This is a genomic window from Ruegeria sp. CL7 (assembly GCF_056536445.1).
This window is the reverse complement of record NZ_JBQFPQ010000002.1, coordinates 1-56,561: the sequence shown is the minus strand read 5'-3', so window position 1 is coordinate 56,561 and position 56,561 is coordinate 1. Positions and strand designations below refer to the sequence as shown.

The following is a 56,561-nucleotide window of genomic DNA, read 5'->3' as shown; positions in this document are numbered from 1 at the left end:
GGTTCGAGGAAGTGAATATGCGTTCCGGCCAGCCCCGATGGGTGCGGGCCTGCGAAAGATGCAGCTTCGACACCGGCGACATCTGCGCCGGGTATCGTGTCACCCTCTTTTTGGCAAAGATAGGTTTTGCCCTCGGTCAATGTGCTGACTGCCGCCAAACCGGCGGTAAATTCTTCGGGCGCCTCAGCAATGATCGTGGCAGCGTCAGCGGCCAGCGGGTCACTGTCCATGGCGGTGACAAAGATCGCATCCGGTTTGACGCCGGGGTTCGGCATTTTTGAATAGGGGCGCGTGCGGAACGACGTCCACAGGCCGGCGGCGCACAGCTTGGCCGTCACGCCTTCGGCGCTGTCGGCATCCCCTATGCCCGAGAAATCAACACCGGTGTCATTGACATCTGTCACTTCGATCACGACGCTTTGCAGCACCCGACGGGCACCACGGTTGATCGCGACGACCCTGCCACTTACCGGTGCGACCATCATCGCGTCAGGCGCGTCCTTGTGACAGAACAACGGCGCGCCACGTACGACGCTGTCGCCTTCCTGCACCAGCATCTTGGGTTTCAGGCCGATGTAGTCACCGCCCTGGACGCCAACGGTCGCGTATTCCGGGCCCGGGTGAATGGTCTGGTCAGGAGCGCCTTCCACCGGCAGATCCAGCCCCTTTTTCAGTTTGAAAGTTTGCATGTTGCTACGTTCTTCCAAGCCTCTTTTCTGCGCCAGCTCTGCTAACGCCCTTTCGGGGTCATGCAATAGCGCGGTTTTTCCGAGCCTCCGTCGCAAAAGCGTCGAAAACGGTCCAAAATCCGCAGGCGTATTTCCGATCAAGGACCCTTTACGCGGGGAAGGTCATAAACGCAAACCTGTTACCGCCAAAACTTGAGGATGAACCACACAATCCTGCGATTGATCGGTCATTTCTTCTGAATCCATGGCGTATAATTGCATATCGCGCCCACCAAGGTTCCAGTGTAAGCAACCGGAATGGAAAAAGACACAGATTTGGAAATCTTTCTGGTTGCCACGCCGGGCCTCGAGGCGCCTCTTGGTGACGAGGCGCAATTCAACGGATTCGCGCAGGTCAGAACTGTACCCGGCGGGGTAACATGCCGGGGTTCATGGCCCGAGGTCTGGCGTGCCAACCTGACATTGCGCGGCGCCAACAAGGTTCTGGTGCGACTGGGCAGCTTCCCCGCCGTGCACCTTGCCCAATTGGACAAACGTGCTCGGAAATTTCCTTGGGGCACCGTTTTGCGTCCTGACGTGCCGGTCAAGGTGGAAGCCATCAGCCGCAAATCCAGAATTTATCACGCCGGTGCAGCTCGTCAGAGGATCGAGCGGGCAATATCCGAAACATTGGGCACCTCGATTTCATCCGAGGCAAACCTTCGGGTGTTGCTTCGAATCGAAAAAGACATCTGCACGATCTCGGTCGACAGTTCCGGCGAGCTGTTGCACAAACGCGGCCACAAGGAAGCCATTGCCAAGGCCCCAATGCGCGAAACAATGGCCGCCATGTTCCTGAAAGAATGTGGCTACTCGGGCGATGAACCCGTACTGGACCCGATGTGCGGATCGGGTACCTTCGTGATCGAGGCCGCCGAGATCGCTCTGGGTCTGCGCCCTGGCCGCTCCCGCGGTTTTGCATTCGAGGACCTGGCGGGCTTTGACCCTGATCAGTGGCAGGAAATGCGACGGGAAACGAAGGCGGCGGAATGCGCGCTTACCTTCTACGGCTCGGATCGCAACTCGGGCGCGGTTGACGCGGCGACTGCCAATGCCGAAAGGGCCCAAGTCGGTGCCGTGACACGGTTTCAACAGCGTTCCGTCAGCGACATAAAACCCCCCGAAGGTCCTGCGGGGCTGGTCATTGTGAACCCGCCCTACGGGGCGCGAATTGGTGACGAAAGACGCTTGCGCTCGGTCTATGGCGCGATGGGCAAAACCCTGATGAACCGGTTCCAGGGATGGCGGGTCGGCGTGATCACCAGCGCTCCGGGGCTTGCCCGGGCCACACGCCTGCCTTTGCTGGCGCCAGGACCGGTCGTCGACCATGGTGGAACCAAAATTCGTCTGTACAAAACAGATCCCTTGCCGTGATTGCCTGGGACGCTTTACAACCAATTGATGACGATGGCTGCGCGGGCGAAAGCGGACAAAGAAACCACAGGGTTTCCACCGCAAAAGGTTGCGATTCCCTTGCCTTTCAACAAGCCTGTCATCCAGCCAACGTTTTAACACCGGTGCCATCGCGACCTGCCCGGCGGGGGGGGAGGTGAACAAGTTGGCGGACACTGTGCGCGCCGGTCAACAGCAGAACGCAAACATGTAAACGCTCGTTTTTGCGAACCATAAACATGGCGACCTGCTTAGATCACCGGGTTCCGTGCCCATTGGTCCGCTGCCATATATTTTTGGGTGTTGAGATCGAAAGATTCGGGTAGTCGCATTACAGAATCCTCTTGCGCATCAGACCCGCCGCGTATAGATCACCCGCCACGGTCGGAGTGTAGCTCAGCCTGGTAGAGCACTGTCTTCGGGAGGCAGGGGTCGGAGGTTCGAATCCTCTCACTCCGACCAATGAAATCAACTTGTCAAATGCAGAGATATTTTGCCTTTTGACCAGTTAACTTACCTTTCCGCCAACAAAAGTTACTTCTCGCAGTCTGAATTACTGCTACTTCAAACGCTCTTTTTGAAGTAATCGATCCTTACCGGATGAGGTGGATAGTTCCTCCTTCGTCGGCATCGAACGCGCCAAAGTGCAGTTGTTATCGACTGCAAAGAGAGGAGCCATCCAATTACGGAGAAGAAATGTAGGTCTGGATCTGGCTAAGGACGTTTTTCAGGTACACTGCGTTTTAGCCACCGAGCGGCGGATCCTTAATAAGGAAATCAAGCGCACCAAGTCACTCCCATTTATGATAGACGGTCCTACGCTGAGTGGCTGGCATTGGAGGTTTGCGGCTCAGCCCATCATTGGGGTCGTAAATTGCGAACGCTTGGCCACGGTCTTCAGCTTAATTTATCCGACGGCGCGCAGATACGCGCACTGTGCAAAGCCCGGCTTCCGGCGCGGATCACATTTCTGTCGTTGCTGTCAAATACACAACCCAAGTCAAGCTTACATCCAGAAAAACGAAAACCCACGCTTATGCGTGGGCCTCGGAAGGAGGGCAATACAAGTTTGCGTCTCAAAATCCTTGTGGAGTGAGGCAGATTAAGAGTCGAGTGTGAGGACACCCCAAGCGATACCAATCTGGCGAGGTCGACATACCGGGACGGATAATGCCGTTGAGGATCGGTTCGAAACGGACCTAGGGTCAGGATTCAAAACCAATAGATGACGGTTGCTGTGAGTGCGATTGCGGAGAGGAAGACTTTGGGACAGCGATCATAACGTGTCGCTACGCGCCTCCAGTCCTTGAGCCTACCAAACATGATCTCAATACGGTTGCGCCGTTTGTATCGGCGCTTGTCATACTTCACGGTTGTCTTGCGTTGCTTTCGACCTGGGATGCAGGCGCGTATCCCTTTGTCTTTTAACGCATCTCGGAACCAGTCTGCATCATAGCCACGATCCCCGAGCAGCCAGTCGACATCTGGAATACTGCTCAGTAGCGCTCGCGCACCGATGTGGTCACTGACTTGGCCAGCGGTGACAAAAAGGCTGATCGGTCGCCCTTGGCTGTCACAGATAGCATGCAGTTTGGTATTCATGCCGCCCTTGGTTCGGCCCCCTCTCGGCAGCATCCTTCGGATGCGCCTGCCGTGCAGTGAATCAGACGGCCACGCCCCCCCTTTTTCGCGGCCATGCTGGTCGCGGTACGATGTGCTTTCAGATAGGTCGCGTCGATCATCACGGTCTTTTCCTCGCCGTGTTCGGCTGCCAAGCCGACCATCATCCGAGCGAAGATACCTTTCTCACTCCAACGCTTCCACCGGCTATAAAGCGTCTTGTGCGGTCCGTATTCTTTGGGAGCGACACGCCACCGCAACCCATTGCGATTGATGAAGATAATCCCGCTCAGCACCCTCTTGTCATCGACCCGTGGCTTGCCATGCGACCGCGGGAAGAAAGGGGAAAGTTTGGCCATCTGCTCGTCAGTCAGCCAGAAAAGGTCGCTCATATCACCGCTCCGTTTTTCGAACCGTGAATCATGCAGCGCTTTGAAAATCAATGCATCCTGACCCTAAGGAGTAAATCCTTTCGGCACACCGAATATCGGAGAGTCTACGCTGCGACCTGTCAACGAATGCAGAAAAGCAATCAGGTTTTCGATTTCCAATTCCGCAAGCTGGATCGGATCAATATCAATTTTCTTGCGTTGACGTGCCATTTCATATTGGTCCTGCCAAACCAGAAAATCCGTTTTTTGCAACCATGGCACCTTGGGTAAGGCAGCCATTTGAGGGGTCCATTTGTCTAGGCTGGCCTGCGGATCCAAATGATGGCGAATGACGCTTTCAAGATCGGGGAAAGCGCCATTGTGACCGTAAGGCGCGGTCAGGGCAACATTGCGTAGCATCGGGGTACGGAACCTGTAGGCATCCTCAAGGCGGTTGCTTTCACCCATGCGGCCGACATCCCGGACGAAGGGATCCCACTGCCGGGTGCGACCCGGCCCAAAGGGTGGCAAGCCCAGTGCATGGAACTTCTGATCTGACATGAGCGGTCCGCGGTGGCAGGCGGAGCAGCGGGCTTTTCCGTAGAACAGCCTCATCCCCTCGATTTGCGCAGGTGAAAGGGCATTCATGTCGCCCGCAAGATAGTGGTCAAACGGGCTGTCAGTGCTACGCCACTCGATCGCCATGAAAGCGGCCAGAGCGTTGGCGACTTGCGTGATCATGATGTCCTCGGTCGTCTCGACCTCATCAAAGGCGGCGACGATGGCCGGACCATAGCGAGGATCGGTGCGGACGCGTTTCGCCAGAATGGGCCAGCCCTTGTCGATACGATCATGCACCGCGCCTGTGACTTCATTTTCGGCCACATTGCCCGCCATCTCGAATTGTGAGGTCAGGGGGAACAGAGCCTGTGCCGCCAGCAGGGAGTTCAGGCCCTCGGGCAGCCACTCCTGCGCCGGGGAATTGAAGCCGTTGCCGTAGACGTCGGAAATGCTCAGCCTGCCGTCGTGAAAGACGGTGTGTATGTCCTTGGCCGCAAGATTCCACAGGCCCGGAGAGTTGCGAGGGATGCGCTTGCGTATTCTGTCGGCCCCGGTGCCGGGTGTGCGGTCCGGCCCCAACCCCTGCCCGCCTTCTCCTATGCCCAGCGACAACCCGTCCGAAGTGCCGAAATCCGGGTGGTGACAATGGGCGCAGGCGATGTTGCGGTTGCCTGACAGGATCGGGTCGTAAAACAGTTGATGACCGATGGCGGCCTGTTTCATATCAAAGGGGATAAAGTCATCATCGGTCAGCGGGCGCGGCAAATCCTGTGCTACAGCGGCCCCGACCCAGAAGAAGGCAACGATCCCATGCGCCAGCTTGTTTTTGCCCTTTGCGTATTTGCGTCTCCGGCTCTGTCCGAACTGGAACAAGCCCGCGATATGATGGAAGCCGGACAGTTTGCAGCCGCGCGCGAGGAACTTCTTCCAGCCGCGCGCTCGGGCAACGCCGAGGCTGAAGAGTTGATCGGCGTGATGTACGGGCTGGGTTTGGGGGTCGAGCAGGATTACGAACGAGCCTTTGAATGGTATCTGCGCGCCTCGATGAAGGGGCATCCGGGGGCGCAGTCGGGCGTTGGCTGGTATTATGAATTGGGTCTGGGCATGCCCGCGCCCGATCTGGTGCGTGCGTATATGTGGTACACGCTCAGCGCCATTGGCGGCGACCCCGACGCGGCGATCAGCCTTGAGGAAGTGGTCAAGAAAATGTCGCCGCAGCAGATTGAAAAGGCGCATGTTCTGGTCAACGACTACAAAGGGTGGATGTACCCGTTTCGGTGAGGGCCAGGCCGCAAAGCCCGGCCCAACCGTTCACTTCAGATCCGCATCACGAGCGGCGTTGACGTCCGCCTCAGCCGCCGCGACCGCCTCGGTCAGTGCAGCAAAGATCTCGTCGCCACGCGCAACGTTGGACTGGAACCAATCATAAACTGGCGTTGCGGCCTCTTTGAACGCAGCCTTCTGATCGGGTGTCAGCACATAGAGGTCTCCGCCACCGGCGACGAAATCTTCATAGGCTTGGATCGACTTGCGCTTGGGGGAGGCGAAAGTGGCCTGTTGCAGGGCATAGAACCCGTCGACCACGACGCGGCGCAGATCCTCGGGCATCTCCTGGAACTTGGCGTTGTTCATCCACCACAATGCGCCCATATAGGCGTGGCCGTCCAGCGTTACGTATTGCAGGCCCGCATCCGGGAATTTCATGCCCATGATGTCGGTGATGCCGTTCTTGGATCCTTCAACGACACCGGTCTGGAAGCTGGTGAACAGTTCCGGCCACGGGATCGGGGTGGGCGACGCACCCAGCGCCTTGACCAGTTCCTGCGGCAGGTCGGCGACGACGGTGCGGATTTTCAGACCTTCCATATCCGCGGGCTCGGCAATGCGGCGCTGTGTGTTGGCAAAGTTGCGCCAGCCGCCTGTGTTGCCGATGGTCATCAGACGGATTGCGCCGCCAGAGTCCTCAAGCGCCATGTCGCGCATTGTGCGGGTGAAATCGCCCGACAGGACATGCTCGGCAATGCGGTCATCGGCCATCAGATAAGGCAGGTCCAGAACCTGCACGTAAGGAAAGATGCCTGAGGCACCGCCCGAGGTCGAGATGTAGATGTCGATGGTGCCGTCTGCCACGCCCTGCAAGCATTCGGCCCCGTTCGAGCAGAGCTGTGTGCCGATGAACAGTTCGACCTCGATCGCGCCGTTCGAGGCAGATTCGACATAGTTCTTGAAGACGATCAGACCGTCATAATCCTCATCGTTTTCGTTCGAATTTGCGGTTGCGCGCAGCGTATAATCGGCGGCTGTCGCAGCCATGGCGGACGCCGCCACCAGCGATGTGGCCACCGCTGCGGTTTTGATGAATTCTCTGAGCATGCGTTTCCTCCCTGTGGAACTCAGTTAGTTGGCAAATCCCGTTATCCTCGGGATCGTCATGGATAGTGCGGGTATGTAGGTGATCAGGAAAATCACGATGATTTCGACCGCCAGGAACGGCAGGATCGCCTTGGCGATGGTTTCAACCCGTTCGCGCGATACGGCGGCGGCCACGAACAGCACAAGGCCCATTGGCGGGGTGGCGAGGCCGACGGTCAGGTTGACGCTCATGATGATGGCGAAATGGATCGGGTCGACGCCGAGACTGGTGAAGATCGGTCCAAGGATTGGTCCAAGGATGATGATCGCGGGGCCTGCGTCCAGGAACATGCCGACGATGAACAGCAGCAGGTTGATCAGGAACAAAAGGATCAGCGGGTTTTCTGACAGGCTGAGGATCAGCGAGGCCAGTTGTTCCGGCGCATGGCTGAGGCTGACGACCGTCTTGAACGCCATCGCAGCACCAACCAGCAGCAGAACAACGGCTGAAGTCATGCCTGCATTGCTGAGCACCTCGGGGACCTCTTTCCATGTCAATGTCCGCAGGATGAAGAACCCGATGATGAAGGCATAGCCCACGGCGACTGCCGCAGCCTCGGTCGGTGTGAAGATACCACCCAGAATACCGCCCAGAATGATGACCGGTGTCATCAATGGGAAAAAGGCCTTCAAACTGGCCTGACGCCGCTCGGGCCATGAGTATTTGCGGCTGGCGACGGGGAAGTCATAGCGGTCGGCCATCAGTTTGATCATCAGCATCAGACCGACACCGACCATCACGCCCGGCACGATCCCCGCAAGGAACAACGCGGCCACGCTTTCGCCCATCACATAGGCGTAGATGATCATGATGCCCGAGGGCGGAATGATCGGCCCGATCACGGAACTTGCCGCCGTGATCGCGGCGGCGAATTTCCGGGTATAACCCTGTTTCTCCATCGCCGGGATCAGCATCGACCCTAGCGCCGAGGTGTCCGCCACGGCGGATCCCGAGAGGCCCGCAAACAGGATCGAACTCAGCACGTTCACATGCGCCAGACCACCGCGCAGATGACCCATCAGAGCCTGCGAAAACTCGACAAGGCGGATGGTGATGCCGCCTCGGTTCATGAGCTCTCCGGCCAGCATGAAGAAGGGGATCGCCATCAGAGGGAAGCTGTCCATGCCGTTATAGACATTGCGATACAGCAACGTGATGTCGTTCGTCTGGCCGTTCAGCCACAGCAGGATACCGGGCGCCGCCAGCAAAGCGAAAAAGACCGGCAGGCCGATCAGCAGGAAAATCAGGAAGGTGGGCAGGAACCAGATCAGCACTTATTCGGCCCCCACTGCCGCATCAGGAATTTCAGGCAACAGGTGGCCGCCGCCCAGCAAGGTGATGAAGGATCGCAGGATCAGCTCGATATTCACCGAGATCAGCAGGATGATCCCCACCAGCAGCGATGCCATCATCCAACTGCGCGGAATGCGATACCATTCATCGAACCCGAAAGAGGTGGGCAAATACAGCGCGGCAGTGGCGAATTTTCCGCCAAAGCCGGTAACCTCGGACCAGCCGATATTGACCGCGACCAGCAGGACGGCGAACGAGAGCAAAAGCAGGAACAGATTCAGCGTTTGACCGATGATACGGGGAAGGAAGCGTTCCAGCATGTCTATGGCCACAAAGCCGCCACGCCGAAAGGCAGTGGGCGCCATTAGACCGGTCATCCACAACATGCAGAACCGCGCGGCCTCATCCGGCCACGGCAGCGCATTGCCCAGAACGTATCGGAAAAACACCTGGATCAAGATTGCGATCACCATGAGCGCAATCGCAACAACACCAAACGCGCGGCCCAGACGCAGCACGGTTTCGTTCACGAATGCAATCGGTGCAAGCACCGATGCCAGTCCGCCCATGCGGATCCTCCCTTGGTCAGCCGTGGGTGTCCCCCACGGTCATCAAATCGCGCTTAGACTTTCGCGAATTGGCCGAGTTTCCCGGCATAAAAGGTCAGCGCGTCTCCATCCGACATGCTGGCCTTGAGAACCTTTCCAACCACAATAACGTGATCGCCTGCATCGTGATACGCGTGCTGTTCGCATTCGAACCGCGCAAGGCAATCTGCCAACACCGGCGTCCCATTCTCACAGCGCTCGTGGCTGATGTCCCGCAGTGCAAATGCGTCTTTCGAGCAGCCGAAGCACAGCTCGGCCTGGTCCGACGACAGCACATGCACGCTGAAATGGCGGGCCTTGTGGAAATAGGGGAAGCGACGCGAGTTGCGGTCTCCGGCCCACATGATCAGCGGTGGGTCAAGCGACAGGGACGAAAAGCTGTTGGCGGTGATGCAGACCGGACCGTCCGCGCTGTTGCAGGTCACGATGGTGACACCGGTTGCAAAGCGGCCGAAGGCGTCGCGCAGGGTACGTGTGTCGTCCTTGTGTGGAGTGAAGGTGCGCGTCATGTCCTTTGAGATTGCGTTCATCATGGTACCTCATGTCCCAGTGCCGCCTCGTACAGGCGGAACCAGCTTTCGCGATCCAGTTTGACTTTCAATGCGTCCGAGGCGCGTTTGATCCGGTCCAGATTGTTGGTGCCCAGAACCGGCAGGATGTTGGCCGGGTGGGCCAGCAGGAACGCCACAGCGACGGCGGCGCGATCTACGCCGAACCCGGCTGCGATTTCATCGGCAACGACCCCAACCGGCGGGTTTCCGGCCATCAAAAAGCCTCCACCCAGCGGCGACCATGCCATCAACGGATGGCCATGCTGTTGGTGAAAGGCCAAATCACCGTTGGTGAATGGGCTGATCTGACCCAGAGAAATTTCGATCTGGTTGGTGACCAACGGCGTATTCATCGCCGATTGCAGCAACGACCAATCCCAAGGGCGGAAGTTGGACACACCAACCGCGCCGACCTTGCCACTGGCAACCACCTCATCCAGCGCTGCACCGGTTTCATGGTGATCCATCATTGGATCCGGGCGGTGGATTAACAGCAGATCGATGTGGTCAATCGCCATTTCCGACAGCGACGTGTCGACCGATTTCAGAATGTGGGCGCGCGAGGTGTCGTAGTATTTTACCTTCGCATCCGCGTAACGGCCAACCGGCGCGACGATGTCGCATTTGGTGACGATCTCCATCTTCTGACGCAGGTTTGGATTGGCGCGCAGGGCGGCACCCAGCACGGCCTCGGCCTGGTAGCCGCCATAGATGTCGGCCTGATCGAAGGTGGTGATACCCTGATCCAGACAGGTCTGAATCTTGGCCTCGACATGGCCCGCGGACGTGTCACTGTCATCGCCCAACCGCCACATGCCATAGACAAGGCGGCTCATCTCCAGCGAGTCAGATAGTTTCACACGTTGCATCAGCGGCGTTCTCCGTTGCCCAGCGGTGTGGCCGGGGTCGTTTTGGGAACCCTTCCGTAAGCTTCGGGAAGAGAACAGGTTTTCAAATTCGGCAACACGCGAGCGCCGAAATGGCGGGCTTCGTCCAGATGCGGGTAGCCCGAGAAGATGAAGGCGCGGATGCCCATCTTCTGGTATTCCTCGACCTTCGACATAACCTGATCCGTCGATCCGACCAGAGCGGCACCGCAACCAGACCGTGCCCGGCCAACACCGGTCCAGAGACCGGGTTCGACATAGCCGTATTCATCCGCCAGATCGCGGTTTCTGGCCTGATGCGCCACCCCCAGCGAGGTCGAATCCAGCGCCCGTTCGCGGATAGCGCGACCATATTCGTCGTCCAGCTTCGAGACGATGTAATCCGCGTATTCCTGTGCTTCAGCCTCGGTATCGCGAACGATCATATGGACACGCAACCCGTAATCCAGCGTGCGGTCGCAGTTTTCAGCGACGGCGTGAACGGCCTTCATCCGTTCAGCCAGTTGATCCTTGGTTTCAGGCCACATCAGGTAGACGTCACAATGCTCGCCGCACAGGTCCAGGGCAGAGGGAGAATAGCCGCCGAAATAAAGCAGCGGGCCGCCGGTCTGATATGGCTTGGCCGGGTCGGTGGTCAGGCCCGAGAAGTTGTAGACCTCGCCTGCATGATTGATCTCATCCTGCGTCCAGGCCTGTTTCAGAATCTCCACCACTTCGCGCGAGCGCTGATAGCGGAACGCGCTGTCGGCCTTCTCACCGGGAAAGTCGGATGAGATGATGTTGACCGTCAAACGCCCCTTCAGCATGTGGTCCAGCGTTGCGATGGTGCGGGCCAGCATGATCGGTTGCATCTCGCCACAGCGTACGGCGGCCAGCAGGTTGATCCGGTCGGTGATCGGAGCGCAGCCGGCGACAAAGCTCAGCGTGTCTTGACCGACCTGATAGGAGGACGGGCAGAGGATGTTGCGAAAACCCTGCGCTTCGGCCTCTTTCACAATGTTCGAGCAATGCTCCCAACTCGACCGCAGGTCACCGTCGGGAACGCCAAGGAACTGGTAATCATCGGAACACAGGGCAGCGAACCACGAAACTTCGGCCGCATCCAGATCGGGGGATGTGATGGGGACGATGCTCATTTGATTCACGCTCCGTACATCTTTGACTTTCCTCTTGCGTAGCAATCGCTTTGATGTAGATCAATAGTGTATCAATTTTTCCTGCGACCGAGTGAAGCGTCTGCCGTGCCTGCATCCAACCGAAACCCCAATGCCCTGCCGGTATATATTCAGATCGCGGAACTTCTGATCCGTGACATCGCGGCTGGTCGCCTTATTGACGGTGAACGATTGCCGCCCGAGCGCGAGATGGCCGCAGAGCTGAATGTCTCGGTTGGAACGCTGCGAAAATCGCTCTCAGAGCTAGAAAAAAAGGGGATGTTGGAGCGAATCCAAGGCTCGGGGAACTACATACGCGAGACCGGTACGCAAAACAGCGTCTATGCAATGTTCAGGCTGGAACTGCCCGAAGGGGGTGGCCTGCCTCGTGCGGATATCCTGTCGGTTGACCATCTGAAAAAGCCGGTTGATCTGCCAAAATTCGGTGCTTCTGACGCCGGTTCGCGTGTCCGGAGGATGCGCTACCTGAATGATACAATCATCGCTGTCGAAGAAATCTGGCTGGACGAATCAGCGGGCCTGATCGACCAGAGCCTGCTGTCCGACTCGCTCTATCGCTATTATCAGCGCCAGTTGGGCTTTTGGATCGCAAGAGCCGAAGACAGGGTTTCGGTCCGGCCTCTACCGGACTGGACGCCTTCTGACTTCACCAAGCCAGCCGGCCAAGCAGTCGGTTACATCGAGCGGTTCAGCTGGTCGGAAAGCGCCGAACCCGTCGAATTCTCAAAAACCTGGTTCGACCCGGATCGGGCCAACTACGTTCAACGTCTGAAGTAGAAGGAAACGCACATGACCCGGACCATCAATTACGGGCTGATTGGATGCGGAATGATGGGGCAAGAGCACCTGCACAATATCGGATTGCTGGAAGGTACCAGAGTGGCTGCGATCTTTGAACCCGATCAGGAGATGGCAAAAGCCGCCAAGGCAATTGCGCCGACTGCAACCATGGCAGGTTCCGTGCAAGAGTTTTTGGCAGTAGAGGAACTGGACTGCGTCGTCATTGTCAGCCCGAACCATCTTCATGTGGACCAGATCTGCGAAATCGCTGAAACACGTCCTCTGCCGCTTCTGGTAGAAAAACCATTGTTCACCGACCCGCAGGACGCGCCCCGGCTCGAGCAGTTGCAGCGCGACTACCCCTGCCCGATTTGGGTTGCGATGGAATACCGGTATATGCCCCCTATCGCTGCTTTGATCGACAAGGCCGAGGCGACAGGTGGGGTGAAAATGCTGTCGATCCGCGAGCATCGTTTTCCCTTCCTCGACAAGGTCGGCAACTGGAACCGGTTCAACCGAAATACTGGCGGTACTTTCGTCGAGAAATGCTGCCACTTCTTCGACTTGATGCGTCTGATATTGCGATCCGATCCGGTGCGCATCACGGCAAGTGGCGGGCAGGCGGTGAACCATCTGGACGAAAGTTACGACGGTCAAACCCCGGATATTCTGGATCACGGCTATGTTCTGGTCGACTTTGCTTCGGGCGCGCGCGCGATGTTGGAACTTTGCATGTTTGCCGAAGGCGCACGCTACCAAGAAGAAATATCGGCCGTCGGACCGGACGCCAAGATCGAGGCGTTTGTTCCCGGACCCGGACGATTCTGGCCCGACCATTTGGGTGCCCCGCCGCTGCCGCAGGTGATCCTGAGCCCGCGCAACCCCAAAGGTCCGGTATCAATGGACGTTCCGGTCGACCCCACCCTTTTGGCGGCAGGGGATCACAATGGGTCGACCTATTATCAGCACAAAGGGTTCCTGGCCGTGCTTCGTGGCGAAACAGCAAAACCGGATGTAAGTTTGAAGGACGGCCTCTGGGCTGTCAGGATGGGGCAAGCGGCACAACAGGCAATTGAAACCGGTGAAACGGTTTATCTGGCCTGACCCGCTCCCGCTGGTCCCTGCCCGGCCTGCTGGTCGGCTGGCCGGTCTGCCTTTCCCTGGCGCTCTTGAACAAGTGCTAGTAACCGACCGTGAACGCAGCACACTGGAAATTGGCTGATTGTGCCTCGTCTACCAACGCAACGGCAAAGTCTTCCATCGATATCTCCGAATTGCCCAGTTCATCGACCAGCAGCGTGTCGGTGCCGGTTCTGAACGCGCCCAGGCGTGGGCCGGGCTGCAAAAGGGCTGGAGGGCTGGCATAAGTCCAATTTGCCGATGTTTCAGAGGCGCAGAGCTCCCATTGCGCCATCGATGCGCGGGCTGTTGGAACGATGTTGTCAGGCAAGAAATCCGGATCTGACAGAACCGTATGCGGACTGCCGTTTGGCAGATGCAGGCGCGCGGCGCCGCCAACGATGATCACCCGAAGACCCGTGCGTGAAGCAGCATTTAGGATCGAACGTGTCAGAGCCACGATCTCGCCTTCGCGCCCGGGCGGAGAGCGCAACGCGCTGATCGCAAGGTCCTGAGACTCCATGGCTTTGACGAGGGTTGCGGGATCTGTCGCATCCGCGATGACCGGTCTGACACCCTCGGGCAGCTTGGCAATCGCTGCCTCGTTTCGAATAGCTGCGGTTACGAGATGCCCGCGAGCAAGCGCTTCCGTTACGACGCGAGATCCGACATCGCCGGTGGCACCAAATACTATGAGTTTCATCGGAGTTCTCCTTTACAATGGGTGGCGGATGGAGTTTTTCAAAAGCTCAGATGGGCGGGTAGGCGCCGTTCTTTGACCAAGCCAGATTGCTGCAAAGACAAGCGCGGCGCCGGCGATTTGCATCTGTGTCAGCGCCTGACCCAGCAATGCCCAACCGATCAGAACGGCGGAGAGCGGGCTGAGAAAACCAAGCGCCGAGACGGCCCCTGGCTCTATCCGTGAGATACCGCGAAACCACAGGATATAGGTGAGCGCAGCCCCGATGAGCGCTAGGTAGAGGATGCCTGAGAGGTTCCGTGCATCCAGTGTTGGAAGCGGCGGCTCGATGAAGACGGCCAGAAGCACCAGCAACAGACCGCCGGCGGTCAGTTGCCAGGCGGTGAAGGTAAGCAGCGGCACCGGAGGTTGCCATTTCCGAGTCAAGACCGTGCCTGCCGCCATCGAGGCCGCCCCGCAAACTCCGGCAATCAAACCGATGGGATCAAGCCTTATACCTGACCCTAGGACAAGCAGCCCGACACCAAAGATGCCGATCAAGGCAGCCATCACGGCCGACGCTCTGATCGCTGTCCCAAGCAGCAGCGCGGCCAGGAACACGACGATCAGAGGCTGTATCGCACCGACTGTCGCCGCGACCCCTCCCGGCAGCCTATAGGCTGCGATAAACAGAAAGGCCCAGAAAAGCGTGAAGTTGAGCGCGCCGAGAACGAAAATGCGCAGCCACCAAATTCCTTTCGGCAAGCGCGGCGCCATTACCAGCAGCAGAAGGCCGGCAGGCAGAGCGCGCAGGGCGGCCATCGTCACCGGATACCCTGAAGGAAGGAATTCCGTCGTCACAAAGTAGGTGCTGCCCCAAACCAGCGGCGCAATGGCTGTTAGTGCAATGTCGATATGTCTCATCGCGGATCTCCATTATCTTGAGGTCAAGATATATCCATTTATCTTGACGTCAAGAGATAACTTCGCAATATAGTTTCATGGACCACGTAGAACGCATCATTGCCCAATGGAACAAGGCCCGGCCCGACCTTGATGTCGGACCGATGGAAATCATCGGTCGGCTGTCACGTTTGACTTCCAAGCTTCGGGGCGAAATGGACAGAACCTGGAAGGCTCATGGGTTGAACGCCGCCAGCTTTGATGTCCTGGCGACCCTGCGCAGATCCGGAAAACCCGATGGCTTATCCCCTGGAGCATTGCTGGATCTGACCATGGTGACCTCGGGAACAATGACCAATCGCATCGATCAACTCGTCAAACACGGCCTCGTCGAGAGGGTGCCAAACCCTGAAGACAAACGCGGGTTTCTGATCCGTTTGACAGAAGCCGGATTTGCGACGATCGAGAAAGCCGTCGTCGATCATGTCGACACACAGCATCGCCTTTTGCGCGGACTAACCTCGGCAGAAGCCAAAGACTTGAACAAGCTTCTGAAAACGCTGGATGAAAGGGTGAACTCCGAAAGCGGGGCGAATTCAAGCGATTAATCGTCGTTCAAGATGCAACGCATGACCACGACCTTTTGGTTCTATGACGCATCGATATGGGCGGCCCAGACCGGTCATCGCTTCTGCGGCGCCCGCCAGACCGGACTTTGGCCGCAGGTGCAAAGTCCTGAACCTTTCGAAGGTGCATTTCGCGGTACGAAGCGGGCGTTCGCGATCACGCGTCAAACGTCTGCTTTGTAGTGCGCCAGGAACATCGCGACGCAATCGTCCAAAACATCTTTGGGCGTCGGGTTTTTACCGAGGAAGAACTCTGGCCAGAAAAAGAAGTTCTTTACCAGCGCCAATAGCTGGTTGGTTGCAAAAACCGGATCAGCCTTTCGGATAACGCCCACATCCACGGCTTCGCTGAACAGCCTGGTTATTGGGTAATCAAGTGTCGCGGTTTCAGTGAAGAATTGCCGGGGCCGGTCAAGGTCACGGATCAATTCTGAGATGACCATCCGATTCAGTCCGATGGCCGTCTCTTCCGTAATCACCCCAATGCAGCGCCGCAAGGCTTCCTTCAATCGCTCGACGAAGTCACGATCCGGGTCAAAGGGCCGAAGGCGGTTCCGACCTATACCAACATGCTCATCGGCGGTCGGGGCATGCAGTCTCTGTTTTCCATCGGAGAAGTCTAAGCCGACAAGATCGTGCAGCCATCCCTGACCATCTACAGCAGTACGGCCTTCACCGCCCCTAGCTCAACGCAATTTGTCGGAAAGCTAACGAATAAGCACGAGGAACTGGCATTTGATCAGTTCTCGCACGTGGACTTCTACTACAAACCCGAGGCGGTAAAAGCATCGTCGGATGCGGTGGTTGAGTTCTTTGGCAGATAAACTGACAAGGCAGAGGTCAGTCCGCGACCTCTGCCATTTTGGTTGGTCAATTACAGGATCGCTTGACCGTTCCCGTATGAGCTTTGCCGTCATCTTATGTGCGGGTTGCAGAACTCGGCCTTCGTTTCGGGGTGCTCGCCAAAGAGGTTACAGCCGATGAAGCGTCACGTATCGCCGTCCTCGACCCAGTGTCGTTTCTTGTCGTCGCCCGGGATCAGATCATAGGTTGTCTGAACGTCTTTCCCAATGTTTTTGGCGTGGAACGCGACAAAAAACGAAGGCGGCACGGTTGCACCATGCATGGTCTTCGCAGCAGCCGGGCCGATATCGTCACCACCCATTGTTTGAAACCCACCCCACTATGCAATAAGTTGTCCTGTGCTCACTTGCTGTCTGTGCAGAACATGGCACTTGGGGCCGACCAGGTTTATAGCGCCGCCCGCCGTACCACGCGCAGAACGCGCCGGATGGCAATTTGCAACACGCCTCAGAAGTATTTTGCAACCTCCCAGACGCGATCACCAGGACCGGAGCAACAGGTCAAATGTCTCGGCTATCATCGGGTTGTCTTTGCGACGTTCCAATGCCGCGAAACTCAGACACGCAGGAACAGACACGGAATTGCAGACGGCAAGCCCGAAGGATTGCTTTTGATGCAGCGCGATGGACTCGCGGCAGAGGCTCAGGCCAATGCCGGACCTGACCATTTCAAGCATCGAAGCTTCTTGATCCACCAGCGCAACCACATTCGGGCGGCAGGCGTGACGTTCGAAAACTTTGGCCAGAAGGCGATGGTGAACAGAGGCTTCGGGCGTGCCGATCCAAGGAAGGGCTGCAAGCGAAGACCAGTCGGACTCTTCCACCTGCTTCTGCCAGCCAGCCGGTCCGATCACGCGATACGTGAATTCGGCCAACTTGATGACATGCACCGGATCGTCTCCGTCCGACCCGATGCTGGATAGGTCATCGGGCCCACACAAGTAAAACCCGGCATCAACCCGACCCCGCTTGAGCCATGTCAAAATATCTCCGCTGACCCCGTGCTTCAGTTCGGTTTCAACATCAGGATGCTCTGCGCGCAAATTCGCCAACAGACGCCCCAACCGGATGAACTCCGGATCGACGATCGTACCGATCGTCAGTTTTCCACTCAAGCGCCCAACGCGCAGGCGGGCGCTGCGTTGGAAATCACTGACTGCATCGAGGACGTGTTGAGCCTTCGCTAATACCGCAGTGCCGTCATGAGTGATCTGCAACCCGGTAGCGGTTCGGTTGAACAAAGTAAGCCCCGTATCTTCGGAAAGACGCTTGATTTGATGGCTGATGGCCGGCTGTGTCAGGTTCAGCACCTCGGCTGCGCGTGAAACACTGCCTTCCCGGGCCACCGTCACGAAGGCCAGGATGGTGTTAATGCTCGAAAACCGGTCCATATAAAATTTACTAATATGGTATTGTGCAAATTGTCATTAGCTTTTTGCCTGCCGCTCCCGCAGAGATCGGTAAAACCAGCGTTCCGGGAGGGGGCGTGAACCACATCGTTGGCTTGTGGCGGAGAAAACGTGCCGCATAATCGTGCAGCCTGCAAGAGAACAGCATACCTTGTTCCCTCTGGCGCACAACTGGCAACGAAAAGACAGAACAGGTGGAAGACAAAGATGTCTGATGGCGCAAACAGGTACGACTATATTGTGATTGGCGGCGGTTCGGCCGGGTGCCTGATGGCCAACAGGCTGAGCACCGATCCAGGGAACCGGGTTTTGCTGCTTGAGGCGGGCAAGCCCGATACCTATCCTTGGATACACATTCCGGTTGGCTATCTCTATTGCATCGGCAACCCGCGCGCAGACTGGATGTACAAAACCGAACCCGCTAAGGGGCTGAACGGGCGCAGCCTGCTTTACCCGCGCGGGAAAGCGCTGGGCGGGTGTTCCTCAATCAACGGGATGATCTATATGCGGGGCCAGGCCCGTGACTATGACAACTGGGCCAAGCTCACCGGTGAAGAGGCATGGAACTGGGAAAACGCGCTGGCCGACTTCAAGGCTCATGAGAACCACTACCGGTTGGATGACGGCGCCGATCCGCGCACCGGCGACAACAGCCGGTTTTCCGATCTGCACGGGCATGGCGGCGAATGGCGGGTGGAAAAACAGCGACTGCGCTGGGATGTTCTGGACAGTTTTGCCGAAGCCGCGGTCGAATACGGCATCCCCAAGACCGATGATTTCAACACCGGCGACAATGTCGGGGTTGGCTATTTCGACGTCAACCAGCGTTCTGGCTGGCGTTGGAATACCTCCAAGGCATTTCTGCGTCCCGCCAAGTCGCGCCCGAACCTGACGATCTGGACCGAGGCGCAGGTTGAGAAACTGACTTTCGAAACAGGCGAGACCGGTCGGTTGCATTGTTCCGGGGCAGTTGTCTGCCACAAAGGACAGCCCGTTGCGGTCGAGGTCTCAAAGGAGGTGGTTTTGTCTGCGGGCGCCGTGAACTCGCCGCAAATCCTGCAACTGTCGGGGATCGGCCCGGCGGCGCTTCTGAAAAAGCACGGAATTGATGTCGTTATGGATGCGCCCTGTGTGGGCGAGAACCTACAGGATCACCTGCAAATTCGCGCGGTCTACAAGGTCAAGGGCACCAAGACGCTGAACACCCTGGCCAATTCGCTGATAGGCAAGGCCAAGATCGGACTGGAATATGTGCTGAAGCGCTCTGGCCCGATGAGCATGTCGCCCAGCCAGTTGGGGGCTTTCACCCGGTCTGATCCGGCAAGACCACACGCCAACCTCGAATACCACGTCCAGCCGCTGAGCCTTGAGGCGTTTGGCGAAGACCTGCATGATTTCCCCGCCATCACCGTCAGCGTCTGCAATCTGAATCCGACCAGCCGCGGGCATGTCCGCATCGCGTCTTCGGATTTCCGTCAGCCGCCCCAGATTACCCCCAATTATCTCGACACAGACGAAGATCGCAGGGTTGCCGCTCAAAGTTTGCGGCAGGTACGCGAGATCATGTCTCAGCCCGCGATGGAAGCTTACGAGCCGGAAGAGTTCAAGCCGGGCATTCAGTATCAAACCGACGAGGAACTGGCCCGTTTGGCAGGCGACATCGCCAGCACGATCTTTCACCCGGTTGGTACGATCAAGATGGGCCGAGAGGATGATGAAACCGCCGTTCTCGATTCGCATTTGCGCATGAAGGGGGTGATTGGGCTGCGCGTCGTTGATGCCTCGATCATGCCAGAGATCACCAGTGGAAACACCAATTCGCCCACGATCATGATTGCAGAAAAGGCCGCAGGCTGGATGCTGGCCGGTCAATAAATCCTGTAGGCATCCGGGTGCAACAACTTCCCAGAGGAACCACGCGCAAGCCGTTCTCCGATCTTCCGGTGACCGGCGTGAGAGTCGCCGACTTTGGCCGGTATATCACCGGTCCTGCTGTCGCAATGTTGCTGGGCGATCCGGGCGCGGCATCAACGATGTTCCGATCGCTCCGCAGCGACGCGACATCCACTTCCCGATGTCTTTGTCCAATCAACCGGCATTTGGCGCGGCACGCATGACCCTGCCGGGCGCGAATAAAATTCAAGCCCGGGGGAATAAACCCGATCGCCTGCGTGTAAGTGTCATGTCTGCGATGATGCAGACGCCCGACACGGAGGAACACCCGAATGACCCGCACTTCTTTTGCGCTGACCGCATCCACCCTGATGGCATGCGCCCTTGCAACCGCCGCCGCAGCTGGCGACTCCCCGGTCCTGACCGGGAAACTGGGCGATCAGACTATTTTGATGGATGCCGACAAGATGACTCTTTATACGTTCGACAAAGACGAAACGGGCAAGTCCTACTGCTATGATCAATGCGCAGTGAACTGGCCGCCGCTGACCGCAGCCGCGGGAACCGAACTGCCCAAGAACTATTCGTTGATCCAGCGCGACGATGGAACAATGCAGGTCGCCTACAAGGGCCAACCGCTGTATCTGTGGATCAAGGACAAGCAACCCGGAGAAATGACCGGCGACGGCGTTAAGGGCGTGTGGCATACCGCGCGGCCATGATTGCGGCGCCAGGGGGCGGTCCGACCGGGCCGCCTTTGGCTTAGACGATGACACGGACATTCGACCAGCAACTCGAAGACGCCTTGCCCGATCTGTGGCGATTTGCGTTTTCACTGACCCAGAATCGCGACCTGGCCGACGATCTGGTGCAGGATGCGGTCTTGCGCGCGATCCGAAAAAAGGGGCTCAGATGGCCGGGCCACCCGGTCAAGCCCTGGGCGATGAAAATCCTGCTTAATTGTTTTCGCAATGACCGGCGGCGCGCTGCGATCCGTCCCGAAACCGATCCTCGGGCGTTGGATCAACTGGTCTCGCCCGGGGCGACCGCCGAAGAGCGATTGGAACTGCGCTGGCTGTGGCGTCGGATCGACGCCTTGCCGGAGGATCAGAAACTTGTTCTGCTGGCGGTCACCATCGCGGGGTTGACCTATGCCGAGACCGCCCGATTGCTGGGCGTCCCGCAGGGCACCGTCATGTCTCGGTTGTCCCGGGCCCGGACACGGCTGCAAGCCCCGGAAGAACAGGCGGGCAAATCACGATTGCGGAGCATGACATGACGACCGAACCGAACATGGACACTCTGATTCAGGCCGCAGTCGACGGCCAGTTGTCGCCATCTCAGCAGGACCGTCTGGACCGGCACCTTGCCGCACATCCCGCCGACCGTGCGCGGCTGGCGGCAATGATCCGGCAGGCGGGAATAATGCGCATCTCGGTGCCGCAGCCCGATCCCGCGCAACTGGACCGGCTGATGCACAGGGCGCGCGAGGGCACCAGTCACGGTGTGTTAGGGCGGCTGGCCGCAGCGGTGGCGATCTTTGCCTTGGGTCTGGGCAGTGGCCTGCTCCTGTCGCGGGATTCTGTCAAGCCCGAGAAATTGATGGCGCAGGCACCAATTCAGGCGGCAGCGGCACACGCCCTTTATTCACCCGAGGTTCTGCACCCGGTCGAGGTGTTCGCCGATGAGCGCGAGCATCTGCAAACCTGGCTCAGCAACCGGCTGGGCGCGCCGGTGATCGCGCCGGAACTGGGAGAGACCGGCTACCGGCTGATCGGAGGTCGGCTGCTGCCACTGGGCCAAGGCCCGGCGGCCTTCTTCCTGTACGAAAACGAATCCGGCGACCGCCTCAGCCTGTTTGCCAATCTGACCACGGACCCAGCTCGAACCTCGTTTCAATACCGGCGCGACGGGGATTTGGGCATCGTGTTCTGGCAGGATGGGCGGTGGGAATATTCCATGGTGGGCCGCTCCGGTCGCCAGGTCATCGAAACCATCGCGCGCAAGGCCCATGAAGAACTGATCTGACAGGGCTATTCCGCCGCGCGCACCGGTTCGCGGTCGGTCAGGGATTTCCACGCGTCATACTGTGACAGAAAGACCTTGCCGTTCAGGTCGTCGAGGAAGTGGGACTGTTTCAGCCTGTCCATGACCGGGCCTTTGACCTCGCTCAGATGCAGACCGACGCCCATGTCGCGCAGGCGGTCATTGATCGCCTCGAGGCTTTCCAGCGCCGAAAAGTCGACCTCGTTCACCGCCGAGAACATCAGAACCACGTTGCAGATCTCGCAGCCTTCGGTCACGCGCGACTGGATCAGATCCTCGAGGAAGCGGGCGTTCACAAAGTACAGGCTTTCATCCACCCTCAGCGTGACCAGCGTGGGGTCGGTCTCGACCTTGTGGCGCAGGATGTTGCGGAAGTGCTGGGTGCCCGGCACCAGCCCCAGCTCGGCCACATGCGGGCGCGAGGTCTTGTACAGATGCAGCAGGATCGAGATCGCCACACCGCTGGCCACGCCGGTTTCGACCCCGGCCAGCAGGGTCAGCAGGATGGTGGCGGCCACGGCGGCAAAATCGGCCCGCGAATAGCCCCAGGTCTTTTTCAGGATCGAGAAATCCACCAGGCTGAGCACCGCCACGATGATCGTAGCGGCCAGCGTTGCCTTGGGCAGGAAGTAGACCAGCGGGGTCAGGAACAGCGCGGCTATCGCCAACCCGATGGCGGTGAAGGCACCGGCCGCAGGGGTTTCGGCGCCCGCATCGAAATTGACCACCGATCGTGCGAATCCCCCCGTAACGGGGTATCCCCCGGAGAACGCGGCGCCCAGATTGGCCGCCCCAAGGCCGATCAGTTCCTGATCCGGGTCAATACGCTGGCATTTCTTGGCGGCCAGCGTCTGCGCAACTGAAATACTTTCGACGAAGCCGATGATCGAGATCAGTATGGCGGGCACCAGCAGCGCGCCGATCAGGTCCGAAGACAGTCCCGGCAGGGTCAGCGGCGGCAGGCTCTGAGGCACCTCGCCGACGATCTTGACACCCCGCGCGTCCAGCCCGAAGGCCCAGACCGCAACGGTGGTTGCCACAACGGCCGCCACTGGCCCGGCCTTGGTCAGCACATCCGCCAGCAGCGGTGGCACCCCAATGCGTCGCAGCGCGGGTTTGAGGTTCTTGCGCACCCAGAACAGGAAGGCCGTTGCCAGCACGCCGATCACCAGGGCGATCCCGTTGGTCTGGCCGAGATTCTCAACGATCGATCCCAGCATCTCGGGCAGAGTATGCCCATGCGCGCTGACCCCCAGGATGTGCTTGAGCTGGCTGGTGGCGATCAGGATGCCCGATGCGGTGATGAAGCCCGCAATTACCGGATGCGACAGGAAGTTGGCCAGAAAGCCCAGCCGGAACACGCCCAGCAACACCAGGAACCCGCCTGACAGAAAGGCCAGTGTCAGCGCCGCCACCGCATATCCGGCGGTGCCCTGCTCGGCCACCTGCCCCACGGCGCTTGCCGTCAGCAGCGACACCACCGCCACCGGCCCCACCGCCAGCGCCCGACTGGTTCCAAAAACCGCATAGAGGATGATCGGCACGATAGAGGCATAGATCCCCGCCTCGGGCGGCAGCCCCGCCAGCAGCGCATAGGCCAGCGATTGCGGGATCAGCATGATCGTGACGATCACTGCGGCGATCAGGTCGTTCGACAGCGCCGCCCGATCATACCGGCGGCCCCAGTCGAGAATGGGAAGGTAACGATAAAGGCTCTGCATGGGGTTTCGTCCTGAAAAGGCGGCGGTCAGCACGAGATGGCTCTGACCGCCAGATCAAGGCCTGACTTGCGCGAAGACAGGACAGAACTTGCGTCGGTTTCGGGGGTGGGCGGCTTATTCAGCCGCGACTTTCAACGGTTCGGGCTTGGCCATCCATTCCTTGCCCTTCAGCATTGCCGACCAATAGACCGGTGGCAGCAGCTTTTCCTTGAGGAACCAGGCCGCGCGGCTGGGTCTGGTGCCGTCGATCAGGAATTTTGGGAAACTGGGTTTCAGAACACCGCCATACCCGAACTCGGCCAGCACGATCTTGCCGCGCTCCACCGTCAGCGGGCACGAGCCATAGCCGTCATAGGCCGCCACCGGCGAGCGCCCTTCGATATCGGCCAGGATGTTGTCGGCCAAGGTCGGCGCCTGCTTGCGCGCGGCGGCCGCGGTTTTGGCGTTTGGGGCGTTCATCACGTCGCCCAGAGACCAGATGTTGTCAAAGCTCTTGTGCCGCAGCGTCGCCTGATCGACATCGACCCAACCCGCCGCATCGGCCAGCGGCGAGACCCGGATGAAGTCCGGCGCCACCTGCGGCGGGCAGACATGCATCATGTCGAACTCGACCGTCACCTGCTCGGGCTGCTCATCGGGTTTGGCCACCGTGAACGTGGCCGTTTTCGCGGGACCGTCCACTGAAACCAGATTGTGAAAGAAATTCAGCGTGGCGTCGTATTTCCTGACGTACTCCATCAGCGCCGGGACATAGTCCTTTACCCCGAACAGCACCCCGCCCGCGTTCATGAACTGGATGTCGATATCCTTCAGAACCCCGCGCCGGACCCACGCATCGCCCGACAGATACATCGCCTTCTGCGGCGCGCCGGCACATTTGATCGGCATCGGCGGTTGGGTGAACAGCGCGCGGCCCGCCTTCAGCCCTTCGACCAACTGCCAGGTATAAGGCGCCAGGTCATAGCGATAGTTCGAGGTCACCCCGTTACGGCCCAGCGTTTCCTCCAGCCCCTGAACCGCGCCCCAGTCCAGCTTGAGCCCCGGAGACACCACCAGACGGTCGTATTTGACGACCCGGCAACCATCCAGAATCACGGCGTTGTTCTGCGGCTCGAACGCGGCCACAGCGGCCTTGATCCATTTGACTCCCCTCGGGATCAGCGAACCCATCGTCTTGGCCGTCTGTTCGGGCGTGAATACGCCGCCGCCCACCAGGGTCCAACCGGGTTGATAATAATGCACGTCGGACGGGTCGATGATGGCGATCGACAAGTCGGATTTGCGCGCATGCAGGCTGGCGGCGGTGGCGATGCCCCCGGCGCCGCCGCCTACGATCACCACGTCAAAGGACGCATCCCCCGTGTCGGTCGGGGTCTTGCCGCCATTGGCGATTCGGCGGGCGACGCCGCTCATGTCGTAACCGGCGACCTTGGTGGCCGTCAGAATCTCGGAGACGGGCCGCTTGTGCGCTGCCTCGTGCAGCGACCACAACGTGGCCGAGCGCGTGCCCGTCCGGCAATAGGCCAGAACCGGGCCCGGCAACTCGGTCAGGGTACGGCCAAATGCCTGCGAGTCATCATCCTTGACCATCCCGCTCTGTACCGGGACATAGCGCGCCTCAAGGCCATGTTTCCGGGCCGCAGCCTCGATCTCGTCAAAGCTGGGCTGATCGGCACCTTCGCCATCGGGCCGGTTGCAGATGATCGCCCGAAACCCCGCCGCCTTGACGGTTTCCATGTCGCCCGGCGTGATCTGCGGCGAGACCGACAGTGCGTCTGATATTTTCCTAATATCCATGTTGCCTCCGCAGATCAGAGTTTGTTGACGGGAACTTTGAGCATCTGATTCCCATCCTGATCGGTCGGGACGTCGCCCGCGCGGATGTTGACCTGGATCGACGGAATGATCAGTGTCGGCATGGCCAGCGTCACCTTCTCCTCGGCCACGGTGGTTTCCCAGCGGATGTCCCGCCCGTTGGGGCCATAGTCGTGACACATGAACAGGCGCGTCTCGTCAGGCAGGCTCAGCACCTTCTGGATCGAGTCATACAGCGTGCCGGCATCCCCGCCCGGGAAATCGGCCCGGGCCGAGCCGCCATCGGGCATGAACAGCGTGTCACCCACAAAAGCCACATCGCCCATGACATGCACCATGCAGGCCGGCGTGTGGCCCGGCGTGTGCATGGCAAAGGCGGTCATGTTGCCGATCTTGTAGGTCATGCCATCGGTGAACAGCGCATCGAACTGGCTGCCGTCGCGCTGGAACTCGGTGCCTTCGTTGAAGATCTTGCCGAACACCTCCTGCACGATCTTGATGTTCTCGCCGATGCCGATCATGCCGCCCAGCTTCTGCTGGATGTAGGGCGCCGCCGACAAATGATCCGCATGCGCATGCGTTTCGATGATCCATTCCAGCTTCAGACCCTGCTTTTCGATCTCGACGATCAGCAGGTCGGCATGGTCGAACGTGATCCTGCCGGCCGCATAGTCGATGTCCATCACGCTGTCGATGATCGCGCAGGCGTTCGACGTCGGGTCCTTGACGATATAGCTGATCGTCGCCGTCGCCTCGTCATAGAACCCCTGAACCTCGGGCTTGACGCTTTGGTCAACAGGATAGGCGCCAATCGGCGTCGCGATCGCGTCTGTCATCCTTTGGTTGTGCGTGTCAATGGACTTCTGATCGTTCATATTCGTGCCTCCTCTTGGGCGCGAGTCGAGCCTTTGTCAGCCGCGCGTCAACATCATTTCGTGAACGGCCGCCATGACCCGGGTATCCGGTGACCGGGTGACGGTACGGATGCCGTCCGGCAGGTTTTCGACATTTCGCGTGATGGGATCGAAGTTGCGGAACATCGCTGCCAGTTTGGCTGTTTCCTCGGGCGTCGCATTTCGGCCGCGCAATCCCGGCGTGTTCACGTCGTCATGGCCTTGCCCTTCCGCTGTGTGGCGATGCCGCATCGGGCTGCCGGCCCTTCCAGCCTGGCGGCCGGGTGCATCGTGCCGCAGAAAACAGGTGCCGAGCGCACCGACCGCCGCAGCGGCAAGCGCCGCAAGGGCAATGCCGCCGAGCTTCGGGATGTTTTTGCGGTCATCCATTTCCGTCTCCTGGGTTTTGGTCCGCCCGCAACCGAGATTCTGTTCAGGGCCTCGACACCTTGGGCGCGAATCTAAAGTTGAAATGCAAATATAACTTTCAAAGCACCAGTTCAGTGACAAAGTCACGAAACCCGCAACCCTTTGGCAATTTTCAGACGCCCTGAGCCTGTCTTTCCAATGCAGGCTTGTCGGTCAAAGTGATCCGTCCGCGCGATTGGCTGATCATCTCGCGCTTCTGGAAATCCTGCAAAATCCGCGTGATGACTTCGCGCGCAGTGCCCAGCTCGCTGGCAAGCTGTTGATGGGTGGCCCGGATTTCATCGCCCCCCTCGGCCAAGACAAGAAGACGCTCGGCCAAGCGCACGTCCAGATGCCCGAAGGCCACATCATCCACCACCCGCAACAGATCGATCAATCGGCGCGAATAGGCCTCGAAGACAAACTGGCGAAAGGCATCCTCTTCCGAGGCCAGACGATCAAACGAGAGCTTCGGCAGAACCACGGCAACGACATCGGTCTCGGCAATACCTTCTGCATTATAAGCTTCTTCGGCCAACATGCAGGCTGTGGTCAGTACACAGCTTTCACCGGCCTCGACTCGATACAACACAATCTCGCGCCCGGAATCCGACCTTTGAGAGACCCGGACCCTGCCGTGATACAGAAAGAGCAGGCTGTCGGGCACATTGTCGGGCCCGAATACCTGGGCACCCTTCGGGAAACTCAGGATTCGGGCGGCTGTCCGCAACCTTTCCCGTACCGGTTTGGGAAGGCGGCTGGTGCCGTGGAAACGCTCGGTCCAGTCGGTGATCGTCATCTTGCCTTGCGCATGGGTGCCACGATGCCCTCCTCGATCGGCGCGATGCGGTTTAGCAACTCACCCCGGTTTGCGGCGATGTCGGCGAGGGTCAGATCATCGAGCACCGCCATGAACGCCCGGGTCGCTTTTTGAATCGCTTGTGACAGCTTGCATATTCCGATCAGCGGACAGGTATTTTTTTCAGGATTGAAACACTCGACCACGTCCAGTGGCCCTTCGGTCAGGCGAATGACATCGCCGATGACGATGTCCTCGGCCGGTTTGGCCAGCCGGAACCCACCACCCCGACCCCGCGTGGTTTCCAGATAACCGGCGCGGCCCAATTCGTGCACGATCTTCACGATATGCGGTCGGGCCAGCCCGTGCACGCGCACGACATCGTCTACGCGGATGCGGTTCGGCGCCTTAAGCGCCGCCAACTGCAACGAACGCAGAGCGAAATTGGAATAGGATGTGAGTTTCATGTACGCCTTTTTTTCGAAACCTCTATTCTAAATATAACTTATTAGCAAGCTCGGCGATCTTGTCACTGACCGGGATGCGGCACGGAACTACCTGAACCGATGAAATAAAGCCCAAAAGACCGAAAGGAAGACCAATGACCTTGCTTCTTGGGGACGTAGTTCCCGATTTCCAAGCCGACACCACGACCGGCCCGTTTTCCTTCCAACACTGGATCGGCGACGACTGGGCGTTTTTTTCAGCCATCCCGCCGACTTTACTCCGGTCTGCACCACTGAAATGGGCCGCATTGCGCAGCTGGCCGACGAATTTTCCGAGCGTGGCGTGAAACCCATCGATCTGCGCACCGACACCGTCGCCGAACACCTGCGCTGGATCGAAGTCGTCAACGACACCCAGCATACGAACCTGACCTTTCTCATCGTGGCCGACCCTGATCTGAAGATCGCCAAACTGTATCAGATGATCCACCCGGCGCAGTCCGAAACCGCCGCGGTACGGTCGATGTTCATCATCGACCCCGACGAGGAGCTGCGCCTGACCATCACCTATCCCATCAGCGTTGGGCGCTACTTCGAAGAAATCCTGCGTGTGATCTATGCGCTGCAAACCAGCGACGCGAAATGCGTGGCCCTGCCCGCCGATTGGGTGCCTGGTGGTGCGGCGATCATTCCATCATCAATTCCGAATGAAAACGCCAAGGAACTGTTCCCGCAAGGTTGGGAAGAGATCCGGCCTTATTTGCGGAAGGTGAAACTGGCCGGCTGAAAGGTCGCCGGACTTGCGCGGGTTCTGTCGCAAATTTCTTTGAGAGTTGTATAGACGAAACTTGAGAGGCGAATACCCCACCAGCTGGATAAATTGCTGAAACGGACGAAGCCCGGGCGCAAATTGACCTTTGCGGATCATGTTTGCCAATTCTATGCCTGCCAGGACAGATGCGGCTGAAACGAGTGATTTGAACCCCAGCATGAGTCTGATCCTTCGTTTGATGAAGCGGTGGTCTTGTTCAATGATGTTGTTGAGGTATTTCAGCCTGACCGTCTCAATCAGGATCGGGCAACCAAAGCTTTTGAGCATCTTGTTGATTGCCGTGATGCCAACTGTATTGGCAGCACTTTTGTCGATGACGATCTTGCGCGGCAAACCGTTAACCTCACGTGCGCGGGCGAAGAACGAGCGGTGAACATGTCTGATCTGTTTTGGCTGACCGACGCCCAGGTAGCGGGTGTTGAGCGGAATAGTCTTCATTAGTCGCAATGGTTTGCGCTGGCGCGATGCGCCGAAGGAATACGGCCCGCACAGTTGAAGGGGACTGTGGCCCCAGTGGGGCCGCGTAAGCCCGGGAAACGCTCTACAACCACAGGAAACGGTGGAGCGGCAAGGGCATCTTCGCCCGGATGATGGCCGGGTTGGCCGCTAAGCACGGAGAAGATAAGACCGTGATGATCTCCTCTCATCGAAACTGCGTTTCGACTGCCGGGCAGTGGACGCGACCTACCTGAAGGCGCACCGCACAACGACCAGTTTGCCGTCAAAAAGGGGGGCGTGGACGCCTGATTCACTGCCCAGCAAGCGCATCCGAAGGATGCTGCCGAGAGGGCGCGATCATGCTTTTTTTGAGCAGGCGCAGTTCCAAGTCCTGTTCTGCCACAACTTCTTTAAGATCGCGGACCTCACAGCGCAGGCCTTTGACCTCGGTCGATGTCGCAGCACGTGCCGTGTCGCCTGCCAGACGTTTCTTGCCGGCTTCCAGGAACTCCTTGGACCAACTGTAGTAGAGGCTCTGCGCTATGCCCTCGCGGCGACACAGCTCTGCAATGCTGTCCTCGCCCTTCAGGCCGTCCAGTGCGACCTTGATCTTCTCTTCCGCTGAATACCGCTTGCGGGTGGCGCGGAGGATGTCTTTGACGACCTTCTCGCCGTGGCTCTTACACGTTCCGGTCATGCGCTACATTTGATCCACTGGATCAAATGCTAAACGCTTTGACCTATATCATCTCCGCTCCTTGGTGGTTACGATGGGCCAGAAACCCTCTCTTATCAAATCGACCTAAACTGTCCCATTGGCGCTGACGTCCGACACGTGGCAGTCCGCAGCGCCACCAGCCAGGAACGAACCCGGTGCATTGCGTGCAGGTCCAACTGGTCCTGGCTCTTCTCAGTGACCGTGTGCAGGTTTGGACGCATCACTGCTTCTGCAATTGCCTCCGCATCATTGTAGTCCTTCTTTTGTCCCTTGTTGAATGGCTTCACATAGGTCGCTGGGATGATCCGAGGCTCAAAACCGAGCTCTCGCAGCAGTCGGCTGACAAAATGCGCGCTCATGCAGGCTTCCATCCCAACGATGCAACGCGAAAGTTTCTCAAAGATCGGCGTTAGTTCTAACCGCTCAATCTTCTTGCGCAAAACGCGCCGGCCTGCATGACCAAAGTCGACGAGGTGGCTTGTGTCTTTACCGATGTCGATGCCCATGACTGCGATCTTTTCCATGTCTTCTGGGATTTTTGGCAAGCTCAAGGATTGGAGACGCTTGACGACACGCTATGACCGATCACCAAAGGTGTTCCTCTCGGCCATCGCGCTCGCCGCTCTCGTCATCTATTGGTTATGAATCCTGACCCTAGGATTGCGCGGGCCAATAGAAGAAAACCAAATCCACCGGCATGCCCGGGCTGATCAGTGAATATTCAAACACAGGATCATCATAGAGGTCATTCATTCCCGAAACAGCATAACCTTCCGTTGGCATCCAGTTTTCGTCAAAACCCATCTCATAGTCGCCATTTTCGTCATGGTAGGCCACAACGCTATAGTAATCGGCATTCAGATCAGGGAAGTCCACGCGTTGCGGTTCCATGCTGGCCGGAAGCGCGATAAAGCCAGCGGCTGCGTTGTAATCCAGTATGTCGAAGGCGGCAGCATTATCAAAAGCCATGACAACAAGTTGACCTTTGTCACTGCGTGAGCCGCGCAGGTTGATCACCAGCCCATAGTCGGAAGGCGTTCCTGTCGAAGAGGCCGAGGTCACGGCGATGTCGGTGCGAAAACCTGAGGCGACCCAGGCTCCGCCAACAAACAGGGCGGCTGTGGCCAGAGCCCCGAAGATGCGTTTTGAGTTGGACGGCATGGCTTGGTCCTCGCCTTAAGAGTGGTTCGAAGTTTTGGCGTCTTGTTTCTTGGGCTGCCAGCCGGGCGGACGGAACAGAACCGCCAGCTTGTTCCGGAAACCCGGCATACGCCACGCATCGCGAAAGACACGGGTAAAGCCGTGAAAAAACGCCACAAACGGATTCACCGAATTGATGGGCGTAACCAGACCATAGGTGACTTCCTCGTTCTCCTCTTCGAATGTGCCAAACATACGGTCCCAGATGATGAAGATCCCGCCATAATTCTTGTCCAGGTACTTGCGGTTTGACCCATGGTGCACACGGTGATGCGACGGCGTGTTCATGATGTACTCAATGGGCTTCCAAAGCTTGCGAACCACCTCGGTGTGCAGCGCCGTCTGGTAGAGCTGCACCAGAAGTTCCGCAATCAAAACAACGAAGGGATTGAAGCCGAGAAGAACCAACGGCAGGTGGAAGAAGACGGGCCAGAAGCCATCCAGCGGACCATGCCTGTAAGCCACCGAGATGTTGAAGAAAGGTGAACTGTGATGCACCGAATGGGTGGCCCACAGAATATTGATCCGGTGCAGGATTCGGTGTTCCCAGTAATAGGCAAGGTCCGCAAGAACCAGCACAATCAGGAACGACGCCCATGTCGTGGGAATGTCGAACACAGCATATTGCGACGCCCAGACATACGCTCCGACATAAAAGCCGGCCATCAGCACAAAGGTAATCGCAATGAAAAAGCCAAGAGTGATGAAGTTGGTGACCGTGTCCCCAACCATCTCGAAGCTAAGCTTTTTCCCTATGGCGTAGCGTACAAGCTCAAAGATCAGGAAACCTATTGCAAAGACGAAAAACCACTCGTCGATCATTGTCTCCCAATAGTTGAGCTGAAAGTCGCTAATGTACGTGTTGAGGAGTTCCATTCTCATCGCCTCCTAATAAATTGTCTTTTGTGACAAGTAATGGATTTCAGACCCATGTCAAGTAGACCGCTCGACAAATGAAGCTCTGGTTTAAAAACGCATTCACCGCAGGAAAACGCTGCTTAATAAAGAAAAGGGTTTGGCCGCTCTCGAGCTCAGATCTTCTTCCCGAGCACAGCATCGTCGTTTCGCAATATATAATACAGCCCGGGCCGGAAACTTCGGACGGGGGTTCACCAGAACGAACCATCCCCGGTCGGATGGCAATCTCGATGACGAATGGCATCTGGACGAAGTTGTTGTCTCGATCGTGGGAGCCGACGCGTTCAGAACCAATAGCGAGCAAGCATTCAAGTGTTTACACTTGGCCGCCTGCGGTCAAACGAATGCCACGATCATTGCGGGGCATTTCATGCGATCACCGCTTGAAAGTATGGTGTTACCCAATCAACCCAAGTCGTTCGCCCGGAGCCGCAAAACGCCGTAGATTGGGGAGTATCTCAGTTAGGGTCGCATCCTGAACACCAAACCAACGAGAAAGGTCTGCATAGAGCTGATCGGTAGAAGTCGTTGGGATCAGCACGCCGTCACCCACATCCAGCGGGTTGTCATCGCCCAACCCCAGGACAGGGTAGTCACCGAAAATTCGGCCACCGACAATGGGATCCCCCATCACCAAGGTATTGCCGCCCCAACCGTGGTCCGATCCGTTGCCATTCGATGTGAGCGTGCGGCCAAAATCGGAACCGGTAAAGGTGACAACCCTGTCCGCCAGCCCCATGTCTTCGAGCGCGGACTGGAAGGCGCCCAGAGCTTGGGACAACACGGCAAGCATGCTGGCATGGGTTTCAAGCAACTCATCATGATGGTCCCAGCCGATGTAGCGCACAAAAAAGTCTGCTGCTCCAGCCCGAGACGATCAGAGGCGGCGATGGTGCGGCCACCATCTTGAGTTGCTGTGCGAGGTCAGTTTCAGGGAACCTGCCCGGGGCCTCAATGCCCTTGGTGGCGGCAGCGAAAGTCTCGTGCTGGGCCTGGGCGTTTCGCGTCAGGCGCAGGTAGGTTTCCCTGAAGGGATCTCCGGACTGATCGGCTGACATCATACGATTGAAACTGTCATTCAGCAGATCATTGAGTGGGGTAAAGCATGTTTGCCATTGGGTGCATTCCTCTTCTGGAAAAGTTAAGCCACCGATGGAAAGAAGTCGCCCGGCAGCATGAAAAAACCCAGCACAACCCTGGCGTTCTGGATACACCAGAACAGGACCGGCTCAGTTGCCATGCAGACATCGGTCAACAAGAAAGCTTGTCCAGACGATATGCCAAGGACGCTCCAATATAGAAACAACAGACCCCAAAGAAATTGATAGCCCAGGAGAATCGAGGTCATCAGCAGGGCGAACACAATGTAGTTTGCGGATTGGCTGCGTTTTATGCGGGGTCTGCCAGATTATCACATAGCGAAATTGCCATCGCCTTCGACTGGTTCACCCACTCTGCCGGCATCTCCAAGGCAGCAAGCGATGCCGTGTTGAAGTAAAGCGCCACTATGCCATGCGCTGCGCGCTGGGTGTTGACCTCTGAAGCCCCGGGATAGTTCCGCTGCAAAACCTCAGTAACCTGCGCTTCAAATCCAAGGATCGAAGCCCGGCAGTTTATTCTGAGTTCACCATCCTCTTTGGCCCGAGCCGTAAGAGCCGCAAATGCCAGAACCAGATCGGGTGACGAATCTGACTGATCGGAGAATAGGTAGTTCACCAAGGCATGTGCGGGCTCTGAGTCCGGCAATGCGGCAACCAATTCGTTCGCAGCACTGTTGAACTGGTCCAACACGTAATCCTGCAAGGCCACGATCATCTCATCCCGGTTGCCAAGGTGGTGACGGATCAGTGGGCGGGTCAACCCCGCCTCTTTTGCAATCGCACTCAAGGTGGCACTATCCAGGCCCATCCGTGCGACACAGCGCACAAACGCCTCCATGACCTGACCATAGCGCTCATCGCGATTTGAAGGGCGTCCCATTGTTCTAATCCCAATATTTCAGCCGCAATGACGACTGAGCGGTTCCACCGGCTAAGACAGAAACATCCTTGAATTCTGGAGGCAGGCCCTCGGTCGGGACCTGGACCTTCATGTCCAGGTCACCATCCATGTCCTCATCGTAAAGAGCGGCAAAAGCGTAGTCTCCCAGGGGTAAATAATGAAACGTGAAGGCGGTCTTTGAGCCGGACGCCGGTATCTGTGCCATCGCTGCCGCATTGGTTACGTCCATTGCCTCAAATGCGTCAGCTTTATTGAAGCCGGCTACGATGATTACTCCATTTCCGTTTCGAAGGCCTTCAACAGTAGTCAGAAATGGTGCGTTATTGGAGGGTTGAGCAAAAGAGCTGTTTGCAATGGCCAAAAAGGCTGTCATCGCCGTGTATCTCAAAAATCGCATCAGATCACCGAAAGCTGCCAAGTGTAAGCGAACATAGGTGAAGCACGATTAATTCTCAAATGCGACAGCAAACTGCAATCCCAAACCCCTGAACGTTCAAATCGGTCATAAGAACGTTGGTTTCCACACTCTCCCACACACGAACTAGGCTCCAGACTCATTGAATTACAGCCAGAACAGCACGGTAGCTGCTAGAGCGATGGCCAAAAGGAATACCTTTGGGCATCTGTCATATCGGGTTGCCACACGCCGCCAATCCTTCAGGCGTCCGAACATGATCTCGTATCACTGCCCGGCAGTGCATTGCACAGCAATGTCACGAGAGGGGCGGTTGCGTCGTTTGTAGCGGCGCTTGTGGCGACCGCTAAATTTCTTTTCATCATCTACAACCGGCTCAAGAATCCCTGCTTTCAACTATTGCTGCGCCTGCGCCCTCTTGCACTCGATGTAATCCGGAATTTTAGCTACAGGCACAGCTCGGACCAATTTTTTGATCAATTTCTCAGCTTGCTAGACGCGAGCGGTTTGACGCATTGAAAAGTGGTCGTTTGGGCCGCGAAGCAGTCCGGACTTTGTCAAAGCACTCCTAACCGTTTTCGGATGCAGAGCATACTTTCTGGCAAGCGACGCTACTGAGTGAACCCTCGCTTGATCTACCACTGAGCCAAATAGCAACGTACCTAGCTCTACTCGGACGTTGTCCAAAATGAACTCCCGAAAAACCTCTTTGAAAGGTCCGATGTGCTTAACACCGCATTCGGCCTGGACCCAGTGAAAAAGCCCTCCGAATGTTCCCTGCGGCCCGGACTGCGATTGGTTCTTTTCAGAGCTATTCAATAGGTATCTCAGGCCGTTTCGAATTCCCTTCTCGCCCCTCGATGTGAACTCGTAACCTACCTTAGCGGCGTGATCCCAGTTGTCTTCGTTTAGCTTCGAAAACGCGGTATGAGCCCCAAACTCAACGCATGCCCGAAGCATCTCGGTAGAACGGTTCGCCAGATCAATCGGCTGGCTATCCATCCAGCTCGATACCATATGACCTTCCAACCGTTTCTCCACATAACCTTGAAGTTCAGAAGGTCTTCGAGTTTTTGAGTGCGCCAAGATGTCCTCAAGATCCCCAATGTTAGGTTTCAAGTACGAAGTGTCGATCTTCGCACCATTGCTTGTTGCCTTGCGCGCTCGAACCAAAGGCACGCTATGATATCGACAGGTTCGAACCGGGTTAAATGTCCAATTGATGCTTGCTGCGCCAATTCCCAATCCGTCTCGATTGGTCTCAATGTCCGAAAGTAAGCAAGCCGGGCAGAAAGTTTGCCTGTTTCTTAAGAGAAATTCCTGAAAGAAGTTCTCGCTGCGATAACCGTAAGCGGTATTCTCTCAGGAAGGGCTCAACTATTTGGGAAATAGCAAGGTAGCTACAAGTCTTACGCCCCAACCGTCAGGTCCACTATCTGGGCCGTCGGCCCAGTAGCGTACTCCCCCGCCTACGCTGATAAGTTGATCCCCGAGTTGGGTAACTTTGGTGACAACACCGTTGATTGGCACAGACCATTGATCGGTTTCCCAGTTGTAGGTGGACTCAGTGTTTAATGTGAACGTCCACGCGTTCGAATTTGTGTAGGAAATAAATGGCTGTAAGAACGTCTGGTTGATGTCGGTATCACCATCAATGTCCCAGATGTGATTTGTAAGGCCACCATATGTCCACTGACCCTGCTGTTTGAGTGCCACGCCGGTAACTCCAGCACCCCACTCTCCGAGACCTAAGCTGTTATCTGTCGACGTTGGCAGCAAAAAAATGGGGCCAGCCCCCCAGATCCAACCGCCCGCACTTGGTTTTTTGGGCGAAAGGAATAAGCTTTGAACAGTATCTCCTAGCCCAGTCTCGGATCCAGAACCCGGCAGGCCACCATCTATGGAGGCAATTGGAAGAATTGTTCGGGATATGAGGTTCCAATCATCCGTAAGATCAAAGGGAACAACCGGTTGTACGTTTAATATCCAATGCGAACCATTTCTGTCGGCACCCAAATTCTGATCATAGTTCAGCTGGAATGGTACACTAATGAGAGCGGCCACGGGGTTAGCAAGTTGCTTTGCTAGTTCTTCTTCCTGGGACTCTGCCCACGCAGTACCAGAAAGGGCACCAATCCCGGCAAGTATGGAGCAGCGTAGCAACCTGAGGTTCATAGGCGGTCTCCTCTTAGCTGGCCGTTTTCTCATGGGTGGCTTGCACTTGAGATCGCCAGGTTGGCAATGACGTCAATGGCCCACTCACAGTCCGCCGCCGCCGAACTGGATGAAATTATCCAGCACGGTTGACTTATAGCCAAAATACTTGATCGAACATGGCTTTCAGACTGTCTCCATAAGCGTATCCGAAAGCACATCCTCGGAGAGGGCCCCCGGTGCGCCTATCGCGACAAGCCTTGTTTCGGGTTTGCGGTCACCCCATGTTCCATCCCGTGCGATGTCCATACGTTTTCCAACGACCTGAACAAGAATGCGATGATCCGGATCCTCCTCACTGAAGACAAAACCCTTGAGACGATAGACATCACCGGGAAGCTTCCGAATAGCGCTGCGGAGAGAGGATAGGCTTATGGGGTGTTCAGCTTTCATCATAGTTGTTGAAAAGCTGTCTGAATGATCAGCGTGGCGGCAACCGCAGTCGGGGCCATGTTCATGATGATCGGGTATTTCTGTTTGTAGCTGTTCGGCGGCAAAGCGACCGACTGAAAGAAGTATATCCAGTGGGACGTCCGCATTGACAGCTTCGACCAAACGATAGCGACGGAAGCGAGACCCGAGCCAATCGTGCACCCTTTGAACAGCGGCCCTGTCGACAAGATCGACTTTGTTCAAAATAACCATATCTGAGAACGCGATTTGACGGAGCTTCAGTTCCATTTGTTCCGGCGCAGCAAAAAGCTGTTCCGCATCAACCAGACACATAAGGCTGTCCAAGCGGATCATGTCCCGAAACTTCTGATCGGTAAATGTCATCGCAATTGATGACGGATCCGACACTCCGCTTGCTTCAAGGACGATGTATTCCGGTTTCTCGGGCCGGGCGAGAACGGCTTCCACCGTTTCGATCAGGTCATCTCGGATCGAGCAGCAAACGCAGCCATTCGCGAGGCTCATCACATCATCTTCGAGGCCGACCACCAAGTCGGCATCGACGTTTATGGATCCAAAGTCATTTACAAGAACCGCAACCCGCAACCCGTGATTGCCGGTCAGGATGCGGTTCAAAAGTGTTGTCTTACCGGCTCCAAGAAAGCCGGTAAGGATCGTAACAGGGATCGCAGAAGTCGAACCGAATTCAATCATGATTGGATCTCCTCTCAGTCTTCATCGCGCGAGCCGATTATATCAGAAACTTTGATGGTAAAGTTCTGCGGCCAATCTCCGCCGGGTGCTCGGAAAACGTCAGTTGGGTAGTATTCGCGTGGATCGATCTCCATATCACGGTACTTCTGGTCTTGCTGATCTGCTCGGGTGAGCCTCGGATTCGGTAATGTGATTTCATCCGGAAGCTCAATACGCCCGGCCTCGGCTGCCGCAGCCAGTTCACGAAATGGTGGCACAGTACCGGATTTTCCGGGCAATGCAGCTTTCCTGTACCAGATTGCATCCTTGGTCACGTTCACAACGGCTACATCGAGACCCCATTGGAACAGACCGTCGTAGTGAGCGCGAATACCAGCCAACATTTCAGCGTCAATGTCTTCGTCCTGGGTATAGTGTGTCACCATTCCCAAACGCGGCCTTGTGTCAGCAAAGAGCTTACCCACGGCATAGTGGGAGGTGTGATGCGTATCGATAGTGTAATTAAAGAGATCCTGTGGGATACCGTATTTGTAAGTCATCAACTGACCAATATCCTGTCCCGACATTTCGGTTACAAAGACATCAACGCCTTCGCCGTATTTCCGTGAAAGCTCATCCGGGCGTCCATCGCCGGTCCATACAAAGCTCAGACCGTTCCAATCGAGCCGATAACCAACTGCGCCGTCCTTGGCATGACTGCGCGGCCAGGACCGAACAGTCACACCGTCTTGGTCATAAACGATGCCACCTTCTTGGCGGAAATCGAACTCGTTGACCTCGATCTCATAGCCGTCCCCAATCGGGAACACATCAAAGGCCTCCAGATGCCATTTGAGCATCTGTTGCATGCCTTTGACCATTCCAGCTGTGCCAAGTTCGGGTGTCCGACCAGAGGGACCATGGATGCGCAATGGTGTATACCCTCCAGACCAAGCCCGGAACGGATAGATATAAGGAATGTCGGCGTAGTGATCGACATGCAAATGAGAGATGAAGATATCGTTGATCAACTGCCCAGGCACTTGCATCGCAATGATGTTGCGGACACAACCGGACCCAAAGTCGAAGAAGAACCGTTTTCCATTCCCCAACTCCACCATGATACAAGTACCCGCCTGATCTTCGCGCGGCGGATATGGTGTTGAGCCGCAGAATGAGATGCGCATCTCATCTGGCCCCAACTCCTCACTAAGCGGAAAATAGTTCGCATTTGAACCAGTCATGTACTTCGTAGGGCGGAAGTACTCTGGCAAAGAGATGCCGCCTGCGGGTCGACCACCATATGGGTTCTTGAGTGTTTCTCCCAGTGGACCGCCTCCTTCGTGGGCCTCGGCACTTCCTGCCGCAAACCCAGCTGCCCCTGTCGCAGCCGCTCCAGTTGCCAAGCTCTTAAGAACACTCCGCCGCGACGGGTCTTCAATTTGATCTGATGCCCGAACCTGTTTGTCGTCCTGGTCTTTTCTATTGTCTTCCTTGGTCATGGATTGGTCCTCAGTTGGAAGTATCTCAAAGGTTGCGCTTCAACATCCGGCGAAGCTCGTTGATGAGTTCAGATTTGATGTGGGCCCATTCGGCGCGCTCTAAGGCCGAGATCGATGCGTCTTTCGAAAACGCAGATGCTTTCTTCAGGTCTTCGATGACCTCGCCGAGTAGCGCATCCGTTCCGATACGCCCCGACAGCACATCAGAAAGTTCTGGAATTTCTTCAATCAGGTCGACCGTCACTGGAAAAGTCCCGACACCCACTATCTATTCTCAAATCAAGATGAGTGCGGTTGACCGCAAAGGCCAAGTGAGTCACCGTGAGTTGGGGGTGAGTTGACATTGAACAAATCCAACGATTTAACAATAAATCAACATGTTGGGCAGCCTTCTCCGGAACTCATTCGGGAAGCTCTGAGCCGAATCGTATCAAGCGACGGGTTTCAAGCTTCACCACGACTCACGCAATTTCTCACCTATATAGTCGAGGAAGCTCTATCTGGTCGAAGCAATCAGATTAGAGGCAAAGCTATCGCTGTTGAGGTCTATGGGCGGCGCATAGATGGTACTGGTGGTCAAAACCTGGTTCGCGTTGAGGCAAGGCGGCTGCGTCGTCTTTTGCATCAGTTCTACGAAGATCACTGGGACGGCAATGGAGTTCGCATTTTTGTTGACCCCGGCGGATACAAGCCGCGGTTTTCATTCGAACCTACAATCGAAGACCGCACATCAAGTGAACTGAAGAGCGACAATCCAGTTGGCCGTTGGCGTTCCCGGCGACTGCTGCATGCAGGACTGGGTGTTCTTGCATTGGTCGCTGTACTTGGCATCTGGATGAGCCAGGATAGCAGGGAGGTTGTGCCAACAACTCGATCCATCGAACAAGCAGAACGTGTGGCGCTTGGTGAACAATCATTGACACGACTCCAGGCGGTCAACCTTGCGGATCAAGCCCGCGGCATGTTTTTCCCCGTTTTTGATGTCAAGCGTCAGCAAATAGCGCTGGGAATGTTCCAGTACGCTAGGGAACTCGACCCGGGTCTGTCCGACGGCTATGCCGGATCAGCGCAGGTCTTGGCGATCCTGGCGGTGTTGTCGCCGGATGAAGCACAAAGGGATGATCTCTTCAATCAAGCCTCGGAAATGTCTGGAAAAGCGCTTGAATTGTCCCCCTCTGATGCGTGGGCAAACGGCGCAAATGGTTGGGTTCTGGCTGTCAAAAACCAGCCAAACGAGGCATTGAAATACGCTAGAATGTCCGTCGAACTGGCGCCGAAGGATGGCCATATTCTCGACGTTGCAGGAATGACCGCCATCTTGGCTGACGCCCCGGAACTTGCTGCCGAGTTTAGCAACCCAGAGAGACCCAAATCAGGATCTGGTAGGTTTGGTGCAAGAAACATCTGGGGCGTTTCACAACTAATGCTCGGGAACTACGAAAGTGTTGTTGAAGCCTTTCAGGGAGCGCCAGCTGCCGGAGCGCCAGTCAGTGCGCCTTCGCTCTTATTCCAAGCCGTTGCGTATGATCAGTTGGGAAATTCAGAAGAAGCACGACGGCTCGTCACTGAAATGCGCAGGACATGGCCTGAGTTTCCGTCCGAGTTTCTCGCCGGCAGGATTTTCCACAACGACGTCAATACGCGGAACATAATACTGGAGACGCTGAGTAGATACTGACGAAACGTATCGCGCCTTTTGCCTAGAAACGAGCGTCAAAATCTATTCATATAATTCCGCTTTGAAATCACACGGCGTTGATAAAATCGGTGATAGAGCCAGACCACGCCGTCTGTCGATTGAGGATGGGCTTTGCAGATTTGCAAAGCCCGCATTCTGCGCGTCGCAGACGTTCGCGAGAATCCAAGCAAAAAGGCCGCATGGAACCCAAGGTTCCTTAGGAAGGCCCTTTGCGTGATCGAGCAACGCAAAGGACCATAACCGCAACGACTGAGCCAAAAACTGATTGAATTCATCGTTAAGGCAGACAATCGTGCCGCGCAATACTATGGGCAAACTACGCAAACTTATGGGGTGCGCGAAGTGTTATTCGCAAACCTACACATGATGTAGGTGTTCTCATAACGATGCATTACTATCGTTGATTTCATTCAGGAAATTCGGCTGTGTTCGCCCATAATTTTGCGCGGCATTTGCGCATAAGTTTGCACGATTTGCCCATAAGTTTGCGCGGTGCAAGAAACGCGCTAAATTGAAAGTAATCACCGCACATCTTCTTCAACTAAAACCGGGCGCCTTTCAATCAAGAGTGCATTCTGATTGGAAATATTCAACCCTGATCATAGGGAAGCAGTTAATTCGCAGGCTAGTGATAGATCCTCGCTTCAAGAATGGGCATTTCCGTAACTGCTAGGTGAGCGCGTTCAAACCGACGCGCTCACTTTGCTTGGTTTTGTTTGTCACTACGGAGTTAAGAGCGATGTATCACTCTGCGGCAACCGCTTCCTCTTCCAGTGCCGGGTAATCGGTGTACCCTTTTTCAGTGCCGCCGTAGAGAGTGGTTGGATCGAGCTCATTCAGCGCGGCGTCTTTCTCCAGCCGGTTGACAAGATCCGGGTTGGAAATAAACGGCCGACCAAAGGCCACCAGATCGACGGCTCCGGTTTCAACCGCTTCAACCGCCATTTCGCGGTCATAAGCGTTGTTGCCGATTTTCGCACCGTCAAACAATTCATAGAGCGCCTTCAGATCGCCACCTTCCGGAATATCGCGCGGGCCGCCGGTCTGTCCCTCCACGAGATGGAGATAGGCCAGCCCATAGCCATTCAGCAATTTGACCGCATGGGTGAATGTCGCCTGTGGGTCGCTGTCGGAGATGTTGTTGGCGTCCGAGAATGGGCTGAGGCGGACACCAACGCGGTTGGCGCCCCAGACATCGACAACCACGTCCATGACCTCTTTCAGGAACCGCGCTCTATTCTCGACAGGACCGCCGTATTCGTCTTCACGCTTGTTGGATTCGTCCCGCAGGAATTGATCGATAAGGTATCCGTTGGCTGCGTGGACCTCAACACCGTCGAAACCGGCCTCTTTGGCGTTTTCCGCGGCCCTCCGGTAGTCCGCAACGATGCCAGCAATTTCTTCGATGGCCAGAGCCCGCGGTTCAGATGTTTCAACAAACTGCTCACCATCAAACGTCTTGGCCTTAGCTCCAATTGCGGATGGTGCAACAGGGGCGCCACCATCCTGCTGCAAGCTGTAATGCGAAATCCGGCCAACATGCCAAAGCTGGATTACAATCTTCCCGTCCTTGGCATGGACGGCCTCAGTTACTTTTTTCCAGCCGTCGATCTGCGCTTCGGAATAAATGCCGGGCGTCCAGGCATAGCCCTTGCCTTGGGGCGAGATTTGCGAAGCCTCCGTTATGATCAGACCTGCACCCGCCCGCTGGGCGTAGTACTTGGCCTGCAATTCATGGACACTGTCATCCTCGGCTCTTGCCCGGTTGCGGGTCAATGGCGCCATGACAATGCGGTTTTTCAGCTCGATTGCACCAGCTTTGATGCCGGAGAACAGTTTTTCATCAGCCATTGCTGCTTCCTTCTTTTGTAAACTTCGTTCAGATATTATTGGACCGATTAGTCCAATATTAGGATCACCGTCTCTTGTTTGAGTTTGTGTTAGGTTTCATTTCCTTATGGTGGCGGGGGGCCTTATGGCGAAATCACCAACCGGGCTTGTTTCAGGGTTTGCGATATCTGCTCATCGGGAACGCCCGCCTTGCGCAAGGCTAGCGTGCCAATTGCAAGGGAGGCATAGGCGCGCGCCTTGTCGAGAGCCACACCCGGATCTGAAGGCTCAAGCGCTCTCGCAATAATCTCGTCAATACTCTCCAAATGCTGTCGCCCGAGAGCCGCCACTTCATCATCATGAGGAGCAAGCTCCGTAAGGCAATTGATCAGCATGCAGCCGTCACGACCACCTTGTGGGTTCGCCAAAACTTCCATTATCGCACCAACGGGGTCATTTCCGCTCGCATCTGCAACGTCACGCAGATTTTTCAAACCACGCCTTGAATAGTGCCTGAGAGCTTTGTGAAATAAAGTCTGCTTGTTGACGAACGTTCCATAGAAGCTGGACCGGCTCAAACCCATGGCCTTGGTCAAATCGTCCACGGACGCGGTCTCGTAGCCCTTGTGCCAAAATACGCACAAGGCTTTTTCCAAAGCCTCAGCTTCGTCAAAGGCACGAGGTCTGCCTGGACCTGCGGATGATTTGATGTCGCCATTGGGTAGAGTTTTTTTGCTCATGCGCATGATTTGGAATGATTGATCCAGAAAATCAAGGTGGCGGTAGGAAATTTTTGGAATGGTCAGTCCGTATTGTGACCAGAGAAAGGAATTTAGGTCGGTAGAAATACAGAACCTTCCCATCCCGCTTGGTGTCACGCTAATCTTGGGATCAGGACTGTTTGTCTTTTTGCGGGAGTGTCAGACGAAGAGGATCGTGATCGTCGAAAAGAGAGCCCACGCTCGGTACTAGTTTCCAACACTGGACAGAGTGACTGGTGGCTTTGTCCAATGCGTTGATGTTGATCACTCACAAACCAGAGATTGGTTCGGTAGATCCATGGCCAATGACCTCATTGCGTGCCACAGAGAACTCATCGAATAAACAGGCCGTCAGGCTTATCTGCGGTGCCCAAATGCAGCTTACTCCCAATCGCCAGCAGATGAGCGCCAAGTGTCGGCTTCGCCATCCCAAACACTAGCGCTGACGCATGGCGTTGGGTTTATTCCGTCGCAATTGGATCCATGAATATCCGCTACGACAACGCGTCGACGCCCAAAATCAACGACCGTCCAGCCTTGGTTGAGCAAGGAGTGCACCTCTTCGCTAACCCAAAAGTGCGACATGCATCCGCCAGTTCCGCAGTAAAGAGATGCGGCGCTCGAACACGCAAAACCAGACTCATTCAAAACCCAGTCGCGTTGTAGATCTCCGTTGAGATCGACCCTTTCGACCGCGCCCCAATCTAAGCCAAACTGACCGTTGTTGAACTCCGCGCAGGCTCGTGCCGCCAGATCAACCTTTGCTCGCAAACCGGTTGGAAGTTGCGAAACGTCAGCCGCGACAACTGGTGAGGTCCAAACCAGGCCCGAACCAAGCAGGATCGCAGATACCAAACGTTTCAAGTAGTTTGCCAATTGGGAAGCCGGTTGGAAGGTGGCTTCAGTTGCATTGATCATACCTGTAGTCCCCGTATTCCAGCCAGTTTGACGAGCCTTCGCTAAAAATCAGAAACTCGGACATGTCTTCCCCAAGCAGGGCGACGACAAATCCGGCCGGCGGCTCATAGTTTCCGAAGTAACTATAGGCCGTCATGGCTCTGATCGACGCGCCGTTGACCGTTACTCGCGCGTCCCATTCTCCGTCCGGGTTGTCCAAAATTACCGGTTCGATGACACGCTCTACCGCTCCGCCACCACAATAGACGATGCCTTCTGGGGGTTCGTAGGAGGCCCCTTGGCTAGCTCCTGAATCGCAGGCGGAACGAAGGGACCGAATTGCCGCGCTGGAACCTTTCAAGTCAAAGATTCCGTAGCTGACATCTTGATCAATCATGGACAGGTTAACGGATGCATTGGCCGCGAGCTGGTCCAGTACAAAACCATAATCCTGCTGACTATTGAAACTGACCTCGACAGGATAATTGTCGACGATCTGCAAAGCCGCGTTTTCTGCGCCAACCTGAAATGCCCCAACTTCGGTGGTGCCATTCTTTAAAAACCGAATGGAAAGCCCTTGCTTCTGTACAATGTCCTGGCTGTCCTCATATCCAGCCGGAGCAAAGCGGATACGGTCACACTGAAGCTCCAGCGTCATGTTTCCGGTCTGAATAAATGCATTGGGATTAGGCCCGGAGTTGAACGACCACTCCGCTGATGCTGTGGTCGCCATAGCCATCAGTAGCATTCCAATGGAAATCGTTTTGAACCTCATTTTCTCTCTCCAGGGGTGTGGTTCGTACTGTCATTCAGCCAAAGTTTCCGGTCCGTTACCCGGGCAACAAGGTTAGGAAACAAGTGCGCCGTATTCGTTTGCGCCTTCTTGGGAAGGTCGCGTCAGCCACCAGATCATCAGGATGGACAGAATGAATTGAAGAATTGAGACAACAACAATACCGGTCACGCCCAGGACTGCCGCGGGTCCTCGTAATGCATCGGGGTTTTCCGTCCCTTGCTCCAATACCGAGAAGAACGCCACGCCGCCCAGCATAACAAAAAGCGTTGTAATGCTGAGCGCCATCGGCAGCAGCAAATACCAGCCAGGTCGTCCTGTATCATGCAGCCTCCGCCAACCGGCGGCCAGCATGGGTATGAGAACAGCCAGTTGGAAAACAGAGGACAGAACCCGAGATCCCTGCCCTGTTTCGGGGTTGGTCCCGAATATGATCGTATCCAGCACAGCTAAAGCAGCGCTCGCGAGAACCACGAACAAGAAGAACCACCAGTATTCTGAGCGTAAAGCCCGACCGGAGAACTGAAAGTATTTCGAGAAACACGTTTTAACGGCTTCGCTAAATCCCATATTTCACTCCATTCTTAACTTCTGTGCGGCCTTAAACGCTGCGCCGCTTAGGAGAGCGAACTCGCCCCTACGGATGCTCCTTCTTACCTTTGTTTGAAAGCAGAAGCCTATCGCACGAGAGCGTAATGAATTTTACGCGCGGAAAAAACATTGATTTATTAGAAAATAGATTCAAACATGCGAATTCGACACAGCTTTCATTTTACCTCCGTTGTTGTCGCTGTCGCCCGATTTGTCGGGCCCTTCCGACTGCTGGTGTGAGTGCTGGCGGTCGGAAGGCATTTTACACGGATCAGTCGTTGGGAGGGCGCGATGCTTAGACTTAACGTACTCGCCCTCTTTCCAGAGTTTGCTCTAGCATTTGCTAGTGACGTCATTCGGCCATCCCACGTTGTTGGAGGTCTTGGCAGTCAACGTAATAGTGATCTGCCCGCCAAGCCCCCCCGCAGCAAGTTTTGGAAAAGGTCGTCACAGGATCGAGGTATGTTCTGTCGGCTGCCCAAACGCGAGATCCTCAAACAAGCGTATCCAACTTCGTTAATTTCAACAGACTCAGAGGGAGAAGAAAATGACCAACAAGATAGTGATGATTGCGGGCGCAACTTGTTTCACACTGCTTGCGGCCTGTGAGGACACGGGTACATCCAGTGCGCCCGCCGAACTCACACCCGCTCAGCAGGCGTGTTTGCGAGATGTGGCCAAAACAACGAACAATTCGCAAGTCGTGGTGCTCTCATCCGCATTCAGCGAAGCTGGAACACAGGTCACCGTCGGCGTTGGAGAGGATCGGGCTCCGTGGAATTGTATTGCCTACAGTGATGGCGCGACGGCTGGTATCGAGTTCCTGGGCGACGAAGGCGCATTGTGAGCAGTCTGATGCGTGGCCAATAATGGCTGCGCAGCACTGGCTTGATCTGCTGAGGCTCGACTTGGTTTGTAGAACCACCATCATCGTATTCTCGATCCTGTACCTGTTGGCGTTGATTGCATTCTTGACCGGCACATTTGGCTGGTTGGGACAGGAACGAGATCCCTTGTCCGGGGTGTTCCTTTTGCCGTTGGGATTGCCTTGGATAATTCTAGTGGATTTGGTCTCAGAGTCAGCCAAACCGTGGTTTGCGGCGATTGTACCGGTGCTCAACCTGTTAGCGCTGGTCTTGATTTGCAGATGGGTACGCAGTTTGCGCCAGAAGTGAAGGCGGAGCTCTGTCTCACCCAAAAGGAGGAAAACATGGGAAAAGTAATCTTGGGAATTGTGATCGGGCTCGTCCTCGGCGTGGTTGGAGCGATGACCTTGGGTGGCGGGGCCGCAATGGGGGTCGGCGTTGCGACAGGCTTGTCCGCCGGTGTTTGCACCACATTGAAAGGAGCACAAGCCGAGAACCTGATCACCGCCGAGCAAGCGGATCAAATCCTCAATCGCGTAAATTCCGAGATGGCATCTCTGCAAGGAATTGAAACGACAGATGAGATCGTCGGCAGCGCACAGGCATGCGATGAATTTCTGTCAAAGTTACGAGAAGCAAAGTGAGGTTCCGCTTTGTACGGAACAAAACTTCAAGGACAAGCCAACAGGGAACCATCTGATGAAACTCGTTTTACTCAAACTCCTCACACCCATGTTCGCAATCGCGAGCACAGCTGCTTTTGCAATGTCAGAAGCCGACGACGCGTGTATCGACCATTTGCGGCTGGTTGGTGGACCAGACGGTCAATCCGGAACGATTGAAAGCTCTCAGTTCTCGGAAGCTGGTACGCTCGTTATGCTGCGTGATGCAGGTGGAACACTTTGGCGCTGCATCGCTTACAAGGATGGAAGCATCGGCGAGATGTCGGTTGTCGAAGCGATGGATGATGGCGGTGGAGCAGTGGCAGGCGCCGCCGGTTCTACCGGTAGCCAACGTGTCAAATTCGATGCTGATTCCACCGGCGCCGAACTAGTTGGTGAACTCGCGCCCGGAGCGTCGCAGCAATATGTTCTCGGTGCAAAGAACGAACAGTTTCTTTACGTCCGAGTTGCGCCGCGAAATGGCTCCTTGGACTATGTTATTCGTAACCCTGATGGATCTGAATTGTTAGGATTGATGTCGGCGGACAAAGAGTATCGAGGACAGCTTTGGCAATCCGGTGATCATGTTGTGGAGGTTATCAATCGCAGCAACTCTTCTGTCGACTACAACGTCATTTTCGGAATTGAATAGGTGATCAATCAGAAACCCTGGAACGCAAGTCCAAACAAGCGAGGGAAAAACAGATGAAACCCAAGGTCCTATTGGTGATCGGCACGGCGTGTATTACTGCGCTTGCAGCATGCGACGACAGTGTTGGATCAGTGGATGCAAGTGCACCAACTGTGGGCAGCTCTAGCGATCTTTCGTCATTTGAAGGGGCAAGAGCGGGCCAAGCTGAAATGGGCATCCAAAGTCTCGGATTTGAACTCATCCGCAGCGAAGGGCTGACCTCGTACTGGTTTAACAGAGATACTGGTGCATGTGCTCGGATCACGACATCTGAGGGAAGGTACTCAGATGTAACTATGCTGCCATCAAGTGACTGCTGACACATTTTTCATCAATCAAACATCTGCAAAAGGGAGCTTCAGTTTGCATTTCGACTTGGCACATGCGGCGGTTACCATCGTCGCTCTAATTGTAACAAACCTGGCCTTGAAATTGGCCGGCGTGATAAACGAAGAAAACAAAGACCAATTGAACTGGAAAGTATTTCTGGCCTACTTCGTGGTCGTCTTTATCATCAATCTGGTGTGGCCAATCTAAAGCTTCAGTTCGGAAAGTCTATCGCGCACTTGATACGGCTGCTGAGAATGAGCCGCTCCAATAGATTACCAAGTGGGAAGAGTTTGAGCATATAGCGCTTAAGAATAGAAAGGAACTGGCATGAGGTTTTTGACGTCCCTCATATTCATCGGTGTTCTGGCAACTGCGGCGAATTCTGACGTCACCAGTCGAAACGGTGGCCCAAGCAACAGCCAGATGCTCTCAAAGGGCAGCGACGGAGGCGTCGATGGCGTCGCTTTCTTTCGCCCAGTCCTAAGCGGAGTTTTGTATCGCTCTGGCTTCAAGGGCGGCGACAAGGGTCGAACGGGCTTGAGCAACGCTCAGCGCGAAACACTGTGCGATGAAGGGTTTTCGGCCGGGTTTTATGCGGATTTCGGCAAGAACACCGAATACGGCCGCACCAGTTGCGGAAACGGATCCTTTGACTATCAGAACGCCAGATCGTCCCGACCCGGCACTGTCATGGCCGCCATACACGAGGTGATTGAGGACCCTGGAAAGGGTCCTGTCCTGGTGCACTGCATGTGGGGCGTTCATTCCTCTGGTGCATTGTCGGCAATGGCGCTTGTTCAGTTTTGCGGATGGACGGAAGAAAGGGCCAAGGAATATTGGAATGATGCCCGAAACGGGGCCCCATGTTCAGGCGGGTGTGACCAGTGGATTGACTCGAAGTTCTCTAACTTCAGTGTCGACCCCAGTTTGAAGATCTCCGGCGAACAACAGGCCGCGATTTGCCCCAAATGACATCGGGAGGACTATCCAAATGAGGTTCAATCTTCTGGGGTCACTGGCTTTCATTGCGCCCACTGCCTTGTGGGCGAGCGACGATGTTCGCGGAGAAGCCACGACATTTGATAGTCCCAATGGTGTTACGGAACACTGCATTCGGATCGAAAAAGTCCCAACGGGCGAGTACAAGAACAGCGATCTTGAGGAAGAAACTGCCTATTGCGAGATCGATTTCTATGCGCCCGAAATCGCCATTTGCCCAAAAACCTGGAGCACCAGCCCAGGAATGGCCGTCTACGATATTTCGGAAGGACCCTACACGGGGAACCGTTCTGAATTCGAGAGAAACGCTTGCAAAGAGGGAAAGGCGGCGAAAGATCTGGCCAAGGACAGGGTCGCTAAATTCAAGTCCACCATGAACCAAAAGGGCACCAGTGGAACGTTTTCCACTTCGTCGCTGCTTTACTATCATTTCTCCAGATATTTCGACGCGACTGTCAAAGTTCCAGTCGCCGTTTGGCGTAGCATGGACGCCCAGGCGCATTTCTCCGAGGTTGCAGAGCCTGGCCTTGCGATTTCTGGCGGCTCTCGCGGCGGGCGCATGAACCATGAAGGCTGGCGGGTCTTTGCAGCTGCGGACGCCGACCCGAACTCATACCAACCGACCGATGATCTGTTCACCGCAGACCGAACGCAAATATACGGTGTCCTGCTTGATAGCCCTGGGCATCGATACGGTTCGGAAATCAACGGCACGCGCAAGTCTGGATGGGGAAAAGGTCAAAACCGCGATTTTCAGGAAACGCCTGCTTTTTTGGCTTTGCGGTCTTCAAAACCAATCTCAGAGGCCATTGCAGAGGGCGTTAGTGAAGGCCGAAAAGACAGGATGATCAACAAGGATCTCGGCCCCGATGTCAGCGACCAACAGATGGCATTTTGGATGCAAGAACTTACCGAGATTGTTCTACTCGACTTCATCTTCAGCCAGCAGGACCGTGTAGGAAACATAGACTTCACACCCTATTGGTATTGGGTCGAAGACGGAAAGTTGAAGCATAAGAAAGCCAAGCACCATCAGCCGAACGATGGAGATATTCCCGCCGAGGCATTATTGATCCGTCGCAGCAATCTAAACGACAACGATGCTGGTGGGCGTGTCGAGTATGCCAACTTCGCGAAATCTACTCAAATGCTGGAGAAAATTCGCCACTTCTCTCCAAGCACGTATCGGCGCTTGGTTGCTTTGAATAGTGATCTTCAATCTCAAGGTCTCGTCTACGGCTGGTTGTCGCGGAGCCTTGGGTTGTCAGATAGGCAGATTGCCCAAGTTGTGAAAAACACCGAGCTGGCAACGTCCATTCTCTGGGACAATTGTTCTAATGGTGATTTGATGTTCGACTTGGATCCTGTCGCATTCTTTTTGAACAATAATACCGAGGCGGAGGGCCTGGACTGCAATGATCCGTAAGCGTTCGATCACTGTCGCGGCGTTCGTTTGGACGGTCGTGCTCGCCTGCAAAGCGGCCGCTTTGGATGTGATCGTCATATCGGATCTGAACGGCAGCTATGGCTCGGTCAGATACGATGCGCGCATCGAAAAGGCGATCAAGCGGATAGTCGAGATTGATCCCGATTTGGTTATTTCGACTGGAGATATGGTTGCGGGACAGCGCATCCCCAACTTATCCGACAAACAGGTCAGGGAGATGTGGGAGGCGTTTCACGAGGCCGTATCAGACCCTTTAGAGGCTGCCGGCATTCCATTTGCGGTCACGCCAGGAAACCATGATGCCTCTGCGTACCGTGGGTTCGAGCGTGAACGAAAAATATACGCAGAGGAATGGGCGCCGAGAAAACCAGGCGTCGACTTCCTGATTTCAGATGACTACCCGTTCTTCTACGCATTCAAGATGCAGGGCATTACGTTTGCGTCTCTGGATGCAACGACCTTAGGGCCGCTATCCGGTGATCAACAGGACCGACTTGTGGAACTGGGCGCAAATGGGAATCCGGTTGTCACTTTCAGTCACCTCCCACTTTGGCCCTTCGCGATCCAGCGCGAACGCGAAATCATCGGTGACCCAACACTTGAAAAAATTTACCTAGAAAGCGGTGTCGTTCTGCATCTGTCAGGCCACCATCATGCCTTCTACCCAGGCTGGAAAGACGGTGTGGCTTATGTTTCCCAAGCTTGTTTGGGAGGTGGCCCGCGACGGCTTATTGGTGACAATGCCAAATCACCTCACAGCTTCACTCATGTTACGTTCCAACCAAACGGAGAGTTTGGTATAGCAGTATATCGAGGGCCTGATTTCGAAAGGTCAGTAAACTTCAAGTCGCTCCCGAAAGAGATCAGATCCCCGAATGCGGTGTTGAAACGCTTAGACCTTGTGAAATGATTAGAGGTTGAGTTTCAGCTCAACTTTTTCAGGGACCAGATCGTTTATCATCTCTTCGATCCGAGCTTCCGACAATCCACCCGAAGTGATGAAAAGCAACGAAACGCGAGATTTTCCGGGTACGTGGTGTTTTCGGACCAACTTCCAGCCAGCGTCTGCGGCCATGGCTTCAATGTCCCCGCTGACTTTCAATGAGTGCTCTTCGTTTGAAGCCTTGAGCGAAATTTCCACGCCCTTGTTTCGCCCACCGAGCCAAATGAAACACCAACATACAACCGCCACCAGTGTGGCCATCAAGGGTAAGCCCAGCCCTACCGCCAGCCCAAGCACGGTGACTATAATCATTTCCACCGTGTCGACCGGGTCATCCATATTTGATCGGAACCTCAACAGAGCTCCTATTCCAAAAATCACGAACCCGATCATCGATCCGTGCTGTACGACCAGAAACCCAACCGCCATGCCGACAAGCGCATAAAGGAAGAACAGTCGCGGCATGACGATATCGCTGACACTTCTACGGGCTTTACGTCTCACCGGATGATAGACAATCAAGCCAGCCAGAATGATCGTTACGATCACATCGAGAGTAAAGAAATACAGTTCCTGTTTGCCACGAAACTGCGTCCACCGGCGTTCGATAACGATTTCCGACCCCGAAGCCCCGGCCAGCATCGTCGCAGGGTCGACTTGTGACACCGCAGCACCTGGCAACAGCAGCATCAACAACACGGTCACAAATGTGAGGGTCGTATTCAACTTGTCTTCCTTCCTACTCACGCCAAAGGCTTACGCTTCACCAAAGGCACATCGTGCCCTATTCAATTCAATCGCAACAGGCGGGATCAGGTAAAGAGATTACCGTGCATTCTTCGGACATCGCGTCCGGACTGTGATACGAACGCTGATACAAGGATATGGTCCAAGCGCGAGAAAATCCAATGTCAGAACACAAGCTGCTTCGGTCGAAACTTGGGTTTTCACGGTGCTTACCCAAGCTTGGAGAACTCGCTTCTTTTGCAAGCGCTACTGTTGCATTTCTGGCATGGATCGAGCTCGCCCACGCCGAGAGTCCCGGTTTGACTCTCATCGACTCCTTCAAGGTGGCGGATAAATCGGAAGGCTTCTCGGAGCCTTCCGGATTGTCTCTGTCCAACGCGGAAGGCTTCTTATGGTCAGTAAGCGACGCTGAACCTAAACTGCACCTACTTGGAATCGATGGGGCATTAGGAAACTCATTCAAGCTGCCTTCATTGGCGGGATCAGATCTGGAGGGCGTCGCATCACGAAAAGATGGGTCTGTTTTAGTACTTCAGGAAACCGATCGATCAATTCTAGTCGTTCACCCGACTGACCCCATTCAACTAACTACAATCCCTCTAACATCTCTCAAAGGCTACTCGGACGCCGCTGAATTGCTCGTCGGTAACCCTTTGAACAAGGGACCTGAGGGCATCGCCGTCGACCCGGAATCCGGGCGGGTCTTCATTGGCATTGAGGGACAACCAAGGTTGTTAATGGTCGTATCACCAGAGCTAGATGAAATTATTGAGATGATTCCTTTAGCCCGCGATGCAGGTTTTATCTCCGAGGTTGTAGATAATGATGAACTGGATTTGAGCGGCCTGGCATGGTCCCCGTCTTCACGTTCTCTTTGGATTGTAAGTGACAAAGGCCGTCAAATTTTCGTCTATAATCCAGAGTCCAAGTCCATAAAATCCATCAGTTTGACGTTCACAGAAGATGGCAAACAAAAGGAAGTTAAACATCCCGAAGGTATCGCTCTCGATGAGACCAAAGGGCTTCTCTACATCCTGACAGACGACGCCAAGAAATCGCGGCTTTATGTTTTTAATATCCCCAAATTTTAGTCGCTAGAGAATGACGCTCACATTGCCACGATAGCTTCCGCAAGTTGTTGCAGCTAGCTTACCACTCCTCTTCGTTGGTCCGCCCTAATCAGAACCGAACACTTAAGTTTGCACCGAGGCCATGCTCTTGGCCGTTGGAGCGAACTGAATAGCCATATCCTGCCGTTAGTCTGGCCAGATCAGATATCTGATACCCTAGCCCCAGACCAAGCACGAAACCATTTGACCCTCGGTTTTGTCCGACTTGTGTGAAAGTGCCAAATATCGGGCTCGTTACAGTGATATCGTGCTCACTATCCTTGTTGGCAAAGAAGTCATACTCATAACGAGCAAAGGCAATTGGGGTTAGCACACCATTCTCTGTCAAGAAGTCCCGTTGGTAGTCAACTCCAATGGACGCGACCAGAGACTCTGCATCCGCTTTTTCAATTGAGTAGTTGAAGTCACCACCGCCAGTCTCTGTGCCTGAACCTTGTTGAATACGCCCGTAGTTCAATCCAAAAACCGTAGAAACCCTTGCACCGCTGTCCAGGTTAAACAACTTCCGTGCCTGGATACCGGCGTGGATTCCCTCTTGGTCCAAATCCGATTTAGCCTCGCCTCCCGTAAAGCCATCAACAGAAGGGTTGTTTCGCTTGGCGTCGGTTTCACCGAACATGTAACCGATCAGCCCGGAGAACTCCCACGTTCCGGTTGTCGTACGCCCGTAGACGCCCGCGTGATAACTGTCTGTCGAAAAGTCCTGATCGACTTGATCGTGCTCATCCATGGAGGACGTCCCAAATCCTGCGTAAACGCCAAAGACCCCTCTTTCCGAACTGAAGACATCAGCACCAACCAAAATAGTGCCGAGTGAATAGTCGAATGTCCCGAGGCCGTTTCTTCCATCAACGTCCCCGCTCACATAGGCCGTGTCGATCCACCAGCGCCGATCAGAGCAGTCGATTGCGCCACTAGGGCTGCGGTCCGTGTCGATGCCACCTGATGCAACGGGTCTGTTTTGATTGTTGAAACCAACTGCTTGATATTTGCGGCAGTCAGCATGGCTCAGAACAGTGTTTGTTATCAGGTCTAGTTGCTCAAGCCCAATAGTCAGGTTGGAGGAATAGGGTTCTGCATGCACGCGATTAAACCCAGCCAGACCTGAATTGGTGAGCGTATTGACAGCGGCACCAATTGTTGAACCGCTACTGAGCCCCGTCCCCGGTGATGTGTTTGTGGTATTAGCAACCGCTCCAGCGAGGTTGCTGGCGTTTGGCGAACTGGTAACCGCCGGGTTCTGCGGTAAGCTTGAGACCGGTTGTGCAGTGAATGCAATGTCGACCTGACCATCTGCGGTGGGCGTATTGGCTATCGTCAGATTAGACAAAGCCGGCAGAGATCCACCTGCAACAAGTGTTGGCGAATCTCCATCAATACTCGAGGCTTGAAGGACCGTGTAATTGTTGCCGGCCGCATAGTCTTGCGCAGTCAGACCGGGACGAGCGGCTTCGACTTGGATTGTGGCGTTGTTAATCCCTGTCACCCGCCCGCTGGATGACACCAAGTCAGCTTTCTGCCCGGCAGTTGGATCGACTTCACTTAAGAGCCTTGACCCAGTTTCAAAGGCGATTCCGCCACTGTTATTAAGTGTACCAATTGAAAAGCCCGGCGAAAGCACCCCCCCGTTCTTAACTGTGAAGTTGAATGCGTTCACGGTTCCCGTGCCGGCCAACGTGCCAAAATTCTCAAAGTTTACGGTGTTCAAACTACTTGCTGCATCAAGCCGAACAGTCGTGCCTGCCGCTATCGCCAGGTCACTGGTTGAAGAAATTGAACTATTCGTCAGTGTGAAATCAGAAGCCTCAGCAACCCGAGTCTGAATATAGTAGGCCCCAAAAACTACTTCGGTCGCTCCCATAACGGTAAGGTTGTCATAGGTTAGCGGGCGGTCAGACTGGAAGTAGACTTCAGTGGGGTCGATATTCGCGCCGTTGAAGGGAGCGAACGTCATTGATCTGCCGGAACCAATCGAAGTTCCAATGAGGTTCACTCTGAGCTTTCCATTGATGTTTGTTGCCAACGCTTCCCGAGATACGAAGTCTCCGCTGCCTGCGGCGACATCAACATTCAGAAGAGTTAAAACTGAAGCATTGCTTGAAACGGTATTTTGGCCAGGAACATACAACTCAATTTCACCTGAGGACGTGATCGAGGAGTTTCCAATTGTAAGTCCTGTAATGGGTCCGTTTGGGATCGGGAGACACGTGCGTTCCGTCGTTGAGATTGTTTGATTAACGCGAATGCTTTCAGATCCAGAAGAGTACTCAATTCGAGGAGCACCTAATTCCACGCAGGCCTGTGAGCTTTGGGCTTGCACTTTGGTTGGCGACATCAAATAAGCCAAGATTAAGAATGCGATATTCGCCAGAGTGATGCGCTGAGCAATTCGACTTAGTGGGAACGGCCTATTATTTATCACCAACTTTCTCCTCTCGCGGTACAAGCGAAGCTACCTCAACTTAGGACTAGAAAAACAAAGTTTATCTTTTTGGATTTTTTGTTGTGGCATATGAGCAAGCTCACAACACGGGAAGGTCTGCGCAACGCAGACCTGCTCGTGCATTTACTGCGAGGCAAGACAAGCCGGGTTTTACATTCCGACCATACCCACCTATGCGCAGAACCAATCGCAAAAGGTCAAGCCTTGAAACGATTTTGCCGAGCTTGATGGGCGCTGAACAGCGCCATTGAGTGTAGGCATGGATCATTGGATTTCGGAGTCGATGGCTAGGGTCAGGACCCATTGATTTTCAGCGAGCGGCATGATTCACGGCTGAAAACCGAGCGGTGAACATGTCTGATCTTTTCTGGTTGACCGACGCGCAGATGGCGCGTCTTGAGCCCTTCTT

General features: G+C 55.7%; 55 protein-coding genes, 1 tRNA gene and 7 pseudogenes (1 of these 63 running past the window's edge). 23 read left to right on the top strand and 40 right to left on the bottom strand.

Going from position 1 to position 56,561, the window contains the following annotated elements:
- A protein-coding gene (locus tag ACR0LI_RS08870) for a Na(+)-translocating NADH-quinone reductase subunit A (RefSeq protein ID WP_480718362.1) crosses the window boundary here: on the bottom strand, positions 1-689 show its 5' portion. 655 nt of this gene lie to the left of the window's left edge; 689 of the gene's 1,344 nt are visible here — the first part of the coding sequence; its start codon is at positions 687-689; its stop codon lies beyond the left edge, outside the window.
- 297 nt (positions 690-986) lie between these two features.
- On the opposite strand from ACR0LI_RS08870, the gene ACR0LI_RS08865 reads away from it, so the two are divergent.
- A complete protein-coding gene (locus ACR0LI_RS08865; protein ID WP_171636244.1) occupies positions 987-2,102 on the top strand; it encodes a THUMP domain-containing class I SAM-dependent RNA methyltransferase in 1,116 nt (371 codons plus the stop codon).
- 403 nt (positions 2,103-2,505) lie between these two features.
- Positions 2,506-2,582 (top strand) — tRNA-Pro (locus tag ACR0LI_RS08860).
- A gap of 750 nt (positions 2,583-3,332) precedes the next feature.
- Here ACR0LI_RS08860 and ACR0LI_RS08855 read toward each other — a convergent pair.
- Positions 3,333-4,132: pseudogene (locus ACR0LI_RS08855) on the bottom strand (IS5 family transposase).
- Positions 4,133-4,195: 63 nt separating this feature from the next.
- Entirely contained in the window at positions 4,196-5,395 is a 1,200-nt protein-coding gene (locus tag ACR0LI_RS08850) for a cytochrome-c peroxidase (RefSeq protein WP_245223529.1), read from the bottom strand.
- Between the two features lie 87 nt (positions 5,396-5,482).
- On the opposite strand from ACR0LI_RS08850, the gene ACR0LI_RS08845 reads away from it, so the two are divergent.
- On the top strand, positions 5,483-5,953 hold the full coding sequence (locus tag ACR0LI_RS08845; protein ID WP_171723832.1) for a tetratricopeptide repeat protein: 471 nt from the start codon (positions 5,483-5,485) through the stop codon (positions 5,951-5,953).
- A 30-nt stretch (positions 5,954-5,983) separates the two neighbouring features.
- On the opposite strand, the gene ACR0LI_RS08840 is transcribed toward ACR0LI_RS08845, so the two are convergent.
- The 6 genes from ACR0LI_RS08840 to ACR0LI_RS08815 are packed head-to-tail and all read right to left on the bottom strand — an operon-like array spanning position 5,984 to position 11,560.
- Entirely contained in the window at positions 5,984-7,045 is a 1,062-nt protein-coding gene (locus ACR0LI_RS08840) for a TRAP transporter substrate-binding protein (protein ID WP_152460164.1), read from the bottom strand.
- A 24-nt stretch (positions 7,046-7,069) separates the two neighbouring features.
- Positions 7,070-8,359: a TRAP transporter large permease gene (locus ACR0LI_RS08835; protein ID WP_480620243.1), complete on the bottom strand. Its 1,290-nt coding sequence runs from the start codon at positions 8,357-8,359 to the stop codon at positions 7,070-7,072.
- Positions 8,360-8,947, bottom strand: coding sequence for a TRAP transporter small permease (locus tag ACR0LI_RS08830; RefSeq protein WP_171638394.1), 588 nt, complete (start codon positions 8,945-8,947; stop codon positions 8,360-8,362).
- A 53-nt stretch (positions 8,948-9,000) separates the two neighbouring features.
- Positions 9,001-9,519, bottom strand: coding sequence for a flavin reductase family protein (locus ACR0LI_RS08825; protein WP_245223513.1), 519 nt, complete (start codon positions 9,517-9,519; stop codon positions 9,001-9,003).
- A complete protein-coding gene (locus ACR0LI_RS08820; protein WP_480718361.1) occupies positions 9,516-10,406 on the bottom strand; it encodes an aldo/keto reductase in 891 nt (296 codons plus the stop codon). The genes ACR0LI_RS08825 and ACR0LI_RS08820 overlap by 4 nt, the downstream gene beginning before the upstream one ends.
- Positions 10,406-11,560: an LLM class flavin-dependent oxidoreductase gene (locus ACR0LI_RS08815; RefSeq protein ID WP_480488289.1), complete on the bottom strand. Its 1,155-nt coding sequence runs from the start codon at positions 11,558-11,560 to the stop codon at positions 10,406-10,408. Before ACR0LI_RS08815 ends, ACR0LI_RS08820 begins: the two co-directional genes overlap by 1 nt.
- A gap of 105 nt (positions 11,561-11,665) precedes the next feature.
- On the opposite strand from ACR0LI_RS08815, the gene ACR0LI_RS08810 reads away from it, so the two are divergent.
- Positions 11,666-12,376: a GntR family transcriptional regulator gene (locus tag ACR0LI_RS08810; protein WP_480718360.1), complete on the top strand. Its 711-nt coding sequence runs from the start codon at positions 11,666-11,668 to the stop codon at positions 12,374-12,376.
- A gap of 12 nt (positions 12,377-12,388) precedes the next feature.
- Positions 12,389-13,483 (top strand): Gfo/Idh/MocA family protein, encoded by a 1,095-nt coding sequence (locus ACR0LI_RS08805; protein WP_480718359.1) that lies wholly within the window; start codon positions 12,389-12,391, stop codon positions 13,481-13,483.
- A 76-nt stretch (positions 13,484-13,559) separates the two neighbouring features.
- Here ACR0LI_RS08805 and ACR0LI_RS08800 read toward each other — a convergent pair whose 3' ends face one another.
- A complete protein-coding gene (locus ACR0LI_RS08800; RefSeq protein WP_480488293.1) occupies positions 13,560-14,201 on the bottom strand; it encodes an NAD(P)-dependent oxidoreductase in 642 nt (213 codons plus the stop codon).
- Between the two features lie 12 nt (positions 14,202-14,213).
- Complete coding sequence (locus ACR0LI_RS08795) at positions 14,214-15,101, bottom strand: EamA family transporter (protein WP_480718358.1); 888 nt, start codon at positions 15,099-15,101, stop codon at positions 14,214-14,216.
- A gap of 77 nt (positions 15,102-15,178) precedes the next feature.
- Here ACR0LI_RS08795 and ACR0LI_RS08790 point away from each other — a divergent pair, with 77 nt between their 5' ends.
- On the top strand, positions 15,179-15,688 hold the full coding sequence (locus ACR0LI_RS08790) for a MarR family winged helix-turn-helix transcriptional regulator (RefSeq protein WP_480718357.1): 510 nt from the start codon (positions 15,179-15,181) through the stop codon (positions 15,686-15,688).
- Between the two features lie 182 nt (positions 15,689-15,870).
- Here the strand turns inward: ACR0LI_RS08790 and ACR0LI_RS08785 are convergent, their stop codons facing one another.
- The 3 genes from ACR0LI_RS08785 to ACR0LI_RS08775 all read right to left on the bottom strand — a co-directional run bounded on the left by ACR0LI_RS08785 (position 15,871) and on the right by ACR0LI_RS08775 (position 17,960).
- The gene (locus ACR0LI_RS08785; protein ID WP_210092974.1) at positions 15,871-16,215 is read right to left on the bottom strand and encodes a TetR/AcrR family transcriptional regulator C-terminal domain-containing protein; all 345 of its coding nucleotides are present in this window, start codon (positions 16,213-16,215) and stop codon (positions 15,871-15,873) included.
- Positions 16,216-16,694: 479 nt separating this feature from the next.
- Positions 16,695-16,871: a hypothetical protein gene (locus ACR0LI_RS08780; RefSeq protein ID WP_480488299.1), complete on the bottom strand. Its 177-nt coding sequence runs from the start codon at positions 16,869-16,871 to the stop codon at positions 16,695-16,697.
- A 177-nt stretch (positions 16,872-17,048) separates the two neighbouring features.
- Positions 17,049-17,960: a LysR family transcriptional regulator gene (locus ACR0LI_RS08775; RefSeq protein ID WP_480718356.1), complete on the bottom strand. Its 912-nt coding sequence runs from the start codon at positions 17,958-17,960 to the stop codon at positions 17,049-17,051.
- A gap of 225 nt (positions 17,961-18,185) precedes the next feature.
- Here ACR0LI_RS08775 and ACR0LI_RS08770 point away from each other — a divergent pair, with 225 nt between their 5' ends.
- From ACR0LI_RS08770 to ACR0LI_RS08755, 4 genes are all read left to right on the top strand, one after another.
- A complete protein-coding gene (locus tag ACR0LI_RS08770; RefSeq protein WP_480491109.1) occupies positions 18,186-19,853 on the top strand; it encodes a GMC family oxidoreductase in 1,668 nt (555 codons plus the stop codon).
- A gap of 350 nt (positions 19,854-20,203) precedes the next feature.
- Positions 20,204-20,593, top strand: a complete 390-nt coding sequence (locus ACR0LI_RS08765; RefSeq protein WP_480718355.1) for a COG4315 family predicted lipoprotein — start codon at positions 20,204-20,206, stop codon at positions 20,591-20,593.
- Positions 20,594-20,640: 47 nt separating this feature from the next.
- Positions 20,641-21,150 (top strand): RNA polymerase sigma factor, encoded by a 510-nt coding sequence (locus ACR0LI_RS08760; RefSeq protein ID WP_480491106.1) that lies wholly within the window; start codon positions 20,641-20,643, stop codon positions 21,148-21,150.
- Positions 21,147-21,899 carry an anti-sigma factor family protein gene (locus ACR0LI_RS08755; protein WP_480491104.1) on the top strand — a complete coding sequence of 251 codons (753 nt, stop codon included), beginning with the start codon at positions 21,147-21,149 and terminating at the stop codon, positions 21,897-21,899. The genes ACR0LI_RS08760 and ACR0LI_RS08755 overlap by 4 nt, the downstream gene beginning before the upstream one ends.
- A gap of 5 nt (positions 21,900-21,904) precedes the next feature.
- Here ACR0LI_RS08755 and ACR0LI_RS08750 read toward each other — a convergent pair whose 3' ends face one another.
- From ACR0LI_RS08750 to ACR0LI_RS08725, 6 genes are all read right to left on the bottom strand, one after another.
- Positions 21,905-23,638: a SulP family inorganic anion transporter gene (locus ACR0LI_RS08750; RefSeq protein ID WP_480491102.1), complete on the bottom strand. Its 1,734-nt coding sequence runs from the start codon at positions 23,636-23,638 to the stop codon at positions 21,905-21,907.
- Positions 23,639-23,752: 114 nt separating this feature from the next.
- Positions 23,753-25,435, bottom strand: a complete 1,683-nt coding sequence (locus ACR0LI_RS08745; protein ID WP_480718354.1) for a bifunctional protein tyrosine phosphatase family protein/NAD(P)/FAD-dependent oxidoreductase — start codon at positions 25,433-25,435, stop codon at positions 23,753-23,755.
- A gap of 14 nt (positions 25,436-25,449) precedes the next feature.
- Entirely contained in the window at positions 25,450-26,289 is an 840-nt protein-coding gene (locus ACR0LI_RS08740; protein WP_480718466.1) for an MBL fold metallo-hydrolase, read from the bottom strand.
- Between the two features lie 75 nt (positions 26,290-26,364).
- The gene (locus tag ACR0LI_RS08735) at positions 26,365-26,736 is read right to left on the bottom strand and encodes a hypothetical protein (RefSeq protein ID WP_480491100.1); all 372 of its coding nucleotides are present in this window, start codon (positions 26,734-26,736) and stop codon (positions 26,365-26,367) included.
- A 151-nt stretch (positions 26,737-26,887) separates the two neighbouring features.
- A complete protein-coding gene (locus ACR0LI_RS08730) occupies positions 26,888-27,553 on the bottom strand; it encodes a Crp/Fnr family transcriptional regulator (RefSeq protein ID WP_209833742.1) in 666 nt (221 codons plus the stop codon).
- Complete coding sequence (locus ACR0LI_RS08725) at positions 27,550-28,020, bottom strand: Rrf2 family transcriptional regulator (protein ID WP_171638354.1); 471 nt, start codon at positions 28,018-28,020, stop codon at positions 27,550-27,552. Before ACR0LI_RS08725 ends, ACR0LI_RS08730 begins: the two co-directional genes overlap by 4 nt.
- A 208-nt stretch (positions 28,021-28,228) precedes the next feature.
- On the opposite strand from ACR0LI_RS08725, the gene ACR0LI_RS08720 reads away from it, so the two are divergent.
- Positions 28,229-28,786, top strand: coding sequence for a redoxin domain-containing protein (locus ACR0LI_RS08720; RefSeq protein WP_480718465.1), 558 nt, complete (start codon positions 28,229-28,231; stop codon positions 28,784-28,786).
- 75 nt (positions 28,787-28,861) lie between these two features.
- Here ACR0LI_RS08720 and ACR0LI_RS08715 read toward each other — a convergent pair.
- A pseudogene (locus ACR0LI_RS08715) lies at positions 28,862-29,194 on the bottom strand (DDE-type integrase/transposase/recombinase); the annotation flags it as partial.
- A 12-nt stretch (positions 29,195-29,206) separates the two neighbouring features.
- On the opposite strand from ACR0LI_RS08715, the pseudogene ACR0LI_RS08710 reads away from it, so the two are divergent.
- A pseudogene (locus ACR0LI_RS08710) lies at positions 29,207-29,580 on the top strand (hypothetical protein); the annotation flags it as partial.
- A 53-nt stretch (positions 29,581-29,633) separates the two neighbouring features.
- Here ACR0LI_RS08710 and ACR0LI_RS08705 read toward each other — a convergent pair.
- Positions 29,634-29,966, bottom strand: a pseudogene (locus tag ACR0LI_RS08705) (transposase); the annotation flags it as partial.
- A 137-nt stretch (positions 29,967-30,103) separates the two neighbouring features.
- Positions 30,104-30,511: pseudogene (locus ACR0LI_RS08700) on the bottom strand (IS110 family transposase); the annotation flags it as partial.
- A gap of 10 nt (positions 30,512-30,521) precedes the next feature.
- Here ACR0LI_RS08700 and ACR0LI_RS08695 point away from each other — a divergent pair.
- Positions 30,522-30,632 (top strand): annotated as a pseudogene (locus ACR0LI_RS08695) (IS5/IS1182 family transposase); the annotation flags it as partial.
- A gap of 9 nt (positions 30,633-30,641) precedes the next feature.
- Here ACR0LI_RS08695 and ACR0LI_RS08690 read toward each other — a convergent pair.
- The 10 genes and pseudogenes from ACR0LI_RS08690 to ACR0LI_RS08645 form a co-directional block, all read right to left on the bottom strand.
- Positions 30,642-31,148, bottom strand: coding sequence for a DUF2141 domain-containing protein (locus ACR0LI_RS08690; RefSeq protein WP_480491098.1), 507 nt, complete (start codon positions 31,146-31,148; stop codon positions 30,642-30,644).
- A 15-nt stretch (positions 31,149-31,163) separates the two neighbouring features.
- Positions 31,164-32,063: a sterol desaturase family protein gene (locus ACR0LI_RS08685; RefSeq protein WP_480491096.1), complete on the bottom strand. Its 900-nt coding sequence runs from the start codon at positions 32,061-32,063 to the stop codon at positions 31,164-31,166.
- Positions 32,064-32,502: 439 nt separating this feature from the next.
- Entirely contained in the window at positions 32,503-32,952 is a 450-nt protein-coding gene (locus tag ACR0LI_RS08680) for a DUF1501 domain-containing protein (RefSeq protein WP_480718353.1), read from the bottom strand.
- A 542-nt stretch (positions 32,953-33,494) separates the two neighbouring features.
- Positions 33,495-34,085: a TetR/AcrR family transcriptional regulator gene (locus ACR0LI_RS08675; protein WP_480718352.1), complete on the bottom strand. Its 591-nt coding sequence runs from the start codon at positions 34,083-34,085 to the stop codon at positions 33,495-33,497.
- Positions 34,086-34,089: 4 nt separating this feature from the next.
- Positions 34,090-34,503, bottom strand: coding sequence for a DUF2141 domain-containing protein (locus tag ACR0LI_RS08670; protein WP_480718351.1), 414 nt, complete (start codon positions 34,501-34,503; stop codon positions 34,090-34,092).
- 165 nt (positions 34,504-34,668) lie between these two features.
- A pseudogene (locus ACR0LI_RS08665) lies at positions 34,669-34,878 on the bottom strand (hypothetical protein); the annotation flags it as partial.
- Positions 34,879-35,898: 1,020 nt separating this feature from the next.
- On the bottom strand, positions 35,899-36,696 hold the full coding sequence (locus ACR0LI_RS08660) for a transporter family protein (protein ID WP_480718350.1): 798 nt from the start codon (positions 36,694-36,696) through the stop codon (positions 35,899-35,901).
- Between the two features lie 165 nt (positions 36,697-36,861).
- Positions 36,862-37,842, bottom strand: coding sequence for a CobW family GTP-binding protein (locus ACR0LI_RS08655; protein WP_171723854.1), 981 nt, complete (start codon positions 37,840-37,842; stop codon positions 36,862-36,864).
- Between the two features lie 14 nt (positions 37,843-37,856).
- On the bottom strand, positions 37,857-39,323 hold the full coding sequence (gene gntH, locus ACR0LI_RS08650) for a guanitoxin biosynthesis MBL fold metallo-hydrolase GntH (protein ID WP_480718349.1): 1,467 nt from the start codon (positions 39,321-39,323) through the stop codon (positions 37,857-37,859).
- A 25-nt stretch (positions 39,324-39,348) separates the two neighbouring features.
- The gene (locus ACR0LI_RS08645) at positions 39,349-39,567 is read right to left on the bottom strand and encodes a hypothetical protein (RefSeq protein ID WP_171638341.1); all 219 of its coding nucleotides are present in this window, start codon (positions 39,565-39,567) and stop codon (positions 39,349-39,351) included.
- Positions 39,568-39,666: 99 nt separating this feature from the next.
- Between ACR0LI_RS08645 and ACR0LI_RS08640 the strand changes: the two genes are divergently transcribed.
- A complete protein-coding gene (locus tag ACR0LI_RS08640; protein WP_480718348.1) occupies positions 39,667-41,001 on the top strand; it encodes a tetratricopeptide repeat protein in 1,335 nt (444 codons plus the stop codon).
- A gap of 765 nt (positions 41,002-41,766) precedes the next feature.
- Here the strand turns inward: ACR0LI_RS08640 and ACR0LI_RS08635 are convergent.
- From ACR0LI_RS08635 to ACR0LI_RS08615, 5 genes are all read right to left on the bottom strand, one after another.
- Complete coding sequence (locus ACR0LI_RS08635; RefSeq protein ID WP_171638337.1) at positions 41,767-42,873, bottom strand: alkene reductase; 1,107 nt, start codon at positions 42,871-42,873, stop codon at positions 41,767-41,769.
- Positions 42,874-42,995: 122 nt separating this feature from the next.
- Positions 42,996-43,715, bottom strand: coding sequence for a TetR/AcrR family transcriptional regulator (locus ACR0LI_RS08630; protein ID WP_253285144.1), 720 nt, complete (start codon positions 43,713-43,715; stop codon positions 42,996-42,998).
- Between the two features lie 279 nt (positions 43,716-43,994).
- Positions 43,995-44,531, bottom strand: a complete 537-nt coding sequence (locus ACR0LI_RS08625; RefSeq protein ID WP_209834438.1) for a hypothetical protein — start codon at positions 44,529-44,531, stop codon at positions 43,995-43,997.
- On the bottom strand, positions 44,515-45,285 hold the full coding sequence (locus ACR0LI_RS08620) for a hypothetical protein (RefSeq protein WP_171723857.1): 771 nt from the start codon (positions 45,283-45,285) through the stop codon (positions 44,515-44,517). Before ACR0LI_RS08620 ends, ACR0LI_RS08625 begins: the two co-directional genes overlap by 17 nt.
- 72 nt (positions 45,286-45,357) lie before the next feature.
- A complete protein-coding gene (locus tag ACR0LI_RS08615) occupies positions 45,358-45,873 on the bottom strand; it encodes a DUF805 domain-containing protein (RefSeq protein WP_480491085.1) in 516 nt (171 codons plus the stop codon).
- 568 nt (positions 45,874-46,441) lie between these two features.
- Here ACR0LI_RS08615 and ACR0LI_RS08610 point away from each other — a divergent pair.
- The 8 genes from ACR0LI_RS08610 to ACR0LI_RS08575 all read left to right on the top strand — a co-directional run bounded on the left by ACR0LI_RS08610 (position 46,442) and on the right by ACR0LI_RS08575 (position 51,799).
- On the top strand, positions 46,442-46,741 hold the full coding sequence (locus ACR0LI_RS08610) for a hypothetical protein (RefSeq protein ID WP_171638330.1): 300 nt from the start codon (positions 46,442-46,444) through the stop codon (positions 46,739-46,741).
- Between the two features lie 22 nt (positions 46,742-46,763).
- Positions 46,764-47,069 (top strand): hypothetical protein, encoded by a 306-nt coding sequence (locus ACR0LI_RS08605; protein ID WP_171638328.1) that lies wholly within the window; start codon positions 46,764-46,766, stop codon positions 47,067-47,069.
- A gap of 35 nt (positions 47,070-47,104) precedes the next feature.
- Positions 47,105-47,404, top strand: coding sequence for a hypothetical protein (locus ACR0LI_RS08600; RefSeq protein ID WP_113790468.1), 300 nt, complete (start codon positions 47,105-47,107; stop codon positions 47,402-47,404).
- A 55-nt stretch (positions 47,405-47,459) separates the two neighbouring features.
- Entirely contained in the window at positions 47,460-48,074 is a 615-nt protein-coding gene (locus ACR0LI_RS08595; protein WP_480488338.1) for a hypothetical protein, read from the top strand.
- Between the two features lie 348 nt (positions 48,075-48,422).
- Positions 48,423-48,650, top strand: a complete 228-nt coding sequence (locus tag ACR0LI_RS08590; RefSeq protein WP_171638323.1) for a hypothetical protein — start codon at positions 48,423-48,425, stop codon at positions 48,648-48,650.
- A gap of 120 nt (positions 48,651-48,770) precedes the next feature.
- A complete protein-coding gene (locus tag ACR0LI_RS08585) occupies positions 48,771-49,415 on the top strand; it encodes a hypothetical protein (RefSeq protein WP_480488340.1) in 645 nt (214 codons plus the stop codon).
- A gap of 19 nt (positions 49,416-49,434) precedes the next feature.
- Complete coding sequence (locus ACR0LI_RS08580) at positions 49,435-50,868, top strand: hypothetical protein (protein ID WP_209834431.1); 1,434 nt, start codon at positions 49,435-49,437, stop codon at positions 50,866-50,868.
- Positions 50,858-51,799, top strand: coding sequence for a metallophosphoesterase family protein (locus tag ACR0LI_RS08575; RefSeq protein WP_210092997.1), 942 nt, complete (start codon positions 50,858-50,860; stop codon positions 51,797-51,799). Before ACR0LI_RS08580 ends, ACR0LI_RS08575 begins: the two co-directional genes overlap by 11 nt.
- On the opposite strand, the gene ACR0LI_RS08570 is transcribed toward ACR0LI_RS08575, so the two are convergent.
- Positions 51,800-52,558 carry a DUF4956 domain-containing protein gene (locus ACR0LI_RS08570; RefSeq protein ID WP_170428316.1) on the bottom strand — a complete coding sequence of 253 codons (759 nt, stop codon included), beginning with the start codon at positions 52,556-52,558 and terminating at the stop codon, positions 51,800-51,802.
- Positions 52,559-52,740: 182 nt separating this feature from the next.
- Here ACR0LI_RS08570 and ACR0LI_RS08565 point away from each other — a divergent pair, with 182 nt between their 5' ends.
- On the top strand, positions 52,741-53,670 hold the full coding sequence (locus tag ACR0LI_RS08565) for an SdiA-regulated domain-containing protein (RefSeq protein WP_171638315.1): 930 nt from the start codon (positions 52,741-52,743) through the stop codon (positions 53,668-53,670).
- Between the two features lie 88 nt (positions 53,671-53,758).
- Here the strand turns inward: ACR0LI_RS08565 and ACR0LI_RS08560 are convergent, their stop codons facing one another.
- Positions 53,759-56,131 carry an autotransporter family protein gene (locus ACR0LI_RS08560; protein ID WP_480718347.1) on the bottom strand — a complete coding sequence of 791 codons (2,373 nt, stop codon included), beginning with the start codon at positions 56,129-56,131 and terminating at the stop codon, positions 53,759-53,761.
- Positions 56,132-56,561 lie beyond the last annotated feature (430 nt).

Coding starts and splice junctions, on each gene's coding strand:
- ACR0LI_RS08865 (WP_171636244.1), top strand. CDS start 987: ATGGAAAAAGACACAGATTTGGAAATCTTTCTGGTTGCCACGCCGGGC.
- ACR0LI_RS08850 (WP_245223529.1), bottom strand. CDS start 5,395: ATGAAACAGGCCGCCATCGGTCATCAACTGTTTTACGACCCGATCCTG.
- ACR0LI_RS08845 (WP_171723832.1), top strand. CDS start 5,483: ATGCGCCAGCTTGTTTTTGCCCTTTGCGTATTTGCGTCTCCGGCTCTG.
- ACR0LI_RS08840 (WP_152460164.1), bottom strand. CDS start 7,045: ATGCTCAGAGAATTCATCAAAACCGCAGCGGTGGCCACATCGCTGGTG.
- ACR0LI_RS08830 (WP_171638394.1), bottom strand. CDS start 8,947: ATGGGCGGACTGGCATCGGTGCTTGCACCGATTGCATTCGTGAACGAA.
- ACR0LI_RS08825 (WP_245223513.1), bottom strand. CDS start 9,519: ATGATGAACGCAATCTCAAAGGACATGACGCGCACCTTCACTCCACAC.
- ACR0LI_RS08820 (WP_480718361.1), bottom strand. CDS start 10,406: ATGCAACGTGTGAAACTATCTGACTCGCTGGAGATGAGCCGCCTTGTC.
- ACR0LI_RS08815 (WP_480488289.1), bottom strand. CDS start 11,560: ATGAGCATCGTCCCCATCACATCCCCCGATCTGGATGCGGCCGAAGTT.
- ACR0LI_RS08805 (WP_480718359.1), top strand. CDS start 12,389: ATGACCCGGACCATCAATTACGGGCTGATTGGATGCGGAATGATGGGG.
- ACR0LI_RS08800 (WP_480488293.1), bottom strand. CDS start 14,201: ATGAAACTCATAGTATTTGGTGCCACCGGCGATGTCGGATCTCGCGTC.
- ACR0LI_RS08795 (WP_480718358.1), bottom strand. CDS start 15,101: ATGAGACATATCGACATTGCACTAACAGCCATTGCGCCGCTGGTTTGG.
- ACR0LI_RS08790 (WP_480718357.1), top strand. CDS start 15,179: ATGGACCACGTAGAACGCATCATTGCCCAATGGAACAAGGCCCGGCCC.
- ACR0LI_RS08780 (WP_480488299.1), bottom strand. CDS start 16,871: ATGGGTGGTGACGATATCGGCCCGGCTGCTGCGAAGACCATGCATGGT.
- ACR0LI_RS08775 (WP_480718356.1), bottom strand. CDS start 17,960: ATGGACCGGTTTTCGAGCATTAACACCATCCTGGCCTTCGTGACGGTG.
- ACR0LI_RS08770 (WP_480491109.1), top strand. CDS start 18,186: ATGTCTGATGGCGCAAACAGGTACGACTATATTGTGATTGGCGGCGGT.
- ACR0LI_RS08765 (WP_480718355.1), top strand. CDS start 20,204: ATGACCCGCACTTCTTTTGCGCTGACCGCATCCACCCTGATGGCATGC.
- ACR0LI_RS08760 (WP_480491106.1), top strand. CDS start 20,641: ATGACACGGACATTCGACCAGCAACTCGAAGACGCCTTGCCCGATCTG.
- ACR0LI_RS08755 (WP_480491104.1), top strand. CDS start 21,147: ATGACGACCGAACCGAACATGGACACTCTGATTCAGGCCGCAGTCGAC.
- ACR0LI_RS08750 (WP_480491102.1), bottom strand. CDS start 23,638: ATGCAGAGCCTTTATCGTTACCTTCCCATTCTCGACTGGGGCCGCCGG.
- ACR0LI_RS08745 (WP_480718354.1), bottom strand. CDS start 25,435: ATGGATATTAGGAAAATATCAGACGCACTGTCGGTCTCGCCGCAGATC.
- ACR0LI_RS08740 (WP_480718466.1), bottom strand. CDS start 26,289: ATGACAGACGCGATCGCGACGCCGATTGGCGCCTATCCTGTTGACCAA.
- ACR0LI_RS08735 (WP_480491100.1), bottom strand. CDS start 26,736: ATGGATGACCGCAAAAACATCCCGAAGCTCGGCGGCATTGCCCTTGCG.
- ACR0LI_RS08730 (WP_209833742.1), bottom strand. CDS start 27,553: ATGACGATCACCGACTGGACCGAGCGTTTCCACGGCACCAGCCGCCTT.
- ACR0LI_RS08725 (WP_171638354.1), bottom strand. CDS start 28,020: ATGAAACTCACATCCTATTCCAATTTCGCTCTGCGTTCGTTGCAGTTG.
- ACR0LI_RS08690 (WP_480491098.1), bottom strand. CDS start 31,148: ATGCCGTCCAACTCAAAACGCATCTTCGGGGCTCTGGCCACAGCCGCC.
- ACR0LI_RS08685 (WP_480491096.1), bottom strand. CDS start 32,063: ATGGAACTCCTCAACACGTACATTAGCGACTTTCAGCTCAACTATTGG.
- ACR0LI_RS08675 (WP_480718352.1), bottom strand. CDS start 34,085: ATGGGACGCCCTTCAAATCGCGATGAGCGCTATGGTCAGGTCATGGAG.
- ACR0LI_RS08670 (WP_480718351.1), bottom strand. CDS start 34,503: ATGCGATTTTTGAGATACACGGCGATGACAGCCTTTTTGGCCATTGCA.
- ACR0LI_RS08660 (WP_480718350.1), bottom strand. CDS start 36,696: ATGAACCTCAGGTTGCTACGCTGCTCCATACTTGCCGGGATTGGTGCC.
- ACR0LI_RS08655 (WP_171723854.1), bottom strand. CDS start 37,842: ATGATTGAATTCGGTTCGACTTCTGCGATCCCTGTTACGATCCTTACC.
- gntH (WP_480718349.1), bottom strand. CDS start 39,323: ATGACCAAGGAAGACAATAGAAAAGACCAGGACGACAAACAGGTTCGG.
- ACR0LI_RS08635 (WP_171638337.1), bottom strand. CDS start 42,873: ATGGCTGATGAAAAACTGTTCTCCGGCATCAAAGCTGGTGCAATCGAG.
- ACR0LI_RS08630 (WP_253285144.1), bottom strand. CDS start 43,715: ATGGGAAGGTTCTGTATTTCTACCGACCTAAATTCCTTTCTCTGGTCA.
- ACR0LI_RS08625 (WP_209834438.1), bottom strand. CDS start 44,531: ATGATCAATGCAACTGAAGCCACCTTCCAACCGGCTTCCCAATTGGCA.
- ACR0LI_RS08620 (WP_171723857.1), bottom strand. CDS start 45,285: ATGAGGTTCAAAACGATTTCCATTGGAATGCTACTGATGGCTATGGCG.
- ACR0LI_RS08615 (WP_480491085.1), bottom strand. CDS start 45,873: ATGGGATTTAGCGAAGCCGTTAAAACGTGTTTCTCGAAATACTTTCAG.
- ACR0LI_RS08610 (WP_171638330.1), top strand. CDS start 46,442: ATGACCAACAAGATAGTGATGATTGCGGGCGCAACTTGTTTCACACTG.
- ACR0LI_RS08605 (WP_171638328.1), top strand. CDS start 46,764: ATGGCTGCGCAGCACTGGCTTGATCTGCTGAGGCTCGACTTGGTTTGT.
- ACR0LI_RS08600 (WP_113790468.1), top strand. CDS start 47,105: ATGGGAAAAGTAATCTTGGGAATTGTGATCGGGCTCGTCCTCGGCGTG.
- ACR0LI_RS08595 (WP_480488338.1), top strand. CDS start 47,460: ATGAAACTCGTTTTACTCAAACTCCTCACACCCATGTTCGCAATCGCG.
- ACR0LI_RS08585 (WP_480488340.1), top strand. CDS start 48,771: ATGAGGTTTTTGACGTCCCTCATATTCATCGGTGTTCTGGCAACTGCG.
- ACR0LI_RS08580 (WP_209834431.1), top strand. CDS start 49,435: ATGAGGTTCAATCTTCTGGGGTCACTGGCTTTCATTGCGCCCACTGCC.
- ACR0LI_RS08575 (WP_210092997.1), top strand. CDS start 50,858: ATGATCCGTAAGCGTTCGATCACTGTCGCGGCGTTCGTTTGGACGGTC.
- ACR0LI_RS08565 (WP_171638315.1), top strand. CDS start 52,741: ATGTCAGAACACAAGCTGCTTCGGTCGAAACTTGGGTTTTCACGGTGC.